Genomic DNA, 55,239 nt, shown 5'->3' on the forward strand with positions numbered 1-55,239 from the left:
TGTTCATTTTCACGAATGACAATGATTGTTTCTTTGTTGACAAGCTCTTTCCCTGTCTGTAACAGCTCTAATATAAGCTGGTTATAGAAAGCATCATGCTGTTTCACTAGTTCATATGCCTTCTGCAGATGGTCCCAAGATTTATTAAAAGACTTGCTTAACCGGTACTCTTTTCCAAGTTGATAATGGAAATAAGCATCTTTTGGATGTTTCTCAAGTTCCTGAAGCAGGATAGGAATATTTCTTGCACTTTTATCCTTATCGAAATAACCGCTGTGAGAAACAGTCAGCTTCATATCCACTCTTGGGAGGGTTGAATCCAGCTGCTCGTGGATTGCTCCCTTATAGCGGACAGAATTCGGAAAAAATCTGGATATATAGGAGCTTGCTTCGAACTCCTCTCCATCTTTCTTGAACTTGCTGACAATTTTAATTTTGCCGATTTGATTTTGCTTCATGACTTTTTCCAGTTCATTTCTTTTGCCGAATGTTATATACTCGTCTGCGTCCAATACTAGTATATAATCGCCTGTACATTGGTCGATCGCATAATTACGGGCTTTTGAGAAATCATTTTCCCACTCAAATTGAGTAAGCTTCACACGAGACTGCTTTTTTAGAATCTCTAGCGTGCTGTCTGTTGAGCCAGTATCAACAACTACTATTTCGTCAATAATCTTTTGAGCATTTGCTATACATTTTTTTATTGTTTCTTCTTCGTTTTTTACAATTATCGCTAAAGAAATTTTCATTATAATTCCATTCTTTGTGCTAGTACATTTTCTCCACTGCTAATCTTCTGAATAAACTCCCATACTCTTTTAGATGAATCATTCGTTGTATATTGATGCACTAAATCACGTATTTCTTCTCTATTGGATTTGTATAGTTCTGGATTCGAAAGATTTTGCAGCATATTCACTTGTAAATCCTGCTGATTATAAATTTTGGGACCAGGAGTCCAGCGTTCATAATCAGATAAAATGAACCCTCTATTATCACTATATTCTTCCTTATCTACAGGTAAAAACATTAAAGGTTTATTTAACAATAAGTAATCAAAAAATACGGAAGAATAATCTGTCAATAATATATCAGTAGCTCCTAATAGCTCATATAGGTCCAGATTATTTTCAAAAAGGATAGAATCTGTAATAATATGAAGATGTTCAAAATTGCCAATCAGTTGATCCTGATACATTCTCTCTTCTATCGGATGTAACTTAATAAAGAGTTCAATATTATTTTGTTTTAAAAAAATGTTAAGCTCTTCATAACTAAAATTCTTCAGTCCAAATAAATTCTCTCTAACTAGACTAGTTTCCTGTCTGTCATTAAACATAACTTTTCTGTAAGTAGGCATAAAAAATGCAATACTTTTTCCTGAGGTATCTAATGAAAATATCCTTTCTAAGATATCCTTGTTGTTACTAACTGAATTAAGCAACAAGTCATTTCTAGGCATTCCTGTAATTTGTACAATATCAGGATCCATGTGTAGGCACTCATACATTAATTGGTTATATAAAGTTGAGTAGGAAACCATATAATCTATTTGCTTCCACCTGTCTGAGACAAAATTAAGATTACTTTCATTTTTATCAGCATATCCCATGACTTTAAATGGAAATCCATGCCAAAGCTCCACGATAATTTGGTTAGTGCTTGTATAATTTTTATCTACTGTAACATTTGCCTCCGTGAGCACTAATACATCAGCATTTTTAACTTTATTTATATAATCTTCACTCGTACTTTGATTTATCAGTTCTATATCATAGTCTTCCTTAAATTTCGCTGGAACGTTCTTATACAATGCCAGTGTATTCGAGCCAAAATTGTTAGTTTTTACTAATAATATTTTTTTCTTAGTATTTTCAATAGTATTTTTAACCACTGATGTTGACTGCTCTAACAGCTCAAGTCCGTCAATTTTCCAAACACCCTCATCGTTTACTAACTTAGCATGGTATTTTAATTTTTCATGTACTGGCTCATTTTGGCTTATTCCTTTATTAATTAGCAGGAACTTAACCCTTGCTTTAGAAAAATGATAATTTATATATTCCACTTTTGGATAACATACAAATGCCTTAATGTTTTCATCTTCAACATTTAATTCATTTTTGTCTATATTTAATACATTTAGAAAACTCGAGGTGAAGAGTTTTTCTAATAAAGTATGATCTACACAGTTACGTGTTGTACCTAGATATTCTATCCCCTGTATAGTTTTTGTTAATATGTTCTTAATACTTGTAGAAAATTGATAATAATTGTCCTTGGCTAAATAATTATTATTAACATTGTTACTAACTTCATTATTTTTATAGATGTCCACAACAATCTGAATATTATTTATAACCTCTTCAGTATCAAATCTCTTTACAGAATTAACGCATGTTTCTGGAGTAGGCAAAATCTTTTTCCCACTTATAATATCATTTAGAATACTTCCTAATGCCTTATAATCACCAATTGGGTATAACCAACCGTTTTTTCCATCTTCTACAATATCTAAAGGACCACTACAGCTGGTTGAAACTACCGGAATTCCTCTAGATAGCGCCTCAACAAGAACTAAACCAAATCCTTCGTAATCCGAAGACAGTACCAACAAAGATGCTTCATCAATTGTCTCCCATGGATTTTCTTGCCAACCTAGCCATTCAATATTAGAATTAATACCCAACTCAGTTGATAGCTCTTTAATTTGGGCTTCATCAGGACCTTCACCTATTAGCCTTAAGCGCCAATCGCCATCAAGAAACTGTAACCCACGTAATAAAATATCCAATCTTTTATCATGTTGATGTATTCTACCTATGAAAATCAGTTCTAATTTATCTTTACTTCTATATATTAGATTATTATTTATTTTTACAGGATTACCTATATAGAATAATGGGTGCCCAGGAAAAACATTTTTTTCAATACTTTTTTCAATTTGAGATGATATTGCAAAATGCGCATCACTATATTTAAGCAAGTCAGCATTTCCAAAGTATTCTGGAGGGGCGTGCAACCAAGATATTACTGGGCAAGTTTTCCCCGGTACATCAGCAAGAGCACTTCTACAAATATAACTTAAGCTTGGTGCATGTGTTGCCAATACAAGGTCAGGCTTTCCTATATCCATCAGTAAGTTCTCATACCCAAATGCTAGAGATTGTATTGTTTCACTATTTAAATTGTTTTTCATACCATAATAGTGAAATTCTGGAAGCGATTCTTCCCATTGTAAATTTTGAGATGGGTAAGATTGTATCACTCTTACCCTATGTCCACGTTTTGCCAAACCTTGGCTAACCGAAGTAATTACATCTTCTAAACCACCCCGACCAGCAGCATACACTAGCACAATATCAATAATCATTTTTTCACCCCTTTTGAATAAGCCTTTTTATAACAAATACTTTTCCATATAAATGCTTCCTTTAAAAGTCTTTAAAGCATTTTTTATCGTTATATTAAACAGTTGGTCTTCAATTGGGTTTTCAAGCAGTATTTTATAGAATCTAAAATCATTCTCAAACAGCAGATTAGCATATTTAGTAAATTCTATTGCATTTTGATTATTTCCAGTCTCAAATAAGCCAATTATAATATTCAAGAAATCTTGTTCAGTATAAACATCCCAGTCACATTCATTATAAAGCTGAAGGGCTTCCCCTTTGAAATCATTTTCATAAAGAATAGCTGCTGCCTTAGCTAGTGCAGATTCTGTTAGTAAATGCTTATTTTTTAATAAATCGGATACCATATCATATTTTTTATAGTCCATAAGAATCTGAAGGGCACCTAGAAATAATTCTGTTTCATCTAATGTATCACCTGTTAAGTTATTCAATAATTTAACCAACATATTTATATGCTCGTCTTTCTCAAAGGCGGCAACAAGCAAAGGTGAATGATTTCCCTCTAAAAGCCTATTTCTTAATAAGAATAAATCAATAATGTTTAGCATTTGTTTCTTATTTAAACTCTCAACTACTTTTAGATTTAACATGTCATTAAACTCTTCTAGATTTCCGGTTCCAGTTAAACAGTAATTTTTAAGTTTGAATATTTTCTCTAACAGTTTATCCTCATTATTATATTTTAAAAACGGCTGAATTATATTTGGTTTCCCAATATTAAAACACCCAGACATATAATAACTTAAATTTTTTTTATTAATTAGATTATTTCTTTCAATGAATTGTATAATTTCATCTTCAGTATGGAATTTATTTAAAATAAAGATAATCTTTTTAATACTGTCACTATCTAACTTATTTATATTCAGTACACTCATATAATGATAAATTGCTTTATCATATATTTTTTCATAATTGTATATATCCCCAAGCCTTCTATGCGGCATTTGGTCTTTTAAATCAGGTCTCAATATTGTATGACCATACTTTTCACTGTTATTGACAATTTCTTCAAAGTAAAATTTGGCATCGTCATTTTGGCCCCTGAGATAACTTATTTCACCTTTTAAGTATACTAATTCAAATGAACCAGGATATAACTGTAGGGAATCATCGATAACATTAATTGCGTCATTGTATCTCTTTAACTGAATTAAGGCACTTATTATTTGAGTAACAGTGGAAGCAACCCATGATAATTCATAGCTTCTTTTTAAATTATAAGCATTCGTATATGCTTTTAATGCCTTTTCATATTTTCCTAACGAATAATACTCATTTCCTAGGTTGAAATAGTCAAATGCATTATTGCTTTCCTGCATTTCTTTATCAATAAGCTCTTTATTACGCTCATTTTTCCCTTTTTCCGCCACAGTCTGATTCAAGTAACCAGAATGGAATACCAAAAGCTTTGCGATACTTCCATTTAAAGATTTTCCATCAATGCTCTTTAATTGCTCATGGATAGCCCGATAGTAAGCTATTTGTCCATTGTTCTTATACAGACGGTCATGATAATTTTGTATTAGTTTCTCCCCGTATAGACCAGTGAAATTTAATATCTTCACGCCATAAGTGTCATATTTGTCGTTATCTTCTTTTATTCCATTTATAAATTCCTGATAATTTTCCTCATCAATATATTCATCTGCATCAAGTACTAAAATCCAATCACCTGTAGCCTGTTCAGCTGCATAATTTCTGGCAGCGGAGAAGTCGTTAACCCAATCAAAATCAAATACTTTAGATGTATACTCGCTTGCTATTTCCTTCGTCCGATCTGTTGAGCCTGTATCAACAATTATCACTTCATCTACAAGATGAGCGACAGAAGATAGGCAACGGTCCAACACACTTTCTTCATTTTTAACAATCATACATAATGATACTTTTGTATCCATAGTTATTCCTCCTAAAGATTAGTACTGCTAATAAAAATATCGTGCTTTAGTAATACGAAGCACGATATTTCGATAGAACTACTAAAAATATTTTATTATTGAAGTAATTGAAGTACGCCTTGTGGCTGTTGGTTTGCTTGAGCAAGCATTGATTGAGCTGCTTGAGCAAGGATAGAGTTCTTTGTTTGGTTCATCATTTCTTTTGCCATGTCTACGTCACGAACACGAGATTCAGCAGCAGACAAGTTCTCAGAAGATGTATCCAAGTTAGTGATTGTATGCTCTAGACGGTTTTGCAATGCACCTAAGTTTGAACGTTGTGTTGAAACAGAAGTAATAGCAGCATCGAGTAGCGAGATGGAACCACTTGCTTCTGCGTTCGTCCCTACGCTGATTGAACCAGAAACACCCAAGCTAGAAGCGCCCATTCCGCTAATAGAGAAGTTGATTACTTGCCCATCATTTGCCCCTACTTGAAGTGTAGCAGAGAAAGATCCTTTTAATAGGTTTTGCGTATTAAATTCAGTTGTATCAGCAATACGATCGATTTCTTTTGTTAATTGATCAATCTCTGTTTGGATTTGATCACGATCATCAGTAGTGTTCGTGTCGTTACCACCTTGTACAGCTAGTTCACGCATACGTTGAAGGATTGCATGTGTTTCGTTCAATGCACCTTCAGCTGTTTGGATTAAAGAGATACCATCTTGTGAGTTACGAGATGCTTGATCCAAACCGCGGATTTGCCCACGCATTTTTTCAGAGATTGCTAGACCAGCAGCGTCATCACCAGCACGATTGATACGTTGACCTGAAGATAATTTCTCCATTGATTTAGATTGAGCGTTTGTTGCAGAGCTCAATTGACGGTATGTGTTTAATGCAGCGATATTATGATTGATTCTCATTGTAAATTTCTCCTCCTTGAATTATATGTCCACATCCTTATGGACTTCTTTTTTAGGATTAGGGAAGGTCGGCCGCCCTTCCCCTCTCTAATTTATATATCGGACAGACAGTTTTTTGTTTAACTTGTTTTTTACATTATTTAATAATTAAATTTTAAACGGATTTATTAACTTGAGGGAGAACATAAAAACTGCATATTTAATAGCTTTTTTACGCTATTCCTTATATTTTTCACTATAAAAACAAAAAACGCCTTCGGACAAGGAGAAAAATACAATGAGATTTTACAGATCAAATTTACGATATCTTCAATTGTATTATTTACATGTGTACTATTTTTCATACAACAATAAGATGAAATATTCCTTTTTAATAGCCTTATAATGCTTATTTATTCGGATTAGTAATCCAACAAGGAAATGATAGATAAAAAGAGGACTGCCCAATATTGGCAATCCTCTTTTTCAAAAATGATCAAACAAATTATTGAAGCAATTGCAGTACGCCTTGCGGTTGTTGGTTTGCTTGAGCAAGCATTGATTGAGCTGCTTGAGCAAGGATAGAGTTCTTTGTTTGGTTCATCATTTCTTTCGCCATGTCTACGTCACGAACACGAGATTCAGCAGCAGTCAAGTTCTCAGAAGATGTATCCAAGTTAGTGATTGTATGCTCTAGGCGGTTTTGTAATGCACCAAGGTTTGAACGTTGTGTTGAAACGGTTTTAATTGCTTCATCTAATTTAGAGATAGAAGAACTTGCTTGTGCATTTGTACCAACACTGATTGTACCTGAGATACCTAGACCAGAAGCACCCATTGCACTGATAGAGAAGTTGATAGTTTGTCCATCGTTAGCTCCTACTTGAAGCGTTGCAGAGAAAGAACCTTTTAACAGGTTTTGCGTATTGAATTCAGTTGTATCAGCAATACGGTCGATTTCCTTTGTTAATTGGTCGATTTCTGTTTTAATTTGCGCTCTGTCATCAGAAGTATTCGTATCGTTACCACCTTGAACAGCCAGCTCACGCATACGTTGAAGGATTGCATGCGTCTCGTTCAATGCACCTTCAGCTGTTTGGATTAGAGAGATACCATCTTGTGAGTTACGAGATGCTTGATCTAAACCGCGGATTTGTCCACGCATTTTTTCAGAGATTGCTAGACCAGCAGCATCGTCACCAGCACGGTTGATACGTTGACCTGAAGACAATTTCTCCATTGATTTAGATTGAGCTGTACTTGCAGAACTCAATTGACGATATGTGTTTAATGCAGCGATATTGTGGTTAATTCTCATTGTAATTCTTCCTCCTTGAAATTTGTCTCCACATCCCTGTGGACGTATTGTTTTTTGAGAGTAGAGAAGACCAATGCTCCTCCCCTCTCTACTATATATATCGGAAGTGCCATTTTTTATTCAACTTGTAGATTCTACCAAAAACAAGAATTGTAAAAACTACTATATAAACTTTAAACTCTCGACTAAACCCTTCAAATATAAATGTGAATTTGTTAGAAATTGTTCTTGGCTAAATCAGGTTAACAAAGCTTTAGGGCACACAATATGTAAAAAGAGGACTGCCTAAAATAGGCTTCCTCTTTTTACATATTTAAATAAAATTACTGAAGCAATTGTAGTACACCTTGTGGCTGTTGATTAGCTTGAGCAAGCATTGATTGAGCTGCTTGAGCAAGAATTGAGTTCTTTGTTTGGTTCATCATTTCTTTCGCCATGTCTACGTCACGTACGCGAGATTCAGCAGCAGTCAAGTTCTCAGATGAAGTATCCAAGTTATTGATTGTGTGCTCTAGGCGGTTTTGTAGTGCACCAAGGTTTGAACGTTGAGTTGATACTGTTTTGATTGCTTCATCTAATTTTGAGATAGATGAGCTTGCAGCTGAGTTTGAAGTCACGCTAAGTGATCCAACAGATAATCCAGCACTAGTCATTTCAGAGATTGAGAAGCTGATAGTTTGTCCATCATTAGCTCCAACTTGTAGTGTTGCAGAGAATGAGCCTTTTAATAGATTCTGTGTGTTGAACTCAGTCGTATCAGCGATACGATCGATTTCTTTTGTCAATTGATCTAATTCTGTTTGGATTTGTGTTCTGTCATCAGAAGTGTTAGTATCGTTACCACCTTGTACAGCCAACTCACGCATACGTTGCAGGATTGCATGTGTTTCGTTCAATGCGCCTTCAGCCGTTTGGATTAAAGAGATACCATCTTGTGAGTTACGAGATGCTTGATCCAAACCGCGAATTTGACCACGCATTTTTTCAGAGATTGCAAGACCAGCAGCGTCATCACCAGCACGGTTGATACGTTGACCTGAAGACAATTTCTCCATTGATTTAGATTGAGCAGTTGTTGCAGAGCTCAATTGACGGTATGTGTTTAATGCAGCGATATTATGATTGATTCTCATTGTTAAATTTCCTCCTTGAAATTGGTGTCCACATCCTTGTGGACGAAATTATTGTATAGATTAAGGAAGTTCTGCAGCCCTTCCCCGCTCTACTTTATATATCGGCAGGAGATTTTATTATTTAGCAGTATGTCACCTGTAAATTTTCCCATCTGAAGAATCTATTTAAAATACAATTCCTATGTATAAAAAATTGATTCACCGCCACTCAACTGGAAAGTATTCATAAGACATAAAAAAGGACCGCCTAAAAACCAGGCAGTCCTTTCCCAAAAGTCCGCAACCAATTATTGAAGTAATTGAAGTACGCCTTGTGGTTGTTGGTTTGCTTGTGCAAGCATTGATTGAGCTGCTTGAGCAAGGATAGAGTTCTTTGTTTGGTTCATCATTTCTTTCGCCATGTCTACGTCACGAACACGAGATTCAGCAGCAGTCAAGTTCTCAGAAGATGTATCCAAGTTAGTGATTGTATGCTCTAGACGGTTTTGCAATGCACCTAAGTTCGAACGTTGTGTTGAAACAGAAGTAATAGCAGCATCGAGTAGCGAGATGGAACCACTTGCTTCTGCGTTCGTCCCTACGCTGATTGAACCAGAAACACCCAAGCTAGAAGCGCCCATTCCGCTAATAGAGAAGTTGATTACTTGCCCATCATTTGCCCCTACTTGAAGTGTAGCAGAGAAAGATCCTTTTAATAGGTTTTGCGTATTAAATTCAGTTGTATCAGCAATACGATCGATTTCTTTTGTTAATTGATCAATCTCTGTTTGGATTTGATCACGATCATCAGTAGTGTTTGTATCGTTACCACCTTGTACAGCTAGCTCACGCATACGTTGAAGGATTGCATGTGTTTCGTTCAATGCACCTTCAGCTGTTTGGATTAGAGAGATACCATCTTGTGAGTTACGAGATGCTTGATCCAAACCGCGGATTTGTCCACGCATTTTTTCAGAGATTGCTAGACCAGCAGCATCGTCACCAGCACGGTTGATACGTTGACCTGAAGATAATTTCTCCATTGATTTAGATTGAGCAGTTGTTGCAGAGCTCAATTGACGGTATGTGTTTAATGCAGCGATATTGTGATTGATTCTCATTGTAAATTTCTCCTCCTTGAATTGTCTGTCCACATCCTTGTGAACTTCTTTTAGGATTAGGGAAGGTCGGCCGCCCTTCCCCTCTCTACTTTATATATCGGCAGGAGAATTTTTTGTTTAATGTTTTTTATACTTTTTTATTTATTTTTTTTGAAGACATTTAACACACTGCTGATGTCAACAGATGCTGCTTTATTTTCATTATAAATTTGATCGAATACTTCTTTGCGATGTATTTCGACTTGTTTAGGTGCATTGATTCCTATCTTTACTTGATCTCCGCTGACTGACACGACTGTTAATTCGATGTCATTGCCTATTTTGATTACTTCGCCGACTTTTCTGGATAGTACGAGCATCTTCTCACCCCTTTACCGCTTCTGATTGTTGTTGTGAAAAAATGCTGTGCTTTGTTTTGTATTCAGGCAAATTTAGAATTACTTGCTGGGCTTGATTGTTTTTTATGTTAAGAATAATCGGCGCCTGCAAATTAGCGGTTGTTTTTGCAAAAGGATCCTGGACTGTCAAAATGGTAAAGATAAGAACATCCCTATCTGACTCTAGCTCTAAAAAGCTTGTCGTAGATTCTGCTAGTTCAAACTCATATTCCTTGAAAAAAACGAAAGGGTTTGCAACAACAAAACCAAGATTTTCGTTTGTGACAGACTGAAGGATGAATATATGCTCTTGGTCATCAATCGGCAGGATGACGAATTGTTGTTCTTCTTCAAATGCAGGAATTCCTTTTGGAAAATGAATGATTTCCTTGTCGGTTATTTCTTTTTCTCCATGAAACTTTGTATTAATTTTCAATTACATCAGTCCTTTTATTTTGATTGTTGATAGTTTACCCCATTGGACTTTAAATTTTCAAAATGAATCTCTAAACTTGGATATTGAACTAATTCTGTTATAACTTTTCCAGGTGTATAGTCGATTAGTGGCTTATTTTGGTTAACATCAATAATTGGTTCATATGTTTCAAAGGATGTTTTCACATAGCCTGGATCATATTGGATTTTGACACTGTTTGCTGGCGGTATCCAGCCTAGACCAAACTGCTTCGGCGGTCCTTCGCTGTTTCTTTTGGCAATTTGCGGAATAGGATTACCTTTATTTTCAATTGCTGCAAGCTGCTGTCCGTCTTTTATGCGTCTTGCAATTCCTTTAAGCCATTCTTGGCGGCCTTTTTGGACATAATCATCAATGAATCTTTCTCGTGTTTTCATACCTTCATAGGCTCTTGCCTCTGTTTGGTCGATTGTCAAAGTAGCAGCTTTTTTATCAATAATCAGCTCTGCCTTTGGCTGCTCAATATACAAATCAGCAGGCTTTTGCTCCATTTGAACTTGCGGCTGGACTGTTGTAAGTCCAAGCTTAGCAGGTGTTGAATCAATCCGCAGCTGTGGTATTTGCATGAATATTTCTCTCCTTTCTATAAAAAAAAGCTATTCATTACAGAATAGCTTCAAGTGTTTATACAATACTGAGGCGAAATGAGCCGTTTGCCTAGTGATTAGGAATGTCTTAAAACGAAGCTTCCAGCCAAGTCAGTTATATTATCTTAAAAAGTCAATTAATGATGTCTGAATAATTCTTGCTCCTACGCTCAATGAAGCGTTATGAACACTTTCCTGAACAGACAAGTTTGTGATTGCTACTTCCATATCAACATCTTCATTATCTGAAAGAACTTTGTTAGCAAGCACTTCTTGTGCGTCAATTCTTGACTCAACCATTTCTAAGCGGTTATATCTTGCACCAAGCTCAGACTTTTCGCTAGACAAGGAATTCATGACAGAATCAAGTCTTGTCAGCAATTCATCTAATCCTGTTGTATCATTGTTTTCCATTTTGTCTTGAATTTCCTGTACAACATCAAACATTTCTTGGTTGAAGGTTGCTGGATTCACGTTCGCTTTCATTGAAACGCCGCTTGAAACTTCCACTGTATAACTGTCAATTGATCCGTCGGCAATATTCGCTGCAACTTGCGGCGGATCTCCTGCAGTTACTGGTGGATTAGAAATATCAGTACCGTGGAAAAGATATTTTCCGTTTACTTTCGTGTTCGCTACATTTACCAAGTCTTCTTTAATCTGGTTAATTTCTTCAGCGATAGCGCCTCTTTCATCCACACCGTTCGTATCTGTTTTCCCTTGAACAAGCAATTCTCTTACCCGGTCTAGCCCTGAGCTTGCTTGGTCCATTGCTGCCTCTGAGTTATCCATCCACAGGTACAGCTCTGACAGGTTGCGTTTATACTGCTCTACCTCTGACAGGCTGGAGCGGTAGTACATACCCTTCATCGCTACAACTGGATCATCTGACGGTTTTGTGATTTTTTTCCCTGTTGCTACTTGGTTCGATAATTGGTTCAGCTTATTGTAGCTGTTGCTGATATTACGCAAACTGTTTGCTGAAAGCATTGATTGTGTTACGCGCATTGCTTAATCACCTATCTCCCTCCGACACCCATGCCGTTTATTATCGTATCTAAAAGTTCATCTGATAATGAAATCATTCTTGCTGCCGCATTGTAAGCCTGTTGGAATTGAATCATATTTGTCATTTCTTCATCCAGTGAAACAGCACTTGTACTCATCCGTTTGTTCTCAACAGTCTGCTGCAAAGTCGTTGCATTTGAAGTCATCTTCTCTGCTTCCTGTGCGCTAACTGCCATACTTCCGATAACCCCTTCATAGTAGTTGCGGAAGTTAGACATCTCTGAATTGTTGCCGTAATCATACTTCTGGTTAATGATGTCAGCCAATTTGCTCACATATGTTGCATCACCCAGTGTTGCTTGCGAAGGATCTGTTCCAGGTGAAGCATTCGCAATATTATCTAAGCTGCTTTCAATGCTCGAAGAAATCGAGATTCTGCTTGCAAATCCACTGCGATCTGTAATGGCTCCATCTGCACTTTCAGAATCAGCAAAGAAGGAGATCGACTGGTTTTCGCCTGCTTCAATTTCGTTCGGGCTCATCCCTTCTTGGTGAACCTCATTAAACTTCGTTGCAAATGTATAAGCAAGGTTATCTAACTCTGTCAACATATCATTATATATGCCCTTCAAATTGCCATCTGCATCTTCATAGCCATATGCTTCTACGATACTCTTTAATTTCCCAGTAGATTCAAAGTCATTAATATTAATCTCTGAATCTCCGATGGTTATGCTTGTTACAGCACTGTCATCAGCATTGCTGTTAACTTTGATTGTGTTATATCCATTTTTATCAACTAAAGTACCCAAGGCGTTGCCTTTATCATCAACTAATGTAACAACAGCTTTACCTTCAGCTTGTGCTAATGCATTGCCTCCAGAAGCTTCATACGATACTTTAATATTCGTATAAGAAGAAAGCTCGTCCAGCAAGCTGTCTCGCTGATCATATAAATCGTTTGGCAAGTATCCGTTTGGTTCTACACTGCCGATTTGTTTATTAACTTGGTCTAACTGAGTAAGAATAGTATTAATTGCTTTTTCTGCAACACCAAGCTCGTTTTTCGCATCGCTCTTTTCAGCTGATACTGTTTTATGCAAGTAATTGAATGTTTCTGATACGGCAATACCGCGTTGACGCACAACGGCACGTGCTCCAGAATTCTGTGGATCTGTTGCCAAATCCTGCAATGATTCCCAGAAAGAATCCATCGAAGAAGACAGCCCGGACTCAGAAGGTTCATTCATGATTGTCTCAAGATTGCTCATTGCTGTAGTACGGTTTTCCCAATATCCCAGCTTGCTTGACTCAGAGCGGTATTGTGTATCAAGGAAGCTGTCTCTGATTCTGCTGACAGATCCTGCTGTAACACCTGTACCTAATTGTCCTGCAATTCTCGGCGCATTCTGTCCGACTCCAGGAAAGCTTTGTGATTGCTCTAAGTCAACTCTTTGACGAGTGTAGCCTAGAGTATTAGCATTTGAAATATTATTACCTGTTGTATATAGGGCACTTTGCTGCGCTACCAGCCCTCGTCTTGCTGTTTCAAGTCCCATAAAGGTTGATCCCATGACTTCTCCTCCATTATGCCTTCATATTTAAAAGACTGCTTGATGTTTTTCCGATGTTGCCTGTGTGAACAGAATTTCCATTTACCGGCTTACCGTAATTAAGGCTTTGTTTGGTTGGTTTTAACAAGCTTAATGATACATTCACAAATTGCATCGATTGTCTTAACAGCTGCTGATTTAACGTATTCGCATCTTTTAACTCTCCAATAATGCTTCGCAGTTTATCCGCTGCCTCGCCCGCCTGTTTCGCAGGTTCTGGCTCCATCAGTTCTAAACAATCAGAAATAGTAGGATTATGAACGGTCTTAACAATTTTTCGGCAAACTTCTACTCGTGCCGCTTCCAGCTTTTGAATGCTCATGATATGCGCTTGCTCATCTTTCATTACTTGCTGAAGGGACTCTATATCCCCCTTCTTTATGATCTCTGTTTTGTTCTTCGCCACTTCATACAGGCTTGCATGAGAGTTAACGAGCTTTTCCAGCACTTCAATCAATAAGGACGCAGACATTAGAGACCCTCCTTTTAGTATTAGTTAGCTTGATTATTCTTCGTATAGAAATTGACAATGCTGTTTGCAATATCCTCTGAACGAACTTCATATGTGCCATTTTGAATTTGTTTTTTTAATGCTTCAATTTTTTCAGTTCTTGCTTGTGACACTTGAGTCACTTGCTGAAGTTCTTTAGCAGCAGAGGAGATTTCAATTTTGTCTGTCCCCTTAACTGCTTCTGTTTTTACTTGATCTATTTTACTTACTTGTTTTTTATATGGATTAATTCCTTGTGTTCCGTAATTATTAATTTTCATGTTTATTCCTCGCTTTCTTTTTTTCCGTACAGAAAAGCTCTACCTCTAGTATCGGATGATTAGCGTTTTATTTAAACATTTCCTTCGCTTTTTCTTAAAATGCGCCAAAAAGACTAATTTAAAACAGGAACACCAAGAGTATTTTCCTATATTGATGAATAAGTCGTGAGGATTGGTCTAGGAGATTCTACAGAGAAGGTAACGAAGTATGCATCTGGGCTGTCACGTACAGCCCAAGAGCTAAGGTTTATCTACTATTTACCAATAAAGTAAGTGGCTGATTTTGCCTGTTTTTTTCGTTCCTCTTCTGCTTCCATGCTTTTAATATCTCCTTGCAAGTTCGACAGACAGCTCGTGCAAAGCTTTCCTTCTCTGATTTGTGTGCCGCATTTTGCACATGGATAACCTAAGTTAGGAAATTGGGACAGCTTAATGCGTCCTTTTTTAATCCATTTATATATTAACGATTTTTCGACTCCTGTATTTGCCACAACTTGTTCCATCGGTGCTGTTCTGTTTTGCTTTTTGCGAATGAATTGATACACTTTTTCATAATCCGCTTCTTCTTGCTTATAGCACTTAGGGCAAATATCCCTAAGATTATTTACTACATAAATGTCCCCACATTTAGGGCAGTTCGCTAATTCAGCCATTTTCTCTTTTCCTCCCATAGTAATTGTCATCTCGCAACAGTGAACGAAATGACAGTATTGGCTCCTGCATTTTTCAACACTTTAGCCGCCTGCCTTACCGTTGCACCTGTAGTATATATATCGTCAACGAGCAGCACATGTTGAGCATGGCAGCCCTCAATATTTGCCGCAGAAAACACAGCAGTATTTTCCAATCTTTCCTGTCTGCTGATTTTCGACTGTTTATCACCATGAACGCGAGATAACAGCTGCTTGTAGCCTAAATGAGTATATGCAAGAATTGCCTCTGATTGATTAAAGCCTCGCTCATACAGTCTTTCCTCACTTAACGGTATAGGTGATACCACTCTTCCTCTTGCAGTTTTTTTGGGAAAGTATGCAGCGAACGCTCCTGCTACTTTATGATCTCCTCTGTATTTAAAAAGGGCAATGATTTCTTTTAAAAAGTCATTATACACAAAAATAGAGGTATTGCCATCCAGCACTCCTTTCCATTGAGGATCTTGTTCCCACTTATAGCAATCAAGACACAAGCTGCCCCTTATATATTCTGAATCAATGCGAGAGAAAGGCCGACTGCAAATAGAACACCGACTTCCTGTAATGAACTCTAATTTACTTTTGCATTCTTCACAAAGCAATTCGCTTTTTTGCTCAGCAAATAAACTAGTCCAGTTTAAGACAGGTCTTAGGGAAGTTAAACAAAATGTACAATGCACTTTATTCCTCCTTACCTAAGCAGAAGCATGCCTGTTTGGGCAGCTTCCTTATTACTGTTTTCGATTTGATTCTTTGCCTCGACCATACTCCATGTTTTCCCATGATGAAAAAACACCACATCTCCGTCTGGATGCTCGCTGCTTCTTCCAGCTCTCCCGGCAATTTGAATAAGAGCACTATCGGTGAACACATCATTTTCTGCACCTAATACAGCAACATCTATATTTGGAAAAGTAACACCTCTTTCCAATATAGTCGTAGTAATCAGCAGATTTATTTCCTTGTTTCGCATTTTTTTCACCTTGTCTATTCTGTGCGGATCGGCAGCAAAAACTGATTCCACCTTGCTGTCCAACTGTCCCAAAATAGTCTTTGCTTTTTCTAATTGCGCTATCTTCGGCAAAAATAAGAGAATTTGTTTGCCCTTGCTTAGCCGCTCCTTTAACCATACAAGCAGCCTTTGGGGCAGCTTGCCTTGATTTAGGAGCTTTTCCCAATTGCCGCACCATATAAAGCGAGGAACAGGCAATGGGTGCCTGTGATAACGTGCCGGGATTTTTACATACGCTATCTTTTTATGTTTGCATTTACGCTGCCAGCTTTTATTAGGAGTTGCTGTTAAATACACCAATGTTGATTTACTTTTTCTCGCTTTATTTATGGCATGCTGCAATGTTTCATCAGCAGAGTATGGAAATGCGTCCATTTCATCAAGAATAATGAGGTCAAAAGCTTGCTCAAAGCGATATAACTGATGCGTTGTGCTGATAAACAGTGAGCTGTGCTTCAGCTTGTTGCCGCTGTCACCATACAAAGGGATTACGTTGATTGTTGGAAAGGCTCGCTGCAGCCTCGGTGTCAGTTCAAGGACGACATCTGTTCTTGGAGTGGCAATACACACTCTTTTTTGTGTGCTGAGGGCTTTTTCTATTCCTTTAAATAAAACTTCCGTTTTCCCTGCACCACAAACTGCCGTTAATGAAAACATAAATTTTTTTTATAATTCCATAAATGTTTTAACTTGAAATCTAAACCCCTTTCCTTTGCACCAAGTCTCCAACTTTCTTTTTCTATCCTCGGTCGTTGTAAAAAACAATAGCACTGGAACTACATCTTTTATCATTGGCATTAATTCTTCATATCGATTTATTTTCTTTTTGTTGTCTGCCATGTCCCTTGTATTATCCACTTCAATTAAATGGATGTATCCATTCCTTATAAATGCTGCATCACTTACAATTCTTCTTTTGGTTGCAGGCTTTAAACCGTTAATTTTCATTTCTAGTGTAGGAACTACCTCCATTTCAATTTCAGTAATAAACTCCGATTGCCAGTCTATCGGGCAATCAAAATGTAAATAAACTTCATTTCTTAACAAGTCATGATCTATCTGAGAAGTTTTTTTCACTTCCTTGGTGGCACCTATTAGTTCCCTTCCTGCTTTATTTAAATAGATAATCTTTTCTCGATTGTGGAAGGCCTCATGAATATATGGCCTTAACTGCTGAACAACTCTACATGCGTTCCTATAGCTTTTTAAGTCATGAATCTTTTGTAGATGTTTTATTTTCACTACGCCCAATGTGTCTATCGTCATCAATAATTTTTCTATTCGGCTTTGTGTTGAAATCATTGTTATCCTCCATCATTTTAAGAATCATACCATCGTCAATATAAGGCACCTGAACAGTCCTTTTCTTTTCCACAAGGTAAATGGCCCTTCCTGGTATTGAAGGTAAATCTTCAGCCCCCACATCATCTAAGAGCACCATACTTCCAGTCCTTGCAGCACAGATAAATGAAATTCGAGCCACTATGTTCATCTTTACCTGCATAGGCACTGCTTCTTTTGTAGGGTACTGAGTAGCATAGATAAGTCTATATCCTATACCGCCACCAATTCGAGCAATCTCAGATAATGCTGCCTGGCAAAACTCAGCATACTTCTTTGAAGCTCTGTCTTTGACAATGTTTGGTGATAGTTCCGCACCTTCATCCACAAAGATAAAAGTACGCTTCTTTATTGGTGTATCAATAATATTTGTATATCCTTTCTCCCTGAACATTGTTTCCTTTTCTTTTAACTCCTCAGTTAGTTTCATTAGTACCTCAGCTGACTCAAAAACATCACAGGCTACTTCTTTAACTTGATTAGGGAAAAGCTTTTTATATTTGTAGAACTCCAAACCTGCTTTAAGATCTAGAATGTAAATTTCAATATCATCCGGGTTGTTCATTATTAAAGTATTGAGTATACCTTTCATAAACACTGTTTTGCCGAAACGGGTTACTCCACCATTTAATAAGTGGCAGTACTTTTCAAAATCGTGATAAAGGATTCCAGTATGGTTTTTCCCAATTGGAACTTCCCATGTTCCTTTTCGTACAAGAGATTCATTATAGTTCCATCTTTCTGGCAGTTCTTCATGATAAACACGTAGCTTTAATAGACCGTCAAATTCATAATCAACCTCTTTATTAAGACCGTCTTTTAATACTGGTAATAAGCCTTCAAATGCTTCTGATGGGATACCTAAAGGTAAGGAGTATAAGTAGGTGGAATAAGATTTAGAGTCGGTATGTTTGCGGATTAGTTTGGGGTATTTGATTGTTTCTCCTGATTTGATTCCTACTCGTCTGTTGATAAATATTTGTTTTATTTTATCCTCATCTTTCATTTGTCTTTTAGGCAACAGTGCAGCACCAGCTATAGCTAATGGAATTGCGAAAAGTTCAATCATGTTCTTCCTCCCTTTCTGATTTCGGAAACTATAGATTTTATTAAATCCGCCAATTCTTCCGCTTTATCCAATTCAAGGTTTACAAAATAACCTGTTTCTTCCTCACAAACCTTACAGCCAATATAAATGCTATCGTCTCCCGAATCAGATTTATCAACTTCTAAAAAGTCCTCTGGAAACATCGAACAATAATATTTCATTATCCTCAACTCCTTAAACCCAATTCAACCAATCATCATTTTTATCTTTTTTCTTTTTCAACTTCTCATAATCATCCTTAGTGTGGATGTACAATTGGTCGCAAAATTTATATCCATTTCCATATAGGTCAAAACGGTCCATATAATTAATCAGCCTTTCATAATCTTCTGGAGCTTCCATTTCGAGGTATAACTCCTTTAAGTATTTATCACTAAACAAAAACGGTGTATAACCTAATTCATTGAACTTGCGCTCATGCTGCTTATCAATAAATGTTTTACTTTCTGTGTATCCTTGAAATATGGACTCAATAATTCGATTAAAACCACTCATTTTAAAAAAACTCCTTTCAATCTTTGTTGAGCTAAGAAACAGCGAAGAAAAGAGATATGTTGATAAACATATCAGTCGCTCTCAAAAAGAAGTACAATGTACAAATCTTAAATACCAATCTATCAATCTTTGCATACTACATTGTCAAATTCACATGGTGACAGATACATAGAACACTGCATAGTAGACTGCAATGTATTCTACTTAGAAGAAAATCTTACTAATATGGTTAATAAACCACAGGATACCGCCGAATTTAACTGTCTCTAAAACAAACTTAACCATACCTTCGTTAATTGTGATATTCATTTTTTCTAGTGCAGTTACCACTAAAAGAGATCCACCAGCTGAGCCAATAAGTATCGTACCAAAAGTAAAAGGATCCATTAATTTCCCTCCTAAAGTTACTTAGTAGACTACATTGTAGTGTCTAGTTGATATACTATATGGGCTTTTTCTCTATTAATGCCTGTCTATCACAAGTTTCTTGTGCAAAAAATACATTTACTTTGTGAAAGGTAAAATAGCAGCATTGTCGAATGGTTATTAGTGGTGATGTAAATTGGAAAACAATAACTCAATAAAAATTAATTTAGGGGAAATTATAAAAGAGTCTCCATACAAACGTGAATATATACAAAAACACATGGAAATATCAAGAAACACCTTATCTAATTGGTGTACAGGAAGAACATACCCTTCAATACCCCAAGCGTTTAAATTATCTAGAATACTCGGTGTAACTGTGGAAGACCTTTATAAGTGGAAGGATGACAAATAACCCTTGTCTACTTTTGTCGAAACTATAGTAAAAAAATAACATACACAGTAGAATTAATTCGCAAATAGAAAATACATAAATTAGGGGGAACTATTTTGACAAAGAAAGAAAAGGTAAAAAAACCATTTTATAAAAAATGGTGGGTATGGTTACTTGCAGTTATAATTGTAGGTTCGATTGCAACGGGTGGTGAAGACGACACAAATCAAGACGCTTCACCAGAAAAGGAAAAAACAAGTGAAGCTGTAGCTTCAACCAACGATAATAGTGAAAAAGAAGCTGCTGAAAAAGAAGAAGCTGAGAAGAAAGCAGCTGAAGAAAAGGCTGCTGCTGAGGAAGCCGAAAAAGAAAAAGCTGCTGAAGAGAAAGCAGCAAAAGAAGCTGAAGAGAAGGCTAAAAAAGAAGCCGAAGAAAAAGCTGCTGAAGAAGCGAAAGAAAATAGCGTGCCGAGAGAATATAAATCAGCTTTAAACAAAGCTGAAGACTATGTTACTACTATGAATTTGTCAAAGGCAGGAGTATATGATCAATTAACATCAGAGTATGGAGAAGGTTTTCCAGCAGAAGCTGCTCAATACGCGATTGATAATCTTGATAATATTGATTGGAATGCAATTGCATTAAAAAAAGCTAAATCATATGCAGAATCAATGGATATGTCTGATTCAGCTATTTATGACCAATTAGTTTCTGACTATGGTGAAAAATTCACTGCAGAAGAAGCGCAATATGCCATAGACAATCTTCAATAAATAATAATAGCCCTTCTCAAACGAGTTGGGCTATTTCTTTGCATATTGGTTATAAAGCTTCAAAGATTTATCTGGTAGCCATTCTCTTTTTCTTGGATCTGCGTAGTATTCCAGGAATGCTTCTTTCTCCTTTTCATCATAGGACTTAGCCTGCTTATAATGGTGTTCGCAATACCAATGTATTTCTTCAGGCTTATCCCATGGCTTAAACGGTAGCAACTTATGAGCCCCTCTGACTTTACAAGCTATCCCTTCACAACCTTCTTCAAATTCCATAATTACTCGTCCTCGCTTTGAATAATAATTGGATTATAACATAAAAAAAGGCCCTACTCCGAAGAGTAAGGCAGTTAGAGAGAAGGAGCATGACCTTCATAATCATTTTGCTTCAAAAAATATATTTTATTCAAAAAACTTAACAAAGGTTGCAGGACCAACAATTCCATCGGCAACAAGACCATTTGCTTTCTGGAAAGCCTTCACTGCAGCTAAAGTGTCATTGCCGAATACTCCATCAATCCCTTGAGGATTAAAGCCATTATAGTAAAGCATTCCTTGAATAAGCCTTGTCCACTTGCTCCATGTAGTTCCCTTTTTAAGTGTTGGAGCAGCTGCTTTCGATTTCTTACCGAATACCCCATCAATAGTTACATCAGAAAAGTACTGGAACACTCGAATAGCAGCTGTCTTTGTTTTAGGACCCTTATATCCATCCACAACAAGCTTAGTGAAGTTCGCTTTCTTTGTGTACCCATTTAGGAAGGTTTGTAGCTTCTTGATATTCGTATCTCCATCTGTGTCCGGCTTATTTGGCGTAGTTACAATGACAGACTCAACCTTCGTTTCTTCTGGCTCCACAGTAATCTTGCCTGTGTATTCAAGGTGTGGATTATCCACAAATCCTTTCCAGTCTCCACCCCATTCAAAACCTTTTGATTTCGCAATGGCAGCCACACGTCTCCAATTGCTATTAACAGTATAATTAGCAATTGTCCCTTTTTCATTCGTCAAGCAGAAATCAACAGCAATACCGAAGTTGTGATTAGATTGACCACCTTTAGCATTGGTTACAATCTTTCCTGGCTTCGTTCTACCTTGTGCATATAAAGCATCCTGTTCAGCTTTAGAACGGTACCCATCGGTAATTAAAACATAGATACCCTCTTTATAAGCCTGTTCGATAATTTCTAATACTTTAGTTAGGACAAGAGCTTTCATGCCTGCGCCCATTCGTTTAATTGCTTTCTCTTTTAAGATTTCAACACTCATTATTAATTCCTCCTTAGTATTTTTCGTTTAATAAAATGTCTTGCTCTTTTGGATCAACCTTGCTGAAGAACCATTTGATTTTCTTTAACACTGCTGTCACCTCCAAATAAAAAAGGCACCTTGTGGAAGGCACCTCATTTTGCGTTTGTTAAATTGTTTACTTTGAGCACTTCTTTTTGTTGTTTACCTTTAGCTGTCACATAGTTGTTTTTAAACCATGCAATAGCAGCAGTGGCAACAGTGAATCCATTTGTCAGGAAAATTGTCCAGTCTTCACTCGTTCCAGGTATTTCGTAAAGACCAAAACTCACTAAGAATTGGTTTACCAAAGCTATAAATAAAACGATAGTTCTAATTAACGTACCTTTATCCAACATAACCACTCCTATTTAAAAATGTTTTCAAATAATAAATAAAGAACCCCACCACTACCGGCTAGGATTCCGAGGAACTTCCATATTTGTTGTTGAGTGTATCGTTTTCTACTGTCAGCTGATTTACGTGAGAAAGTATCATTCTTTAAAACATGGTCTAAAAGCTTTTGGGTCATTTCTTGTTGCTTTCCAGACTCTTTTAATACTGTGTTTTCCGTCTCAGTTAGTTTATTTCTGATGTCTTGGTTCAATTTCTCCTGTTCTTTTTGGCGTTCCTCGAGAACCTTTATCCTTTCCTCATGATTTTCAACTTGTTTTTCCAATGGTGTTACCTCCTGTGTTGGCATTTTCCCATCCCCCTTTTATCTCTATATACAAACGGATTCACCTCCTTAAAGGTAATAAAAAAGAGCCCTAAAAAAGGACTGAATAACGCTATATCGCCAGTTGAATAATTAACTCGATATTCATTTTCAGCTAGCTTAGTTAGATCAGTAATATCCACTTCTTTTAAAACTTGACCGTCCTTACTTTCTATAGATACTTTCGTACCATAATCAGGTATTTCAAGTAATTTCACTTTGTTGTATTTGACTGTTAGTTCCTGTGTAATTGGGATAAACGGGTCCTCTGGTGTATTAGCCCGCCTAAATAAATGTATTTCATCTACACCTGAGTAAAAATCATATAATTCAGCCATATTCCCCTCACCTTTCTTATGAAATCAGAACATTTTGGAAGGAAACTGTTCCCCATTTTCTGCCGAAATGTAAAAAACCATTACGGAATTGTGAATCATTAACCGTAATGGTTGCATCATTAGTTTTAAATGTAATTGATGTAGCATTTACAATAACGGTGAAATATTTAGTAGCTCCATCAGTCATATTGTCAATATTTGATGAACTTGCCAATTTAGTACTTGCTCCACCCACAATCTTATAAATGTATATACCTGCAGGACTGAACAAAAGATGATAACCGTTTGATAAGTTTGATTTGTTGTCATCGAAGTAATCAATAGGTGTACAGATTGCAAGACTACCCCATCCGTTATTACGTTCAATAAAGCTTGCATTGAATGTTAATGTGAAGGAATCTGGCAATTCACCTGTCCACCCCTGTAAAACAAAGTCTCTATCTTCACTTTGTTCTAGGAATCCCCATTTATGATCGCCTGTAAATCCTCCCCTATAAGAATTATAGTGAGGAATAAAACCACTGCTGAATACTATTTCCGAAAAGGGAGCATCCTCCCTTGTTGGATAGTTATTCGAAATGTAAAAAGGATCATCACTAAAGATACCGAATACCCCTAAATCTAAATATTTCTTAACTAAGTACTGATGATTTACTGTGTAAACAAATACCTTAATACCTGCATTTTTCAATAAGTTAATATACAAATCTGAAACGTTTGTACTGCAGCCAACATATTCAATGTTATTTGCCAATAAAGTTGCTGGGTCAGATACGTTATCGCTTAGTAACAATAATTCAAATCCCCTATCCTTTATTGCAATAAGTTCTGCCTGATTAAAGGACTGTATAAGCACATGGTCCTGCAGTTTATATGCTTCAGCTAAATCTGCAATGGCAGCTGCACTTCTTCTGTCTTTCGATTCGATCGCATAATTTATTTTATTTCCGAATGTCTGAAAAACTTCTTCCAAATAAGGGATAGGTTGTGCTGGGTAATTAGGAAGCAATCCTTCCACTTTCATTGACCGTACATACGGAGTGTTTAGATACTTAATCTTGTCTGAACCCTTATGATTAATGCCGGTAACTCGTATTACATCTTCATCATGAAGTACACACAAAGCTCCAGATCTGTCTTGCCTAATATCTAATTCAATAAACAAAGAACCATTCATTTTGCTCATTTTGAAAGCTTCTAATGTATTCTCTGGATATAAAAAAGAACTCCCCTTGTGCGCTAAATATTGTGGGGAAGTTAGTTCATTTATTTTGGCAGTTCCATCTAATTGTTCCATTATACCTACCACCTTTAATTGTTCTGCTATTAATAATTTTCTCAGAGTATCGAATGGTACTCCTTTATAATTTATACGTGCATCCACAATTTCTGAGGGTTGAGGATTCTTTGTTATCAATTCATTGATTACAGTTATAGCTTCTTCGGAAATTTTCCCGCTTAATTCTAACGATTTTGCAATGGCTTCTCTGACTTCGCTTCCGTATTGTGCATATTTTACTAAAGTTGCATATTTTATAATTTCATCATAAATAGTATCGGCCATTAAACAGTTTCTCCTTCCGTTGGTGGGCTTTCTAAGTTAGTTACTCGTTGATTTAATTCTTCAAGAGCTTGATTAATGATAACCAATTGCTCATTTATAGTTGTTATACCGTTAGCATTATTGCTAATACCTTGCTGCATTAATTGGATTTGTTCCACAGAAACAACACTTTCGATAGCTGTTATCGCTTGTTGTAAGTCCTCCACAACACCAAGCAAGGATGATACTTGATTACTTACCTCAGATAAATTAGTTCCTGTTGTACTCTGGTAACTTTCTAATGTTTGCTTAGTTGTGGATAATTCCTGTTTTGTTGTGGACAAATCATTTGATATTGTACTTATTTGCGTGCTCTGCTGGCTAATAGTATTGGTTAACTGCTGTATGGTTTTTTGCGACTTTTTGGCATCACTTAAATATTTAGATGCCGTCTTAAAGGTATCCCCAATTGTTAAACTGTTTTGATTTGGATTAATGATGTTGATGTTCTTTTCTATAACTCTTAAAGACTCATTAATCCCCATTACAGGGTTTATTACTGGATAGTAATTCCCTACTTCAAAACTATCTGCATCTAAATTTATTAAAGCTAGATCTAATGCTGTTATTGAATACTTCGTTTGTACCCGGTTGTTTTTATTTAGAAAACTCTTTCCCCTTGCCATCAGTACCTCTGGAACTTCAACATCGTCCCATACTTGAGTTTTAACAATAATGCTAAAAGCTTCCTTTGCTTTTGAGTCCTCGATGTATTCTAATCCATCATTAACTTCTGCAATTGTTACTCGAGGCTGGCTGTCCTCTGAATCAGCGTCAGTAGATTCTCTCGCCTTACCAAGTGGGACTAATCTTGTTATGACAGTTGAAGGGTCAACTTCCTTTTGAATACTTTTCAAATTCTTTGCTAACCTTATTTCTGTTGGTTTTGTTTCGCCAATTCTATCTACGTAATCTAAGTAACGAACACCGTTTTCCTTTCTTATCTGTAATTCTCCACCCAATAAATCCAATAATTTTGTTTTTATCGTTTCTAAAGTACCGTCGTATTCAATAAAAGAATTTAAAGCTACAGTTGAATCTTCTACAGTTACGTTCCCTAATTGGAAGGTCTTATCATATGCGTCACTTGCTACATAGCGATTATGGTTCATAAGTATCCTCGCAAGTATAGTTCGTGCAGTTGGATTTGTGGACAACCTAGTAAAACGTTGCACAGAATCATTAAAATAACTTAGTTCTCCCTCGCAAATAAAACTCTTTGCAAATACACCAGCATCACTCATGGTCTCTGTAGGCATAACAATACGCCCCTCAAACTCCATATTTCCAGTTTTCACATTCTGGACATTAATCAAAGTTTTGAGTGGGCGTATAAGGTTGTATCCTGGATTATTTGGTAGAATGCTAAATGTAAAACCAGAAGCAGCGTTTATTCCAATTCTCACATCACCCGTTACAGCTTTGATTCCATTAAAGTCTGGATGATGTATAACCGTCTCTTCTCCATCATTAATGATTGTAACTTTGTACATTAAATCAACTCCTTATAAAACTCAAAGGAAATTGAGCCTGTACCAAGAATTTTGATTTTATTTTCTCCCGGTATTAAGGAAAAATCATATGACTCAGTTGTTCCAGATGGAATTGTGTATGTCCTGTTACCTAATACAATCTGCATTTCAGAAGATGCGATTATTTTAGGATAAACCTTCTTGACTCCCGCATTATAAAGGTTCGTTTCCAATACCCCTACAACATTGAAGTTTGTATCTTGTGCATAATCTAATAAGAAATTGAAGGTATCCCATATATCGTTTCCTTCTCTCATCTCAGCAATTTTAAATGGGTATGCAGTAAAATTGACTGTTAATGAACCACCAACAAACTTGAACTCATTATCTGGACCTGTCACCACTTCAGCCAAAAAATAATATCCAGGAATTCGATCATCCTTTAATACTGTTTTTCTATTTGGTGTCATAAGCCATCTTAGTACTTCCGTTTGATATATATAAAAGTCTGGAGCCTTATCTCGGTAGGCAACGTTAAATGTATAAGACAAAGTACGCTCATCATATCCTTGCTCACCATAGATTTCGCTAAAATCATACTTAACATTTGAGAAAGGTATGCTTTCCTGAATCTTTACTTTTGATGGGTTTCCGATGTTTTGATTAGAAATAGTTAAACCAAAATCTTTATAGCTGTGTTTACCATCAAATTCAATCCCATAAAACATCAGTAAAGCACCCCCCTTTCTTCCATCAGTGTTCGTAATGCTTGCTCTTGGTCCATTTCTGAACCAACCTTTTGTCTTCCTAAGAAGATATTTGTGTTTTTCTGCAATAAAGCCATTAACAGTTCATTTGCTTTTTGCAGATATTCATTTTGTTGTACCATAGCATTTAGTAATTGTTTCATTTCGGAATCTCCGCTGTTGCTGCCACCTACATTCGGCAATTGACTAGGACGTTTATTCCCTTGAATTTCTTTTCCAGCTAACGCTAAAAGCTTCATAGCATCTGTTCTTCTTCGTGGATCAGTAGGAATAACGAATTCTGGCCAGCCTTCCTCTGCTAATCGATAAAGTCCAGATGATTTGATTAATCCACCTGTGGCATAACCTTTATAGGCTCCACCACTTGCCATTGATTTAATACCTGGCACATTCATTACATCGCCATATCGAGCCTTAATGTAGCCGATAGCAGCTAAAATATTATCTACAGGGTTTAGGATATTACCGTGCCCACTTTTCTTGTATGCGTTGAATGTTGGTTCAATGGTCTGCATTAGTCCTTTTGATGGAATGCCAGCTTTGGCGTTACTATCCCATAAGTTTATCGCGTTAGGATTACCACCCGATTCTTTCATCGCAATTGTTGCAAGTGGTCCTGACCAACTAGAAGGTACGCCAGCAATACCGATTGCTTCGCTGACCCACTTCTTAACATCTGCACTTGTCCCTTTTCCAAAACTAAAAGCATTCTTTAGTTTGTCTTTAAGGTAATCAACGGCACCACTTTTTACTTTGTTGAATCCGCCTTTAGCCAAACTAGCTGTTAAACTGGTTCCGTTTGGAGCATTGACCCCTAAATTTTCAAGTGCTTTAGACAATAGCTTGCTAGGATTTGTAGCATAATCCCAAATGTTTAAAGCTGTATCTTTAACTTTTTTATAAGCTTTTCCAATAGTTCCCCAAGCATAATGCGGGATCAATTGCTTAGTTATGCTCGCTGGAATAACTTCAGTTCCTTTTGGCAAATTCACCAATGATGGACTAGAAGGAGATAGAAATTGTTTTCCATCAGGTGTTTTAATAAGTTCGCTTCCAGCATTTGAACCCTTACCATCACCTACAACAGCTAGCCCTCCAGGATGCCCACTTGTGCCATTGGCATACTGAGGAACTTCCCATTCCTTAAGCTTCTTACTTACACCTAATTTATCTAGAACCCAGTTAACGCCGGTGATGATTCCATTAACACCTTTTCCGAGTGTGGAAGCCATTTTATTAGCCAATTCTTTAACACCATCTGCAGCTTTACCTGCCATGCTTTTTATTCCAGCACCCATCTTTCCTGGTAAAGCTTTAGCACCAGCAACCAATTCATCAAATCTTGCTAATGCATCATCTTTCAATCCTCTTATCCAGGATTTCGCATTTCCTGCAAAAGTTTTTATTCCACCAATGGCATTGTCCCAGCCGCCTTTTAAACTAGAACCAAATGATTTTACAAAGCCACCTACCCCTTTTAACAACTTTCCAAAGAAGGTAAGCTGCACAAAATTCCACACAAATTCAACGGCACCTTTAAAAACTTGCTTGATACCTTCCCACATTTTCGAGAAATCTCCAGTAAAAAGACCTGCGAAAACCTTAATTGCTCCCATGATGATATTTAGTGCTCCAGATATTACCCCTTTAATATTGTTCCAGATTGTTTTTATAATCGAAAAAATTAACGGCATTACAAATTGGATTACAGGGAGAATGACGTTATTAAAAGTATTTTTAATAAAATTACCTATATTAGTTAGTGCTGCCATAATAACAGTACCGTTTTCTTGCCAAAATTGTTGGATAAGTGCTAATTGTTCTTTAAAGAAACCGACAACTGCTTGAATAGCTGGTTGTAAAGCTGTCAATGCACTCTGTGCTAGTTCCTTAAGCTTTAATAGTAAATTCTGTACTCCGTTCCTAAAAGTTTCCGAGTTTTTATATAACAATACAAACCCTGTACCTAATAAGGTTAGTACTCCTATTGCTATACCTATAGGACCCATCAAAGCAGAGAACCCTAATTTCAACCACTTCAACAAGCCTCCTGCTTGAGCAATCTTAGGAAATAGTGTAGCAAGTCCAGTGGCTGCATTGCCTAAGAAACCAATTAACCCTCCACCTATTAGCAGTAATGGACCAATTGCAGCTGCAAATGCAGCAATACCTACAGTCATTTTTTGAACAGCTGGTGATGCATCAAGGAAGCGTTGAACTAATCCTTGAATTATTCCTGCTAAACTCTTTATATAAGGAGTTAGTATACTACCAATAGTAATTCCAGCAGTTTCGAAAGCTCCACCTAGTTCGTCTAATGCTCCTTTTAAGTTATCCTTCATTTGAGCAGCTGCTTTTGCAGATGCTCCTTCACTATTTTCTAAAGACTTGGTCATTTTATCGATTTCCTTTGGTCCTGCTTTCATTAACGAAAGCATTCCAGAAACAGCTTCAGTTCCAACTAAACTTGCTAGTGTAGCAGCCTTTTGCGTGTCTGTTTGACCTTCCATGGACTCAGATAAGTTTTTTACAAGGTTAGATAAGCCGACAAAATCGTTATTAGCATCTGTAACAGCAATCCCCATCTTGTCCATCATTTTGCTGTTTTCTTCTGATGGACTCAATAGCGAAAGGAGTGCAGCTCGTAAAGTTGTACCAGCCTGTTCACCTTCCATTCCTGCGTCAGTCATAATACCTACTGATGCAGAAAGTTCCTCTAGACTAACACCTAAAGCTTCTGCAGGTGGTCCTGCATACTTTAAGGCATATTGCATGTCTGTTATATCCGCAGCCGATTGATTTGCTGTTTGAGCTAAGATATCAGCAACTCTTGTTGCTTCAGAAGCCTCTAATCCGAATATATTTAATGCAGCTGCCATAACATCTGATGTTTGAGCCATATCTGAACCGGATGCCTCAGCTGCAGATATAACACCAGGCATCGCTCCTAGGATTTCATTCACAGTGAAACCCATTGCAGCTAAATTTTCTTGTCCTACAGCAATTTCACTAGCTGATTTGCTTGTGGAGGCACCTAAGTCTAAAGCTGATTGTTTTAATTGTTCCATCTGTTCTGAGGTTGCGCCTGATATTGCTCCAACTCGTGACATTTGCGCTTCGAACTCAATGGATGTTTTTGCAGCTACTACACCTATTCCTGCAAGTGGTGCAGTAATATGCATAGTAAGGGATTGGCCAATTGACTTCATCTTATCCCCGACTTTTGTTAAGCGTGTTCCAGTTTCACCAATAGCCTCACCCATTATAGTCCAATTGGAAGTAGCTATCCTTTGTTCTTCTCTAAGATTCACTAGCTCTTCCCGTGTATTAATTAGTTGTCTACTTAGGTTATTTAAGTTGGCCACTTCATTGTTGTAAGACCTTGCTGCTCTTTCGGCTTGCCTTGAGCCTTCTCCATGCTCCTGAACCATTCTTTCGTATTCTTGTCGAGCAGATCTTGTAACTTCTCTCTGCACTTCTAATCTTCGATTTAAACCATTAATTCGAGTTTCATAAGATGCAATAGAACGATCTCCTCGGTCGAAGGCTGAAAGGTTTGCTCTCATTTCACTAGCTACTGTCCTTAATCTATCCCTTAAACCTGTTAATCCCCTATTTAGGGCAGTGGTTTCAAGGTCAAGACCAATCGTTAAACCTTCAATACGTTCCATATTTTACCTCCCTTCTTAAAAATACGAAAAATCCTTAACCTCCAAATGCGGCAATTAAGGATTTTGTTTGTTTTGGTTTATTCTTCTCAGCTAATAACTCCAACATAAAATGAAATGGCATATTCAAAACTTCGTTGATATCTTTTCCATCCTTTATCAAATCAAGGACGAGTGTGTCCATATATTCTTTTTGCTTGGCTGGTGAAAAGTCCTCATCCGTTAACGTTTCTTCGCCAAGAACTTTTTTGTTTCATCTGTCTGCCTTCCTTCTGCTACAAACATAATTTGTTCTTGTAGTGTTTGGATAGCGTCTGGCGCATGAAGACCATTAAACAGCTGCTCTTTGGTAAATTGATTGTTATAAATTCTTGTAGCAACAAAGTTTAATAACTTATCAAATAATTCTTTCTCTGAAGTTGCCGTTTTTTCTTTTTCACTCTTATCAATTTCCTCTGTCATATCAATAGCTTCATATACAACAGAGAAAGGGATAAATACAGGAGTAAGGAACTTTTCTGTTACTAATTCCCCTTCTTTAACTTCTTTGACTAGCTCAATCATATTTCGCTTTAAATTTGCCATTTAGTATCCCTCCAAAATAAAAAGAACAGGAATTAATCCTGCTCTTTAATAAGTACTTTCCTAATATTATTTTTAGTTGATGCTAATTCATTGATTCTGTCTTCTTCCACAACAGCATCAGCTCGTCTTGGATAAATATCACCTTTTATATAAATCGTGTTATTGTCCTTTAAATCTCTAAAGTCATGGACAACTACATATCCCTTTTTAGGTTTTTCCTCCTCTTTGATTTCTTCAACTAACTCATTGTTTGTAGTTTCCTTTGGTTCTTCTGCCTGCTGTATTTCCAAGTAATCTTTTACTTCTTCTTTTTTAGATCTAGCCATTTACATTACGCTCCTTCCGGTACTGTTGTTTCAGTTGGATATGCTTTGCCAAAAATTTTCATAAACAAAGCATCACGATTTGTTGTAGAACCTTTTTTATCTGTTGCAAAAATAACAGATTTCTCTTTTGTGAAACCAGTAACTTCACGATCCATAAATTGAGCTTCGATTTCTTCGGAAGTAAATTCTGCACTATCTTCTTTTGTTTGCCCTTCAATGTTAGGGCGTGTAAATATCCCTTTTGGTAAACCAACATACTCACGAGATCCATCTTCAAATGTCTTGGCGAATACAACAGCCACATATGGTGAATAATCTTCACTTCCCATAGATGTCAGTCCATCAACTACCTCCAAGCCCAAAATTCGTTGCTTATCCTCAGTTGGAATTCTATGGAAGGCTGCTGTAACAGTGATATCACCACTTGAAACTGCCATTTCGGCTGTTTTATTATCTCCATATGCTTTTTGTATTTCCTGTGGCATTTCAACACTGATATTTTGTAAGAATTTTACTCTTTCGATATATGACGCTACAATACCATCGCCTACTTCTCCATAATAAAATTCGTCAACACCGGTAGATGAACGATAGCTTTTTTCTTCTGCCAAATTAATCACTCCTCTTTATTTAGTGAAACTGACACTGCAATTGTGTCAAAATCTTCTCTGTATAACTTTCCACGGAAACGTCTGGCTTCACGGAAAATTCCTGAATCATATTCAGATAGTCCACCATTCTGTCTAAAACCAAGCTTCCACAGAACTTGATGAACTCGTTCTCCTATTTGTCTAGTGGTTGTCCTGTTTTTTGTCCAAACCTCAATTTGATAAAGACAATCATATGTTAGCCATGTGTCATCAGCGAAATCAGATGGCTCAGGAACGTCTAGTGGATCAATAATAATATAGGGTTCTTCTACATTCCCGCTCTCTGGATACTCGTAATACTTAATCCTTCTAGATGCTTGTTCAGCAATGAATGCATCTGCAATAAGAGCGTTATAAATTTTAGCTAGGACATCCATTAGAGACCTCGCCTCAATTCTCGTTTTACTGTTTCTCGGTATGCATTCTCTGCATTCCTCATCGCTCTTGCAATGGCACCTTTTCCTCGCGTATTTGGATTTTTTACTGTTCCCCATTCATTCAAATGGATTATCCTATATCTCCCCTTCGGTCCCTTCCAATGGATTTTAACTGTCCTTGCTCCACCAACTGTCATAGGCTGAGATATCGTTATTTCCTCAATGGATTCACCAGTATCTTTAAAAGTCTCGAATTGTTGTTTTAGTTCCCTAACAAATACATTTGCGCCAGCCAATAAGGCTCTATCCACAATTTGTTGTGTCCTTTGTGAACCAAGTCGTCTCATCAATTCCCTTTCAAGTTGGCTATTCCCTGTAACACTAACTCCCATTAAGTTCACCTACAATCGTTATGAACCCAGTGTTCTGCAAGTCAGGCTGTACTTGTTTAACGTTGTATCGTTTCCCTACATATTCAGGGGCATCAATATCCATATAATGCTTATTGGTAGGGATGTAACCAGCCTGTGGATTACGGATAGTAATGGTTAGATCAGATAAAGTACCATTCGACTTAGCAAGCTCTAAATCTTTCATCCACACATTATCCACTTTTGCCCAAGCTGTATATAAAAGTTTGTCTTCTCCCTCTCCTGGCTCTGGGCCATTATTGGGAGCATATTGATAAAACCTTATTGGTGTACGTAAATCACCGGTATTAGCACGAGGTGGTGTGTATTTAAACGGCTGCATCTGGATCACTCTCCTCCGGTATAAGAGAAAGTGCAAGACCGGTTATTTGACTTAGAAAGTTGTTCTCGAAATACTCCAAAGCATCGTTATAGACATATCTGGTTCGTTCAAAAACTAACTCCTTTGCTCTATTGTCCGTCTCCTCATTTCCGTAAATATCAAATTCACCACAGCTATTTTTAATGGCTGAAACAGAAAAGGACAACAATCTTTTTAGGTTGCTGTCCTCCATGCTATTTGTAATATGCATTCTGTCTTTAAATTCTTGGAGTAGTTCTTCCTTGACTTCCAGCCCCAATCAAATCAACCCCTTATGCTCCTGCAGGTTCTGTTGTAGCTACATTCAATGTATAAATAGCTGCTGCTTTATTGTCATCAGCTTTTCCAAATGCAAATTGCTTTGCTGTGAAAAGGTTGCAATCTTCTATAGCTAATGTTTGGTCGAATTTTTTAATTTCAACTCCGCCGCCTGTATATGCATCATAACGGCTGTTTACAAAAGCCAGTAATTCACCTTGAGTTTGGAAGACAGATTCCACAATACGCAAGTTAAATGGCAGCACTGTTACGTATACTCCATTTGCATTTAAGAATGTGTATAGTGCTTTTACATCCCAAGCGTCAACAGGGTTTACAACCAACACCACTTTTCCAGTAACATTAACTGCTTTACCATTTGATTTTGTTGATAGGTTTTTCATAAGTGCTGATAATTCTTTTACCGTTACCTCTGGAGTAGCAAAAGTTAAAGTGTCTTTAATGGATTTTTTAGCATGTCCTTCTGTTGGACTAACTGAAGCTTCTAAATCCCTAATTAAACCAATTGGTTCATCTTTAGCCGGACCTGCACCATTAATAAAGGCTTTTTCCAAAGCAACTGCAAATGTTTCTTTAATTTGAGCGCGAACATAAGCTTCAACCCACGCTGGGCCAAACTTCTCCAGGTCTTTTGGAAGTACAACAAACGCAGTTAGTTTGGATTGTGAAATATTTTCTTCAGTAAATGTTGCATCTAGCTGGCCTTTGATTTCTCCAAAGACTTTACCCCAAACAGCAGCACCTTCTGTTTCTGATTTAATAATACGAGTAAGAAGACCAGCGTTTTGCAGGTTAATTTCTGCCAATAATGGATGATCTGTAGTTAAATCCTCAAAAATTCGGTCTACCGTTGTTTCTGGCAAAATAACATCAGAAGTGAATCCATCTGACTGAACAACTTCATTAAAGAACTTGATTTCTGTGGATGTTAAAACATTTGCTCCACGAGCTGCCAATACACTACGATCCGCATTTTCAATAGAGATTTGAGCAGTAATTTGGTTTTTCAGGGAATTTACTAGCTCCGCCTGCATTTCATTCCATGCTGTTTCAATTTGCTCTGGTGTAGAAGCTTCATTCTTCACAACCTCTGCATATTTCTGTTTTGCATTTTCATAACCCTCAGTATGATTGTTTAATTTAATTGGCATTCTTTTATTCCTCCCAGTTTCAATTAATTAAAAAATGAACCCTTTACGTTTCTGCGCAACTGCAGGAATCGGGGGTTCATTTGATGGTGGTTCAATATTCGCTTTTAAATTATTTGTTACTGAATCAATAATTTTTTGCATTTGTTCATCAGTTAATGCTGATGTTGATTGTGGGTTTTGATTCCCTTGTAAAACCACAATCTTATTATTGAATTCCTTGGCTTTATTCTCGAAGATGGTTGATTCTACCTCTTCGGGAACAGAGTCCACAATTTCATCAATTAAGCCACTTTCTAGAGCTTTTGTTGCTGACAGGTATGTTTCATTATCCAATAACTTTTTCGCTGTGCTGGCGTCAATTCTGTGGGTATAAGAAGCTAATACAGACTCATTTATACTTTCTAAATCGTCAGCTACTTTTCTTAGCTTCTTTGCATTACCCATAGCATAAGTCCAAGCGTTATGCAGCATTAATTGAGTGTTGCTGTAAGCGCGAATAACATCGGCACCCATTACAATTACGGATGCAGCACTAGCAGCAATTCCAGTAATTGTTACAGTAACGTTGCCTTTATGTCCCCGAAGAGTGTTCATAATATCAATGCCCATAAAGACATCTCCACCATAACTGTTAATTTCAAGCTCGATATCCTCGTCTTCTTTAATGGATCTCATTTTATAATTGAAATCATAAATACTGGAATTCCAACTGATAATGTCTCCCTTTATTTTATGTTTCATTCTTTCTCACCTCCTTCAACTGCACCTATGCCTTGGTAATTTTTCGTAATAACAAACTCGTCTAGTTCAGGATTATCTGAACGTTCCATACCAAACAACTCCCTCACCTCATTTCTATTGAATGCGCCAGAAGCAACAAGCTTATCAACTGCTTCCGCTTGCTCAATTACGTCTCTTTCTGTAAGTCCAAATACTTCAACTCTGTCTCCCTTGAGATAGTCGTCTTTTTCTAATAACTTCGCATTAAGTTCGTTTTTAATTTTCTTTAGAAAAGGGCCAATGCAAAATCTTACATATGCTTTTATACTTGTTTCATATTCAGCTAGGTCTCCATGAATTAAAGCATTGGGTATACCTAAAATATTTGAAACATCGTCAATTAAAGATCTCTTTAACTTTGTTAGTTCCTCCACAGATTGACCGTTATTCTCTCCGCTATAGACTTCGTTATAATCAAAACCCTTCAACTTTGGAACCAAGGCAACTGAGTTATTTTTAAAAGAACTAAAAAGTTTATCGATAAAATTCTGTAGTTTAGTTTGTTTGTCCTCATCCAGTGCCTGTGTTGCATCAACCCCCACAGTTCCACGGATTTGGTTTTTCCGAAGGCTGACTTCTAACATTCTGCTAAACAAATTAGCATAATCATCAAACATTGCATCCATATATTTAGTTAATTTTTCATTATTGTAAGTAATGTAAATAACCTCATCCATGTTAAATGACCGTTGAAATGTATAATCTTTGACTGTTACATCACTAAACTTGTCTGGAAAAACAGCATATTCTTCACGATAAAAACTATCCGCAATCAAAAAATCATCCGTATCAGTCTTTATTACTAATACTTCATTTTCATAAATCAATGTATGGATAAATTTCTGCCAGAAGTCTGCAGCACTTTGATCAGTATTAGGTCTAACATTTAATAGATAATCCCAATTATTAAACTCGCGCTTTTTATTTTTCATGAACCTAAACTCAGATTGACTAATGGTTCTGCCAATAAAATTTATACATGTTTCTAACGCCATCTTTTTTAAATAGGCGCGGTGAGTGGTTTCATTTGCAAAGTCCAAATCATATAGCCATTCCAATTCGCTATTACGCTTTAATACATTACTTATCCAACCCATTTACATAATCACCCCCTCCCTAAAAGTTCAATGCACTTAAAACGTCTAATGCATCTGAAACATCGTAATCCTCTAAATCTCTTGAAGCCCACACTGCATATAGAAACATCATAAAACCATCCGTTTTCCGTTTAACTTCTTCTTTTTTACGATATACTTTGTTACCGTTAGGAAGCCGCTTAACAAGTACATTGTTTATATACCAACGCATTAATGGATTATCCCCGAAAACAACTTGCTCATTTTCAAAAGCAATTTCTATCCGTGGAGCTAATAACCCACTAGCAGCATCTGGATTTCGTATAACTTCAACCTCAAAACCACATTCCTCAAAGATTGGTTTAAGAACATCCATCTTGAAGTTATCTCCGATAATTTTTTTAATGTTCCAACCCTCTTCTCGTTTTGTTACAAACCACCTAACTACTAAATGCGGATCCATAGTCTCAATGTCTAAGACAGTCAAAAGACCATCATTTTCCCACTCACGAATTGGAGCGAATTTCCGATGGTCTTTCTTATTATTATTCTCAGACTTATTCTTGCTATAGGCATAATGTTTATCAGCAAATGGCTTGCATACATATGAGTGAGTTAATTCCTTAGGTATAAAGAGAATGTCATTCTTTTTAAAAAACAATCCCGCTGATACAAAGTCTCGAACTGAAGCATAGTCTAATGACCCAATACATTCACGTTTTTTTAACTCATCTAAATTATATGATTGATTAGTTGCTTTGATTTTCGACCAAGACGTTACACTCTTTTCCAAATCCACTTTTGGCAAATTCATCCGTTTTGTAACAAACTCTTCATAACCATCAGGATTATGTTCCAATTTGTTATACTGTTTCACTACCGTTCTTAACAGTGTTTTTGCATAACTCGTTAATGGTGGATGAAATTGCGAATTTGCCTTTTGCCACATTTCTTTATTATGCATTTCTTCCTCTTCATCCAAACAACACATGAAAGGAAATAATCCATCGTCACGAATACTTACTGATCCATTTAACAGATTATCCGCTCTTTCTAATAACTTATCCAAGAATCCTTCGCGGACATATCCATCCGAACCGACATAAAATATTCTTGGATTCCGCACCTTACCTAGACCCGATGTAAAGACATCAACTGTGGACGAGTTTTCATACTGGTGAATTTCTTCAAAAATTACACAACCATCACGCAATCCATCTTTGGTATTTGCATTAGAAGTATGATATTGAAACTCAGATTTCGTGATTCTAGATTCAATTAAAGCCTTCTTATGGCGAAAGTGAGATTTCAATCTGTCATCTTTATCAATCGTGTTAAACACTTCTGTAAATGACATCTTCGCTTGCTTTTCACTGTTTGCAACAACAGATACATTGTAATTATTTATACCATGTAGCTCACTAATGAAATAATTCGCTAGTGTAGAAATACGACCTGTTTTCCCACCGCCGCGACCTTCGTAATCTAAATGTTCATCAAATACTAAAGAACCATCATTGTAATACAAAAAGATAAAACAGGTTTTAAATTTCTGTGTCAATGTAAGTGGGAAATAATACTTTTCTGTGAACTGAATATAGCTTTCGATTTGTTCCTCATCAAAATACATATCCTCAGAAGTAAGTATGTCACGTTCAATCAACTCAATTAACTTAATACGTCTTTTGTTTAAAGTGATATCGCCATTTCTCCACTGGCGAATATACTCTTCAACGTAGCTATAAGTAATCAAATTAAACTACCACGCTTTTGTTGGCCATCCACAGTTGGTGCAGGAGGAGGAGCAGGCGGTGTTTTCAGTTTAAATTTAATGGATTTCTCAAGAGCAATCTTCTGAGCATTTATTTTCATTTTCTCATTCATACTGGGATGGCTCTTTATGAATTTTTGCTTCCCATTTTCAATAGTTATACTTACTCCATCGCGATCAATCACTGTATCACATTCTGCATCTAATTCATGTAGCCGAATTAAATCATTTATTTTTTTTACTTCCAGCAAATCATCATTATCAATTCGTAATAATAATTGCTTTCTTAATTCATCTAGGTTTATTTTATCCATACTACCCCCTCCCCCCTACACCCCTAATGTGAAGGACTTGTTTTTTAAATATTTTTAGACGGTTAGGGCCTCCTACCGGTCCCCGCCAACAAAATAAACCCTCCATCCTGAGATGGGGGGCTATATCTTTTTCACGATTCAATGACTTTATCTTGTTTAATGGAATTACATTGCCTATGCGCTAACTTCACGTTGTCCCATTGATGTAATCCTCCGTTAGCAATTGGAATCACATGGTCAATAGATGGGTAGCGATTTCCGGCAATGAAGTAATCTTCATTAGTAACAATAAAGTCATTGTAATCAACATATTCATTACAGAGATGACAAACACCTTTGTCTCTTTCGTATAACTTATCCAATGTAATTGAATAATTTATTTTCCCATTCTTATTCAGACGTTTATCTTTATTGATTCTTCGTTTTCTATTGTTAATTCTTCTGTTCTTTTTATAACCCTCACACTTGCACTCTTCGCTACAATATTTAAAACCAGTTTCATTCTTTTTGAGTATGTATTGATTACCACAATAGGAACAAAACCTAATCCTGCTACTTATAAGATTAAGAGTGTTTACTAATCTAACAATCTCTTTATCTTTTCGATTCATATCGCTCAAAAGATTTCGTTCTTTTCGTTGCTCTAATTCATGTTTCGTTCTGCATTCAATAGAACAATGGCTGCGTTTTATATACTCTTTAAATACTTTTCCACATTGCTTACATGTTTGGTCATGCCCTCGATGTTTCCCGTTGTATTTTCTCCTACAACTGTCACTGCAAAACTTGGCTTTAGTACTATTCATCCTTTTTGTGTTTCCGCAATTGTTACAGGTAATTAAAAAAATCTTTTCCTTTGTATTTCTTTTTCCTCTTTCTCCATCTAAATTATTTAATCTACAAAAGCTCCTTACTTGATCTCTTTTTACTTTCAACTCATTAGCTATAGCAACATAGCCATTACCACTTAATCGTAATTTTTTAATTTGTTCCTTTTGTTCTAATGTTAATGGCATTTACCTCATCTCCAATGCAATACTTAACCATATATATATTGTACAATAAAAGTATTGCACTTACAATATAAGTATGTTATTATCTTATTATTGCTAGGAGGAAACCTAATGAAAAAAAGAATTACGTTTACTCTCGATGAAGAGCTAATTGAACAACTAAAAAAGATTTCAGAAGAAACAATGATACCTCAAGCGAGATTAGTCGAACAAGCTATCAAAGAAGTAATTGAGAAGTATAATAAATAATGCCCTTTGAGTACAACTCAACTGCGGTCCTAAAAAATTTCAAAGCCTTAACGGCAAAGGAAAAGTCACCATTTATTATGGTGACTTTTTACGTTCACTACCACCGTTCATCCTTTGCCCATTTATTAGGCATCTTATTAAAACCAAATCGATTATGCCGTAAATTATGGTGATGTTTACATAAAGTACGCAAGTTATTTAGTTCCTCTGCTAACTCCGGATTGGTTTCTATTTCTGCAATATGGTCGACCTCCAACGTAACATGCTCTTTAGTTGTGACCTTTCCTTCATCTCGACACCATACACATTCATAGTTATCACGTTCTAAAGCTTTTAACCTCAGAGACTCCCAACTTCTCGACTTATAGAACTTACTCTTTTGTTCCTTGGTTTTATATTCAGTCACACGCGTGACCTTTCACTCTACGCTCTATTCTGTTAACGATGCAACCAGGTTCAACATGTTCAATCAAATATGTTAGTCCACCAACATTATAGTCAGTAGTTGATTCCCAATGAAATGATATCTCTCGTTTGAGTTTAATCTCTTCACCTTTGTAGAATACTTTTGGTACTCCATTCTCTTCATCCAGTTCAATACTTAGAAGAGGTACTTTCTTCACTCCATCAACAGTTAAATGTTTACTTATAATTTCAGAAACATTACGAGTAAATTCTTTGATTGCTGCTTCAGAATCAAGTCCTAGATTAACTTTCATTTTCTTCACCCTTCTTTCTCCAATTGAAATCATTAAACCAATTCAGTTATAGATTCGGCTTCTCCATACGTGAGACCAAACACTTTTACTTTGCTATTCATAACATGGACAAGTTCATCACTGTATGCATTGTTATAGAACTTTTCTTTAGCATCAAAAGATACTTTCGGAACTGCAATTACTTCTTGGATTCCTTCTGCTTCTATTCCTACAAAAACAAAAGAAGCACCATTTTCACGTGCTCCCTTAAAAGTATTAGTTAAATGTTGTTTAGTTAATTTCATTTTGATACACTCCTTCTTTCTCAAAAATAAAAAGACACCTAAAATAGGTGCCTAACTGTTAGTTGCTAAAAAGTATATTGTTTTTGCGAATCCTAATAGAGTTTGTATGGTTTCTACATCTTCAACTGTTGATGTTATTTTATTCATAACACTTCTATATTTACTTTCAACAACTTCCTCTGTATCACCTGTACTAATAGCAAGTATCTCGGTGATCAATCCTAATACTTCTTCCTGTTGTTTATTATTTGTTTTGAGTAATTCAACAACAACATCTAAACCTTTTGTATTTTCATTAATGCTTCTCAACAATTCCAAAGACTCATTCTGATAATCTATCACTCTTTGTTTTTCCAACTCCTTTTCTTCCCACTGCTCTTCCAATGCTGCTTCTAGTTCTGGACTAATAGTTGGTGGTTCAAAGGTTGGTGGTACAATAGGTTTAACATTTAATTTTATTCCTTTGAAAATATTATCGCTCATTTAATCTCCCCTTTCCTCCTAATTATCAGAGAAAGGAAATAAGTGGACAATCTTTATATTTCGTCAAATAGCGACATTACTTTCTTCTAATAGCTCCACCACGGCCACGACTATATCTACCCCTGTCCATGCCCATAATGTTAATCCAATCAACCTTTTCTTCCTTAGGCTGCTGTTTCTTTCTTTTCTTTTTCTTCCCCATCTTTCCAAGCTGCTTTAATTGTTCTGTTTTAAGATGATCTTTAAGTTTCATATCATCACCTTCTTATTAGTCTGTCAGACTGCCAGAATTGGCGTATTTCGCGTTTTATTTAATCTTTCGACTAAATAGTCACAAACATAGAAAAACGCTCCTATAAAGCTAGGAACGTTTCCTTTTTAATAATCAATATGTGAGTAAGGATTTGCACCTTACATAGTTAACATCTCATTCGGTTGCGCCTCTAAGTAACAGATATTTGAGTGGGCAAAAGCAAAGTTAACCTTACCGAATTGTCGAATGTGTTTAAAACATTCTAAGCGTCTACCTATTCCGCCATCACATATTGTTCTTTTAAATATTTTCTTGATGATATAAATATAACATGTGTAAAACCTAATATCTTAAAGCTTTGTTAAATAATTTTTCTATAATTTTTAAAATAAATTGAAAGCTACTCGTCTTTTGTTACAGCGATATTTAAGTTAAGTGCTAACCGATAAAAAGCTTTCCAACGTATTTTGTTATACGTTACATGGCTAATTGGTGGTTGGAACTTAAAGCAATATACATTGTGGTCTGTTAAATACTCCGATTCATTCGTCATATAACGTTCCTCAATTAGAAATCGTTCCATCTTAGGCAACCTTGCTACAGCTCTTTCTACTCGATTACAAAAGTTTTTTCTATATGCTTGTTGATCTGCGTTGTATGTAGCAATGTTAGAAGTCTGGTCACTCGTTTCATTAGTTGGACCATGGTATCTTGGTTCTGAACTAGCTGTAATGCTCGCTTCTCTTTCCTCAAACTCCAAGTACTTAAATAGTCGATATTTCTCTAATTCGCCTTCCACAGCTAATTGTGTGGCTTTTCTATCTATTTCAGGAAGCACAAAGGACAATTGATTCAACATGACTCCCCCCATTTAGTGGTATAATTAATTTGCTGATTAATTAAGAGATGGGAGAAATCCTGTCTTTTTTTATTCATCATCTTTAACTAAAACTTTTGCATCTGCCCATTCTGCCCCACAAGATATACATACTCTATCTCCAGCAAGTTGATTAATTCAGCTAATTCTTGATTAGATTTACCCCAAGTATTATCCCTAAGGAATTTTTCTTGTTCTCCAGTAAATAATCTAACCATTGGTTATCCCTCCAGCATTCTTGTTTTAGGGATATCCTTTGACTGATATTCTGTATGAAACTTTTGAGCTTGAAGCACTAAAGTACCGTTAGAAATGATTTGGTTTGCTACGGTAGTAACAGCTTTAGCACGTTCAATCTCTTCGGATAACTTTTCACCTTCTAGATCCTCATCGCTTAAACGTTCTAACTGTGCAAATAAATGGTTGTTTAAATCACCTAGTGTATTTTTCATATAATCAACTTTCCTTTCCACATATTAGTTTCGTTTGGCGCAGTATATCAATCACACGTTTCGCTATAAGCAATTTCGCATAATATCCCACATTCGCCCATAATTTCATCTTCTATTCGTCCTCGTTCTGGATCTAGTTCATCTAAAAAACAACCCTTAATACACGATGCGCCAATTTCACGTTCTAAATCTGCCATTTCTTTAAATCGTTCTGGGAAATGTTTGCGTATCTTGTTCCAGTAGCCCATTCCACCTTTAACACATCCAACACAATTATTATTTCTGAAACCCAATTCGTACATAATAGGACGTTTAATGCCTAGACGCTCTAGTAAGCCATGTACTTCATCTTTTGTCAGCATGGCATTAATTAACGGGAATACATGCTCATGCTCTGGTGTTGTTTTTAATAGCCGTTCAGCACGATGTTTTTCTTCGCTGTCATAACCCCATACATAACGTAATATATCTTCTTGCGTTTGTTCCCACCGTTGACGTACTTTTCGTTTCAACTCACTTGTACAAGGTGCTCCAGATGGGCCATTTATATAACGACGTTGTTTCATAATATCCATCGCACTATTGGTCTTTTCATTTTTAAGAATTATAATTTCGCGACCTAGCACTTTTTCACAATCTGTTAAAAATCGATAAGTATCTGGATGTTGTTCTTGTACATCTAGGTAATAAATTTCGTCAATTTCATCTTTAAATAGATAAATTGAAATGAAACTACTTACACCACCGCTAAACCATGCCACAGTTTTCATTTCTCCACTCCTTACCGTACAATTGTTATCTACTCTGCTTCTTCTCTTGATGTCTGAATCCTAAATAAATAACCACAAACAGAAATGCCTGACCGGACCAAAAACCTAGAAGAAAGTATTGCATATTAAACCTTTTGCAAATTAGTATCTTCAGCATTTTTTAACCTTCTATATTCTTTATAGACACGAGTAAGATTCGCATCTTCCCCATACACCCAGTTACGGTTATATTCATTATTTGAATTTAGGCTTTCGTACGAAACTTCTACTCCTGATGATCGATGAGCAAATATGCGAATTGCGGTCATATCTTGTACAGGTTCGCCATCCACAATCAAAGAAGTATGATTGATGTCACTATCTGTATGGAATAAGACTCCTTGGTTTAATTTATCTAGTTTGCTTTGTGCTGCTAACAACATGGAAGCTAATTCTTCTTTTTTATGTTTTTTCATTAACGTTTGTATTTTCATAATGAGCAGCTCCTTAATATCCAGAATTTTGACGTTCGTGATTCACTTTGTTCTTTTCAAAGTAAGCCTGTTCTATTTGCTCCCATGTGAAGCCAAGCATATCACCTAAACCAATATACAATTCAAGTCCTTCGTGATAATATCCACCATGCCCTTCTTCGTATATATCCCAATCAGTGCTCATTAACAATGAAAATTGTTGAGTAATAGTGGAGCAATTTATAATTTCCAGCGCTAACCCATTAATCAATTCATCAATTCCATGTTCCAATCCTAATTCCAATACAAAATGTAATCCGTCTACATATTCTTCAAGGAGTAAGTTTTTATATAATTTCCCATAACATCCAATGCAACTTTCCTTACCTAGGCGGTTACAATGTCCACAAGTGTTTATGTTAGTTCTCGGCTCCTGGTCTTTACTCCAAAACTTAAAACCGCGCCATTCATTCGCACATTCGCCAATTTCAACTTGAAGCGCTAGAACTAACTTTTCAAGACGATCTTCACCTTCATAACCGATTCTATCCCTGAGCACCTTTTGTGTTTCAAATAACTTAGCTAAGTTCATCTTGTTTTTCCCCCTTAGATTCCAATTCAATTAATTTATCAATATAAAACCTATCTTTCTTTAAATCTTCTACGCCATTCTTATTTTTATATCTGCTTGTATACTTAAGAACATTTGCGATATAAAACCCTTCTGCAACTGTGTAAGAACCTTCTTTAGGAAAATGTTTCTCCAGATACCCATTTACATCAATTTCATTTTTATGATAATGGGATGGTTTATTAATAATATCTTCGCTCACGTATAATCCTCCATCCATTCCTCATTCGACTCTGCAGTTCATACTTTTGCAACGGTTCGTATAAATAAACTGGTCTCCCCTCCTCCAATCGGAAAAGGAGAGTCCATTTTGGCTTTCGTTTAGCCATTGTTTGCTTCATCTGCGACGGAAACATTACCTTGGCCATCCACAGAATAAGGAATGCCTTCATGGTCATCTATGCTCATTTGCCCTTCTGGAGCATCATCCTTTTGTGGTTTGCTCTCCATGACTTCTTTAGGAGTTTGAAAAGCGTATGTTAAATCGATTAGGAAGTACTGTCCGAACTTGTTGTACTTCTCTGAGATTTTATGCATTTGAAGATTATTGTTTTCTTTGGCTGTTGTAACAATTTCTTCTGCTTCTTCACGAGTATCTGCATAATGTTGTTCCTTTTGATTAAGTTGTACTTTTGCCATTTTATTAGCTCCCTTATTTTAAGATTTTTGATTATAATGCTTTTGTTAAACCCTCATAGGCTTGTTTAATTGTTTTATTTTCTTCCTCGAGCTTCCGTACTTTATCATGGAGCTCTAAGTTTTCTAATCCTACTTCTATATATCTTTTGAAACGACTGTTTCTCTTTGTCTCTCTAAGTGTTTTATCCTGCTGCACAATAAAATCATGTAATTTTCTTAGAAACATTTCTGATTCATCAGTTGGCCCATTGTCTATAAGATCACGCAGTTGCTTCTTAATTTCATAAAACTCCTTCATGCTTTTTCACTTCCTTCAATATGGTTTCAAGCTCCTCAACGGACAGTTCATACAACTGTTTTCCATCTGGAGTTTTAAAATAGTTCAACTGGATTAACTCGCTTTTAAGTTCATCCTTTTTTTGTTCATTAGTCATGTTTGTCCACCTTTAGGCATAAGAATTAAAATATACCTGTCTTAAGATAATGTTTGGCTTGATAATAAAAATGATGATATATCCAATTCCCACTGAATCTCTGGTCCAGATAAACAATTTCGAAATTGTATTTTGCTTTGAATGTGTTCAGCCTGCCGAGTAAAGCCAATGGATTATATTTTGAACGATAATCACCTTTAAGCATTTTTTCATAGCCGCGTAGGTCCTCCACAATTAAAGTAAAGGGAATGTCCTTTGACCGAATTAATTCATTTTCAAATGCTGTTTGCGTATCCTTTTGCAAATTCCCTGTAATTTCATCAATATGTGCTTTTCTTTCTACAGCACTATCCAGATAAATATCACGCTTAATCCCTAATTCATCGTTTTTAGGGATTAAAGCGGAATAATCACCAACATTTAATTTTTGAATTTTAATTGGCACGTCTTTCTGCCGTAAATACGCTAATATGTGACCATTTACGTTTTCCCTTGTATCGCATATTATCGTTAAGGTTTTCAGAATTTTATTTATCTCTGCATCCGTATAATGATAATGAATCATTTATCTCTCTCCCTAGATAACTAAGAATCTTTATTTCTCTTTCGAGAGAATAATATTTTTGTTGTTTAAACCATTCAAAAAAATCTCTATCATTTTTACTTGAATTACATGAACTGCAAGCAGGAACAATATTAGTTTTTGTATACTCTCCATTTTTCGCTACTTGAATAAAGTGATCTTGTTGTAATTCCTGACTCTTACCCCCACAATAACAACACTCATTATCGAAAAAGGTTTTACATTTTTCCCATTCAATTAGAGTAAAGTTTGAAACCGCACTTCTTTTTCTGTGATGTCTTATTTTGCGTAATTCCGATTTATATTTTCTGTACTTTTCGCTTTTCAAATAGAGCTTTCTTTCGTTTGCTCTTTTGCGTTTCTTATTTTTTTGATACCACTCTTTATGATATTGGCTTCTTTTTTCTTTGTTTTTTTCTTCCCACTCTTTTTTGCATTCGTCTGTTTGATTCAACATTATTTTCTCTGGATTTCTTTGCGTATTCCTTAACCTTTTCTGTATTTCTTTTATAGTATTCTCTTCCGTATTCTCTAATTTTTTCTTTGTTTGCTTCACGATATTTTTTCGATCTTTGCTTAGAACACTCTTTACATTCAGGTCTGAATCCGTCTTTACTACCTTTTGACAAGCGAAAATAATCTCTGTTTAAAGGTTTTTCCGAACCGCATTTACTACAAATTTTAGTTTCACCCACAATAATCACCCCGTTTATCTGTTACTATAATTATACCAAAAACTACATGTAGTTACCACCAACTAACAGTAATTGATAGTAATTAATTGTTGTAGTAAACTTGACTTAAGAGGTGATTAAATCCATGACTGAAAAAAGAGGGTTAAAAAACAGAAAACCATTATCTAATGCTGTAAAGATTGAACTTTATGATGCGTTGAAAAATTTATCAGACGAAACAAAGATCCCGATGAGTAAACTTCTCGATGAAGCACTAGAAGATTTATTAAAGAAATACTCGAACTCTGCTGAATAGTAGAGTTCTTTTATTTTGACTTCGTATACTTGATGGCTCGTTCATAAAATTCTCTCGCCATACGGTTTGATTCTGTATTTTCGTAATTTCTAAAGTCATCATAAATATTGATCCAATTATTTTTTGCTAAAACAACAGTCCAATCGTGAAGTAAAAAAAGAGAATCTGTATCATCACATAGCCATTTATTAAGCTTTTCATTTTGTTCCCATCCGCAAAATACGTGTAAAGCTTTACGAATCGTAATTTTATCTGCGCTTTCACCCTTCCAAGACTTAAACCAATCATCAATTTGCTGAAAGTTCTGTTCAGCTGCTTGCATCACTTCCTTAGGAATTAATTCCTGCTGTTTTATCGCAATACGGTTATCCGTATTATCTAAATAAATGTTTGCTCCCGATTTCCAAATCAGACTTAGAATTCTTAAAACTTGCAATCTACTCACCTCGTTACTAAGCAGTTATTAAAAATCCTCATTTTATGCCTTTATTAACTAAAAGTTATTAAAGAAAATCTCTTCAAACCTTACAGCCCCAAGGGTTTCAAGCTAAAAGTTATTTTTGTTATTAGTGATTGGGTATTACTGCTCCTAATATATATATTTATTTTTTTATTTTTTAAATTAATTGAAAACCCAATAACTAAAATAACTAAATAACAATAAAAGTTAACTTAAACCCTTGATACAACTGACTTTCTAGAAAGTTATTAAAAGTTATTAAACTAACAAAATAGTTATTGAGTGACCTTAAAAAAGCTATTTTGTTGGTTTTCGATAACACCTTTAGTAACTGGCATCCGTTCTTTTAAGGTAATTCCTGTCAAAAACGTTTTATTTCCGGCTCCCTTCATCTTTCCAAAGCCTTTCGTTTCTAACATTCGATAAAACGATCTATTCCCTAATGTTCTTTCTCCTGATTTAAAGCACCAATTGTCATAAACTGAATACAATTCTTTTGCTTCAATTTTTAATGCTTCATTTTTAGGTTCATCAATGTAGCAAACTTCACCTAAGAAAGGAGCTAATATATCCATTTCTTCTTTATAGTTTCCTGTAGCATCCACCACAATTTGAGGTTCAATCAATCCTTCACGCTGCCACTTTAAGCAGCCTTCAATCGCCCAGTTTAAAATACCTGGCATTTCAAAGGACAACTTTTCCTCAAGCTTCTTATCACGCTCATGCGGTTTTAAATTCAAAGTGAAAGGAATAATCTTTACACGTCTCCATATCCCTTCATCAACACCACCGATTATTGGTTTATGGTTTGTTGTAAAAAACACTTTAAATTCTGGGATAAACTCGAAGTACTCTTGTCTTAAAAACCGTGCTAATATTGGTTCTCCACCTGTAATTGTTTTTACAAGTGATTCCTGTAACTTTTCACCTTCTTCTGACTCTACGGCTGAAACGAAACGAGCATTTACCAATCTGGCAATATCGTTATTTGCTCCAGTATCTTTTTTCTTGATGAAAGTATCTGATTTCGTTTGCGAACCATAATCGCCCATCAACTTTTTTACTGTATTTACAAAGGTGGATTTTCCGTTAGATCCACCACCAACTAAGAAATACATTGATTGCTCTGATATATCTCCAGTTAATGAGTAACCTACAAGTCGTTGCATATAGTCGACTAACCCTTTATCACCCATAAAGATTTGTTCTAAGAATGTAATCCAAGTCGGACAGTTTGCCGTTTCATCAAACTCTACATTTGTGATTTTGGTTAACCCTAGTTCACGATCATGTTGCTGCAACTTACCTGTTTTCAAATCAATAATTCCATTCTCAACATTGAATAAGAATTTATGTCGGTCGAAATCTTCCCGTTCAGCTGGAACAAGTGGCATCAAGTCTTTTATACTGTTCATTCTTATGTTTCTTCGTTCGCACATTCTAGCCCATTTTGTTTCAGATTCATCTTCTGATTTATAGAGACCGCGAAGTACTTTTGCTGTTATTCTTTCAATCTCTTTTTTGTTATCAATTTTCCACCGTTTACCGTCCCATATAAGCCAGCCCATATCTGAAACGTATTTGATTACGTGGCCATATTCATAAGCAATCCGTTCTGCATTTCCTAATTCAGTTAATCTGAATTTCTTTTTCGGCTTCACTTCCTCAACTTCTTCTGTTTCCCCGGTACTGAATTCAAAGGAAAATTCTTCGAATTGCTCCCTGTTGTCTAGAATCGTTGTAGAAGTGGAAGAAATAGCAGTACCGATTGTTCTTTCACCGTATGTTTCATTTGTTTCTCTAAAGTGGATAACATCCCACTTATCACGCATAAGACCAGTTTCTCTGAACATAGCATCCATACGTGTTGCTGATTTTCCAGTCCAGAATGCTAGGTGATTACATAGTGCTAAATCACTTGCGGAATGGTCATCATTTATTAGGTTTCCGTTGTATAGGCTACGTATTTCATCACCATTTTTCGAACGGAATATCCTTTCCCAAAGTGTTTCATTGGATATCTTAATTTCGTCTTTCTCAAACTCTGCAAGGTTCACTCTTCCTTGAATATCCGAATCATCAAAGTACTGTTCAAATACTTCTGCAAGTTCATCTGTACGATCATATATCTCGTTTGAATTTTCTCTGTTACCTGTAAAGGTAAAATACCGACCGTATGAATAAATTTCTAATCCATGCTTTGTATTCTTCCTCCCAGTACCTAAAACAGATTGTGGAAGGTTACCTTTGATAATGATGTGAATACCTTTTTCCGATGGTGAAAATTCTGTATAACTATCTAAAGTGTCGATAATCTCTGTTGCAAAAGCATTAGGCCTGCCTTCCACAACACACTTATCAATATCAATTCCGATATAGTTATCCTGACGGCTAAAAACAAATCCAATCCCGTCATAATCTCCTTCAAGATAAAACTTTACTGCTGTTGCAAAAGTACTCCAGGTACTCCGGTTATTGGCTTGTGCCATTTCTCCATTTACTTGACAAGGAACTTTTGTGTATCTTCCGTTTTTCTTTTCCGACTTCCATAAAATCCATTGAGGCAGGGCTTTTAGTTCGGCAGGGATTTCGTTAAAATTGTATGGATTTTCTTTCATCGCGCCCTCCGATTAACGTTTTTTCTCTGTTTTTGGGTATAAAAAAGAGAAGCTAGTACAATACCAACTTCTCTATTCAGTTTCTTAGAATGGTAGATCTTCATCTCCGATTTGAATTGCTGGACCTACTTGTGCTGGCGGATTTGCTGTTGATGGATTGTAATAGCTTGCTTTTGCATAGTTGTTTCCATCATTGCCTTTTTCGTGTTTTACTCCAATTTCTAAATTCTTACCAATCAGTTGTTTTGCCATATCTTCACAAGAAGTGAATACATGGTTATTTGCAAATCCAGCAGCTTTGCATAAAGATTTCACGATACCTTGAGCTGTTGGGTGTTCAAAGGTGAAATTGTTGTACAGAATCTTTGCACCTTGTGATTCTTGCGGAACATCTGAACGGATTTCAAAATCGACAACTAACATATCTTTTTTAGCTTGTGTTAGCTTAGAAACTGCGTTGATAATTACTGCTTCATATTTACCTGGCTTTGGTAATTGGAACCCTTTTACTTCTTCTACTTCTTCCATTTTGAAAAATGACATTATTTATTTCCCCCTGTGTTTTCATTTGTGGATTGCATAAGTAATTCGTTTTGAAGACAACCTTTACGATCATCTAAATGGTTCTTAGCAAATACGCTTTGATTACCTTCCAGCATAAATCCTCGTGTACCGTCTGCTTTTTTTACTAATTGGGCCACTACATGAGAAATGCCCATTATATGATTTACAATTTTGTCTCGGATATCAGGAATAAACTGATTGTATTTAGTACCATTTTCCTCAGTAATTTCTCGGGTTGTTTCCCAAGCTGTGAAAATGATATTTGCATCTAAAGTGTTAAATGTCTCAACCAACTTCAACAAATGGTTATCCAGCAATGCATAGTCCTTTAATTCAGGCATACCACTTTTAGTGTTTTCGCCTTTTTTAAGCAACCATAATTTTTGATAGTGTGTTAGATTATCAATAAAAATGTTGTCGTAATTATTGATGTTTGCCTTGGCATGTCCAAAGAATTCCAGAATGCTGTCATGCGGCTTTGTACCGTCAATAACTGCAACATCTACATTTGAATAACCAGATAGAACTTGACTAGTCCCGTCAATATCAAGCACTAGTGTTTTACCTTTTAATAAACCTGCAACTGTTGTTTTTCCATTGCCTGGCTTTGAATAAATAATGATTTTTGCTTTTTTACTTTTACTTATTTGGGCACCGTTTGTTGTTTGCATTAACTTACTCCCTTCTTTTCATCTAACAGACCAATTCGGTATGCTTCTTTTGCTTCTTTATGGTCTACAAGATGACCGGCAACTGTATTTGCATAAGGAGATATTTTTCCTTGGTAATAGCCTGTTTTCAGTTCTGTTTCAGTGAATGGATGACCTGGTTTTAAAACTGGACCTCCAATAAATTTCATTTTCTTTTTCGCCCATTCGTAATATTTTGTTTTTGCTGTAAGGTATATTGTTTCTCCTTCTCTGTCCTTGTAATACCAATCGTGCAATTCGGGACCTATCTCACTAGCGTTGCAATTATTACAATGATATGGACCACACTGCACCATTCCTACACCAACATCTACAAAATCGGCATACATATCGTTTTTGCAATATGGACATTCTTTTGTAGGTTCATCATAAGCACCCATACTTAAACCTCCACACTATAACTAACGGATGCCGGCTTTACTGAAACGCCAGGAACAATCTGCCCATTGTCATCCACAACTACCTTTTCACCACTGATATCCACAATCTTGAATGTCTTTTTAACATCTGCCCATTTCACAGACTGTTTTACGAATTCATCAAGACCATTTTCTAGAACATAATCGAGCAATTTTTCTTCATCAGCTTTCTCAGCTGCTTCTTTACTTGCTCTTGTTTTGGACTTCCCATAAGGAGTACTGATTGTTTTAGCTTTAGGATCTTCTGCAAGTTTCCCAGAATGATATTTTTGTATTAATGCTTCAAAGAAGCTTGTGCTATTTGTGATAGAAGACAATTCGCCTTGCTCCCACTGGGAAATGCGGTCCCGTTCAACATTGGCCAGCTGCTTAATTTCTTTTTCTTTAGTTTTCAATGCAGCCAATTTGCGGAATACCCAGTTAAGGCTATCCAAATCAGTGATTTCAAATTTACTTTCTGTTGACTCCAAAGACTCAATATCCTCAACTTCCATCAATTCGAACTTTTGCAATGCATTCATTATTTTTCCTCCTGTTTATAAATTGTTTGATTGTTTCTTATAACTTCGCTTATAAACCATTTGCCTACATACTGTTTCCATCCATCACCATGGACTTCTATACCGTCTTTATAAATATTGTCACTTTTGACTATCCCTTCATCGATGAGGAATTTTCCATTGTCAAAGTTATAATAGCGAACAATATCATTCTCCTTTAAAGTGGAAACATCCAATATTTTCGGCTCCTTTAGGACTTGGTCCAGATATTCATATAATTCAACAAGATCATCATAAAAGTTACTGCCACTTAAGGATTTTTGGTGTTGCTCTAGAAACTTAAAAAGTGGCTCAAGCTTATCATTCACAGGGCTAAAAACTGTTCTATCTTTGGCATCAAAATAAGGCATTTGTCCTCCCCCTGTTGATTTTTATTAATTTTTACAATATGATTGTTTTGACTATAACTTTTCATTTGTTCTGTGACTCACGTTGGCGCGTGGGTCTTTTTTTATACCGCCTCATAACACTGCACTTGCTGTTTTTCGATTAAGTATTGTTTTACATTGGATTGAAGTACAGTATCCTTACCGAATACAAAGTAAGTATCCCCTTCGCAAATTTCATCTCCAAAAACATCTTCAATTGGATAATCTTCAACTTTTCGCATATGTATCACCTCCTTCAATTAGAACTAAAACCTTTCAACAATTTCTGCATTGTGGATAAAAGGAAAGGCTATTTAGGCTTAGACAATCTCTCTTTTACTTCACCTGCATGTTCTGGACATACATCGCATTCTGCCCAGATGTTAACTGCGCACTCACGACAAAGTTTTTTATCACAAGTATTTGTTAAAACATCAAAATTGCTTGTTATCACTGAATCTACTGCGTAATCACAAAGCTGAGTGTGTTCCCTTTTCTTACATACTTCACATAGATAACTAGTTTCTATTTCACTGGCCATTATTTTTTAGCTCCCTTCAATAAGCTTTGCTTTTCATTCGTGCTTAGTTGAAGCCATTCAGCTGGTTTGATTTTCATTTAGATCACTCTCCTAATAAAAGGTATTTTGTCCACTGCTGTCGAATTTAGGCATTTGGAAGGAGGTGGAATTGATGGATTACGCTCTAGTTAAAGAACAAGGTGTTACGTTTGCAGTTGTTATCGTTAAACCATATGTCCTTACTAGCCCCGATAAAGAAAGTGTTAGAAGTAGCTACGCTCAGCACTTCCCTCTGGGTATTCCTATAATTTTGATGGCGCAAAACTCTAGGGGTATTCCGACATATAGCGGCAGAAAAGATATTGTCAATTTCTTATCGAGGATTGACTTTCGTCGTCTACCTTGGAAAAGGAAGAATGTTTAATCGATTCTGGTTTGCCGATTTCTTCAACTACAGGTGCGTTATTTAGTATTTGTTGGAATTCTCTAGGTTCAACCTGAATACCACTTACATCAGCAATGCTAAAATCATCATCCTCATTCACTGTTACAGCAGTGTTTGAGGGTTTTTCTATCATTTCAATCGCAGCTTCAATTTCGTTCAAAGAAATGTCCATTAAAGATTCTAATCTTTCCTCACGATTAATGAATTCCTGACGTTCTCCATCTTCATCTTTGACAGTTACTTTGTACCATTTGTTATTGTCAGTAACACCACTTTCAAGCATTGTTACTACTTCTTTTAGTGCGGCAATTACTTTTTCTAGATTTTTCAATTACTTCTCTCCTTTCAGATTAATGGTCTCCATGTACTAACCCATGACACTGCTTCTTCATAATCTAACTTCCGTAAATCACGATAGGTCGGTACTCCAAAAGCATCTCTAAAGTTTCTGTGGATGCATGGAAACAATTTCTTTAGGTCTAAGCCATTCGGATTGGCTGTTTCAAATACTTTGTACACACGCTTCTTAATCTGCTTCTGCAAGGCATCCTGTTCGAATGAATCGATTCTTACGTTGTCTTCTAGCTTAGATAATCTGCCGTCATATTCTACAAACTTTTCTTCATGTTCTAATGACAGTTTCAACAACTCAATTCTTTGCTGATGATCTGTAAGTACTTTTGGTTTTTGTAGTTCTTCTCTCATCGCTTTAAATTCTTGAATGAATTTTATTTTGAACTTCATTGCTTCAGGAGTTACATACGACATGGCGATTAAGGTAAAAGCATCTTCAGTTAATAATATTTTTTCTTGTTTTCTTCCCTTTCCATCTACATAATCAATGCGCTCAAAGTTGAGCCCAATAAAATCAACCTCATCTGTCAAAGCTATTTTTTCCACTTGATTAAGTATGTCTCGCTTAACGTTTTTATGTTCTTTTCCAAATACTTCAGCGACTGTAAGACTGTCTGTGACTACTCTTTTTCTATCTATAAAAACTAATTGGCTCATTTTGTTTCTCC

General features: G+C 36.2%; 79 protein-coding genes (2 of these 79 running past the window's edge). 4 read left to right on the plus strand and 75 right to left on the minus strand.

What is annotated here, in order from left to right:
* The 22 genes from MKX82_RS17125 to MKX82_RS17230 all read right to left on the minus strand — a co-directional run.
* Positions 1-752, minus strand: the 5' portion of a protein-coding gene (locus tag MKX82_RS17125) for a glycosyltransferase family 2 protein (RefSeq protein ID WP_341078705.1). 304 nt of this gene lie to the left of the window's left edge; the window shows 752 of its 1,056 coding nt (coding positions 1-752); it begins with the start codon at positions 750-752; its stop codon lies beyond the left edge, outside the window.
* Positions 752-3,376 carry a CDP-glycerol glycerophosphotransferase family protein gene (locus tag MKX82_RS17130; RefSeq protein WP_341078708.1) on the minus strand — a complete coding sequence of 875 codons (2,625 nt, stop codon included), beginning with the start codon at positions 3,374-3,376 and terminating at the stop codon, positions 752-754. The genes MKX82_RS17125 and MKX82_RS17130 overlap by 1 nt, the downstream gene beginning before the upstream one ends.
* 27 nt (positions 3,377-3,403) lie before the next feature.
* On the minus strand, positions 3,404-5,320 hold the full coding sequence (locus MKX82_RS17135; protein WP_341078711.1) for a glycosyltransferase: 1,917 nt from the start codon (positions 5,318-5,320) through the stop codon (positions 3,404-3,406).
* A 95-nt stretch (positions 5,321-5,415) separates the two neighbouring features.
* Positions 5,416-6,228 (minus strand): flagellin N-terminal helical domain-containing protein, encoded by an 813-nt coding sequence (locus MKX82_RS17140; RefSeq protein ID WP_341078714.1) that lies wholly within the window; start codon positions 6,226-6,228, stop codon positions 5,416-5,418.
* 484 nt (positions 6,229-6,712) lie between these two features.
* Entirely contained in the window at positions 6,713-7,525 is an 813-nt protein-coding gene (locus tag MKX82_RS17145) for a flagellin N-terminal helical domain-containing protein (protein WP_341078716.1), read from the minus strand.
* A gap of 323 nt (positions 7,526-7,848) precedes the next feature.
* Positions 7,849-8,658 (minus strand): flagellin Hag, encoded by an 810-nt coding sequence (gene hag, locus MKX82_RS17150; RefSeq protein ID WP_341078717.1) that lies wholly within the window; start codon positions 8,656-8,658, stop codon positions 7,849-7,851.
* A gap of 287 nt (positions 8,659-8,945) precedes the next feature.
* The gene (locus tag MKX82_RS17155; protein ID WP_341078719.1) at positions 8,946-9,758 is read right to left on the minus strand and encodes a flagellin N-terminal helical domain-containing protein; all 813 of its coding nucleotides are present in this window, start codon (positions 9,756-9,758) and stop codon (positions 8,946-8,948) included.
* A 137-nt stretch (positions 9,759-9,895) separates the two neighbouring features.
* Positions 9,896-10,117, minus strand: coding sequence for a carbon storage regulator CsrA (gene csrA / locus MKX82_RS17160; protein ID WP_341078722.1), 222 nt, complete (start codon positions 10,115-10,117; stop codon positions 9,896-9,898).
* 4 nt (positions 10,118-10,121) lie between these two features.
* Positions 10,122-10,571, minus strand: coding sequence for a flagellar assembly protein FliW (gene fliW, locus MKX82_RS17165; RefSeq protein WP_233315667.1), 450 nt, complete (start codon positions 10,569-10,571; stop codon positions 10,122-10,124).
* 14 nt (positions 10,572-10,585) lie between these two features.
* Positions 10,586-11,176 carry a DUF6470 family protein gene (locus tag MKX82_RS17170; protein WP_341078733.1) on the minus strand — a complete coding sequence of 197 codons (591 nt, stop codon included), beginning with the start codon at positions 11,174-11,176 and terminating at the stop codon, positions 10,586-10,588.
* 141 nt (positions 11,177-11,317) lie between these two features.
* On the minus strand, positions 11,318-12,205 hold the full coding sequence (gene flgL, locus MKX82_RS17175; RefSeq protein ID WP_341078735.1) for a flagellar hook-associated protein FlgL: 888 nt from the start codon (positions 12,203-12,205) through the stop codon (positions 11,318-11,320).
* A gap of 11 nt (positions 12,206-12,216) precedes the next feature.
* Positions 12,217-13,779: a flagellar hook-associated protein FlgK gene (flgK, locus tag MKX82_RS17180; protein ID WP_341078736.1), complete on the minus strand. Its 1,563-nt coding sequence runs from the start codon at positions 13,777-13,779 to the stop codon at positions 12,217-12,219.
* A 13-nt stretch (positions 13,780-13,792) separates the two neighbouring features.
* Positions 13,793-14,290 (minus strand): flagellar protein FlgN, encoded by a 498-nt coding sequence (locus MKX82_RS17185; protein ID WP_233315671.1) that lies wholly within the window; start codon positions 14,288-14,290, stop codon positions 13,793-13,795.
* Positions 14,291-14,310: 20 nt separating this feature from the next.
* Positions 14,311-14,589 carry a flagellar biosynthesis anti-sigma factor FlgM gene (gene flgM / locus MKX82_RS17190; protein WP_233315672.1) on the minus strand — a complete coding sequence of 93 codons (279 nt, stop codon included), beginning with the start codon at positions 14,587-14,589 and terminating at the stop codon, positions 14,311-14,313.
* Positions 14,590-14,843: 254 nt separating this feature from the next.
* On the minus strand, positions 14,844-15,242 hold the full coding sequence (locus tag MKX82_RS17195; RefSeq protein ID WP_341078740.1) for a TIGR03826 family flagellar region protein: 399 nt from the start codon (positions 15,240-15,242) through the stop codon (positions 14,844-14,846).
* Between the two features lie 26 nt (positions 15,243-15,268).
* Entirely contained in the window at positions 15,269-15,961 is a 693-nt protein-coding gene (locus tag MKX82_RS17200) for a ComF family protein (protein WP_233315674.1), read from the minus strand.
* A gap of 11 nt (positions 15,962-15,972) precedes the next feature.
* The gene (locus tag MKX82_RS17205) at positions 15,973-16,950 is read right to left on the minus strand and encodes a DEAD/DEAH box helicase (protein WP_341078745.1); all 978 of its coding nucleotides are present in this window, start codon (positions 16,948-16,950) and stop codon (positions 15,973-15,975) included.
* Positions 16,951-16,959: 9 nt separating this feature from the next.
* Positions 16,960-17,535: a replication-relaxation family protein gene (locus MKX82_RS17210; protein WP_341079576.1), complete on the minus strand. Its 576-nt coding sequence runs from the start codon at positions 17,533-17,535 to the stop codon at positions 16,960-16,962.
* Positions 17,504-18,703, minus strand: a complete 1,200-nt coding sequence (locus MKX82_RS17215; protein WP_341078747.1) for an FtsK/SpoIIIE domain-containing protein — start codon at positions 18,701-18,703, stop codon at positions 17,504-17,506. The genes MKX82_RS17210 and MKX82_RS17215 overlap by 32 nt, the downstream gene beginning before the upstream one ends.
* Positions 18,700-18,903: a hypothetical protein gene (locus tag MKX82_RS17220; protein ID WP_341078749.1), complete on the minus strand. Its 204-nt coding sequence runs from the start codon at positions 18,901-18,903 to the stop codon at positions 18,700-18,702. The genes MKX82_RS17215 and MKX82_RS17220 overlap by 4 nt, the downstream gene beginning before the upstream one ends.
* A 13-nt stretch (positions 18,904-18,916) precedes the next feature.
* Entirely contained in the window at positions 18,917-19,237 is a 321-nt protein-coding gene (locus MKX82_RS17225) for a hypothetical protein (RefSeq protein WP_341078750.1), read from the minus strand.
* A gap of 204 nt (positions 19,238-19,441) precedes the next feature.
* On the minus strand, positions 19,442-19,624 hold the full coding sequence (locus tag MKX82_RS17230; protein ID WP_341078753.1) for a hypothetical protein: 183 nt from the start codon (positions 19,622-19,624) through the stop codon (positions 19,442-19,444).
* Positions 19,625-19,799: 175 nt separating this feature from the next.
* Here MKX82_RS17230 and MKX82_RS17235 point away from each other — a divergent pair, with 175 nt between their 5' ends.
* Both MKX82_RS17235 and MKX82_RS17240 read left to right on the plus strand, forming a co-directional pair.
* Positions 19,800-20,018 (plus strand): helix-turn-helix transcriptional regulator, encoded by a 219-nt coding sequence (locus MKX82_RS17235; RefSeq protein ID WP_341078756.1) that lies wholly within the window; start codon positions 19,800-19,802, stop codon positions 20,016-20,018.
* A gap of 95 nt (positions 20,019-20,113) precedes the next feature.
* On the plus strand, positions 20,114-20,770 hold the full coding sequence (locus MKX82_RS17240) for an Ltp family lipoprotein (RefSeq protein WP_341078758.1): 657 nt from the start codon (positions 20,114-20,116) through the stop codon (positions 20,768-20,770).
* A gap of 30 nt (positions 20,771-20,800) precedes the next feature.
* On the opposite strand, the gene MKX82_RS17245 is transcribed toward MKX82_RS17240, so the two are convergent.
* The 23 genes from MKX82_RS17245 to MKX82_RS17355 form a co-directional block, all read right to left on the minus strand.
* On the minus strand, positions 20,801-21,046 hold the full coding sequence (locus MKX82_RS17245; protein WP_341078760.1) for a hypothetical protein: 246 nt from the start codon (positions 21,044-21,046) through the stop codon (positions 20,801-20,803).
* A gap of 126 nt (positions 21,047-21,172) precedes the next feature.
* Positions 21,173-22,039: a peptidoglycan-binding protein gene (locus tag MKX82_RS17250; RefSeq protein ID WP_285854746.1), complete on the minus strand. Its 867-nt coding sequence runs from the start codon at positions 22,037-22,039 to the stop codon at positions 21,173-21,175.
* A 134-nt stretch (positions 22,040-22,173) separates the two neighbouring features.
* Positions 22,174-22,416, minus strand: a complete 243-nt coding sequence (locus MKX82_RS17255; RefSeq protein ID WP_285854745.1) for a phage holin — start codon at positions 22,414-22,416, stop codon at positions 22,174-22,176.
* A gap of 8 nt (positions 22,417-22,424) precedes the next feature.
* Complete coding sequence (locus MKX82_RS17260; RefSeq protein ID WP_251645249.1) at positions 22,425-22,736, minus strand: hypothetical protein; 312 nt, start codon at positions 22,734-22,736, stop codon at positions 22,425-22,427.
* Between the two features lie 5 nt (positions 22,737-22,741).
* Positions 22,742-23,113 carry a hypothetical protein gene (locus tag MKX82_RS17265; RefSeq protein WP_251645247.1) on the minus strand — a complete coding sequence of 124 codons (372 nt, stop codon included), beginning with the start codon at positions 23,111-23,113 and terminating at the stop codon, positions 22,742-22,744.
* Positions 23,114-23,129: 16 nt separating this feature from the next.
* Positions 23,130-24,677: a glycerophosphodiester phosphodiesterase gene (locus MKX82_RS17270; RefSeq protein WP_341078768.1), complete on the minus strand. Its 1,548-nt coding sequence runs from the start codon at positions 24,675-24,677 to the stop codon at positions 23,130-23,132.
* On the minus strand, positions 24,677-26,209 hold the full coding sequence (locus MKX82_RS17275; RefSeq protein ID WP_251645245.1) for a phage tail spike protein: 1,533 nt from the start codon (positions 26,207-26,209) through the stop codon (positions 24,677-24,679). Before MKX82_RS17275 ends, MKX82_RS17270 begins: the two co-directional genes overlap by 1 nt.
* A complete protein-coding gene (locus MKX82_RS17280) occupies positions 26,209-26,916 on the minus strand; it encodes a phage tail family protein (protein WP_251645243.1) in 708 nt (235 codons plus the stop codon). Before MKX82_RS17280 ends, MKX82_RS17275 begins: the two co-directional genes overlap by 1 nt.
* Positions 26,916-30,626: a phage tail tape measure protein gene (locus MKX82_RS17285; protein WP_341078771.1), complete on the minus strand. Its 3,711-nt coding sequence runs from the start codon at positions 30,624-30,626 to the stop codon at positions 26,916-26,918. The genes MKX82_RS17280 and MKX82_RS17285 overlap by 1 nt, the downstream gene beginning before the upstream one ends.
* Before the next feature lie 34 nt (positions 30,627-30,660).
* Positions 30,661-30,807 (minus strand): phage tail assembly chaperone GT, encoded by a 147-nt coding sequence (gene gpGT, locus MKX82_RS17290; RefSeq protein ID WP_275009152.1) that lies wholly within the window; start codon positions 30,805-30,807, stop codon positions 30,661-30,663.
* Positions 30,808-30,845: 38 nt separating this feature from the next.
* Positions 30,846-31,208, minus strand: a complete 363-nt coding sequence (gpG, locus tag MKX82_RS17295) for a phage tail assembly chaperone G (RefSeq protein ID WP_251645233.1) — start codon at positions 31,206-31,208, stop codon at positions 30,846-30,848.
* Between the two features lie 32 nt (positions 31,209-31,240).
* Positions 31,241-31,534, minus strand: coding sequence for a hypothetical protein (locus tag MKX82_RS17300; protein WP_251645231.1), 294 nt, complete (start codon positions 31,532-31,534; stop codon positions 31,241-31,243).
* A 5-nt stretch (positions 31,535-31,539) separates the two neighbouring features.
* Positions 31,540-32,145 (minus strand): major tail protein, encoded by a 606-nt coding sequence (locus MKX82_RS17305; protein WP_251645229.1) that lies wholly within the window; start codon positions 32,143-32,145, stop codon positions 31,540-31,542.
* Positions 32,146-32,150: 5 nt separating this feature from the next.
* Positions 32,151-32,561, minus strand: a complete 411-nt coding sequence (locus MKX82_RS17310) for a hypothetical protein (protein WP_251645226.1) — start codon at positions 32,559-32,561, stop codon at positions 32,151-32,153.
* Complete coding sequence (locus MKX82_RS17315; protein WP_251645224.1) at positions 32,561-32,953, minus strand: hypothetical protein; 393 nt, start codon at positions 32,951-32,953, stop codon at positions 32,561-32,563. The genes MKX82_RS17310 and MKX82_RS17315 overlap by 1 nt, the downstream gene beginning before the upstream one ends.
* Positions 32,943-33,314 carry a phage head-tail adapter protein gene (locus MKX82_RS17320; protein ID WP_251645222.1) on the minus strand — a complete coding sequence of 124 codons (372 nt, stop codon included), beginning with the start codon at positions 33,312-33,314 and terminating at the stop codon, positions 32,943-32,945. The genes MKX82_RS17315 and MKX82_RS17320 overlap by 11 nt, the downstream gene beginning before the upstream one ends.
* A complete protein-coding gene (locus MKX82_RS17325) occupies positions 33,301-33,606 on the minus strand; it encodes a phage gp6-like head-tail connector protein (protein ID WP_396953796.1) in 306 nt (101 codons plus the stop codon). The genes MKX82_RS17320 and MKX82_RS17325 overlap by 14 nt, the downstream gene beginning before the upstream one ends.
* Positions 33,607-33,625: 19 nt before the next feature.
* On the minus strand, positions 33,626-34,783 hold the full coding sequence (locus MKX82_RS17330; protein WP_251645220.1) for a phage major capsid protein: 1,158 nt from the start codon (positions 34,781-34,783) through the stop codon (positions 33,626-33,628).
* A 27-nt stretch (positions 34,784-34,810) separates the two neighbouring features.
* Positions 34,811-35,524, minus strand: a complete 714-nt coding sequence (locus MKX82_RS17335) for a head maturation protease, ClpP-related (RefSeq protein WP_251645218.1) — start codon at positions 35,522-35,524, stop codon at positions 34,811-34,813.
* Entirely contained in the window at positions 35,521-36,660 is a 1,140-nt protein-coding gene (locus tag MKX82_RS17340) for a phage portal protein (RefSeq protein ID WP_251645216.1), read from the minus strand. Before MKX82_RS17340 ends, MKX82_RS17335 begins: the two co-directional genes overlap by 4 nt.
* Positions 36,661-36,679: 19 nt before the next feature.
* Positions 36,680-38,392: a terminase TerL endonuclease subunit gene (locus MKX82_RS17345; protein WP_251645214.1), complete on the minus strand. Its 1,713-nt coding sequence runs from the start codon at positions 38,390-38,392 to the stop codon at positions 36,680-36,682.
* The gene (locus MKX82_RS17350; protein WP_251645212.1) at positions 38,389-38,724 is read right to left on the minus strand and encodes a terminase; all 336 of its coding nucleotides are present in this window, start codon (positions 38,722-38,724) and stop codon (positions 38,389-38,391) included. The genes MKX82_RS17345 and MKX82_RS17350 overlap by 4 nt, the downstream gene beginning before the upstream one ends.
* A 131-nt stretch (positions 38,725-38,855) precedes the next feature.
* Positions 38,856-39,740, minus strand: a complete 885-nt coding sequence (locus MKX82_RS17355; RefSeq protein ID WP_251645210.1) for an HNH endonuclease — start codon at positions 39,738-39,740, stop codon at positions 38,856-38,858.
* 108 nt (positions 39,741-39,848) lie between these two features.
* On the opposite strand from MKX82_RS17355, the gene MKX82_RS17360 reads away from it, so the two are divergent.
* Entirely contained in the window at positions 39,849-39,986 is a 138-nt protein-coding gene (locus tag MKX82_RS17360) for a ribbon-helix-helix domain-containing protein (RefSeq protein WP_251645208.1), read from the plus strand.
* A gap of 97 nt (positions 39,987-40,083) precedes the next feature.
* On the opposite strand, the gene MKX82_RS17365 is transcribed toward MKX82_RS17360, so the two are convergent.
* The 18 genes from MKX82_RS17365 to MKX82_RS17450 form a co-directional block, all read right to left on the minus strand.
* Positions 40,084-40,392 carry an HNH endonuclease gene (locus MKX82_RS17365; protein WP_251645206.1) on the minus strand — a complete coding sequence of 103 codons (309 nt, stop codon included), beginning with the start codon at positions 40,390-40,392 and terminating at the stop codon, positions 40,084-40,086.
* Positions 40,385-40,738, minus strand: coding sequence for a hypothetical protein (locus MKX82_RS17370; RefSeq protein WP_341078790.1), 354 nt, complete (start codon positions 40,736-40,738; stop codon positions 40,385-40,387). Before MKX82_RS17370 ends, MKX82_RS17365 begins: the two co-directional genes overlap by 8 nt.
* Entirely contained in the window at positions 40,738-40,989 is a 252-nt protein-coding gene (locus tag MKX82_RS17375) for a hypothetical protein (protein WP_251645190.1), read from the minus strand. The genes MKX82_RS17370 and MKX82_RS17375 overlap by 1 nt, the downstream gene beginning before the upstream one ends.
* A 51-nt stretch (positions 40,990-41,040) precedes the next feature.
* Entirely contained in the window at positions 41,041-41,472 is a 432-nt protein-coding gene (locus MKX82_RS17380; RefSeq protein ID WP_251645189.1) for a hypothetical protein, read from the minus strand.
* Between the two features lie 76 nt (positions 41,473-41,548).
* Entirely contained in the window at positions 41,549-41,725 is a 177-nt protein-coding gene (locus MKX82_RS17385; RefSeq protein ID WP_251645187.1) for a hypothetical protein, read from the minus strand.
* 400 nt (positions 41,726-42,125) lie between these two features.
* Positions 42,126-42,584 carry an ArpU family phage packaging/lysis transcriptional regulator gene (locus MKX82_RS17390; RefSeq protein ID WP_251645185.1) on the minus strand — a complete coding sequence of 153 codons (459 nt, stop codon included), beginning with the start codon at positions 42,582-42,584 and terminating at the stop codon, positions 42,126-42,128.
* A gap of 86 nt (positions 42,585-42,670) precedes the next feature.
* Positions 42,671-42,820 (minus strand): hypothetical protein, encoded by a 150-nt coding sequence (locus tag MKX82_RS17395; protein WP_251645183.1) that lies wholly within the window; start codon positions 42,818-42,820, stop codon positions 42,671-42,673.
* 3 nt (positions 42,821-42,823) lie between these two features.
* Positions 42,824-43,054 (minus strand): hypothetical protein, encoded by a 231-nt coding sequence (locus tag MKX82_RS17400; RefSeq protein ID WP_251645181.1) that lies wholly within the window; start codon positions 43,052-43,054, stop codon positions 42,824-42,826.
* A 47-nt stretch (positions 43,055-43,101) separates the two neighbouring features.
* Positions 43,102-43,824 carry a phosphoadenosine phosphosulfate reductase domain-containing protein gene (locus MKX82_RS17405; protein WP_251645179.1) on the minus strand — a complete coding sequence of 241 codons (723 nt, stop codon included), beginning with the start codon at positions 43,822-43,824 and terminating at the stop codon, positions 43,102-43,104.
* 125 nt (positions 43,825-43,949) lie between these two features.
* Positions 43,950-44,297: a hypothetical protein gene (locus MKX82_RS17410; protein ID WP_251645170.1), complete on the minus strand. Its 348-nt coding sequence runs from the start codon at positions 44,295-44,297 to the stop codon at positions 43,950-43,952.
* Between the two features lie 13 nt (positions 44,298-44,310).
* Positions 44,311-44,868 carry a dUTP diphosphatase gene (locus MKX82_RS17415; RefSeq protein ID WP_251645167.1) on the minus strand — a complete coding sequence of 186 codons (558 nt, stop codon included), beginning with the start codon at positions 44,866-44,868 and terminating at the stop codon, positions 44,311-44,313.
* Positions 44,855-45,109 (minus strand): DUF3310 domain-containing protein, encoded by a 255-nt coding sequence (locus tag MKX82_RS17420; protein WP_396953789.1) that lies wholly within the window; start codon positions 45,107-45,109, stop codon positions 44,855-44,857. Before MKX82_RS17420 ends, MKX82_RS17415 begins: the two co-directional genes overlap by 14 nt.
* Before the next feature lie 119 nt (positions 45,110-45,228).
* Positions 45,229-45,546 carry an organic solvent tolerance protein OstA gene (locus tag MKX82_RS17425; RefSeq protein ID WP_251645164.1) on the minus strand — a complete coding sequence of 106 codons (318 nt, stop codon included), beginning with the start codon at positions 45,544-45,546 and terminating at the stop codon, positions 45,229-45,231.
* Between the two features lie 31 nt (positions 45,547-45,577).
* The gene (locus MKX82_RS17430) at positions 45,578-45,844 is read right to left on the minus strand and encodes a hypothetical protein (protein WP_251645162.1); all 267 of its coding nucleotides are present in this window, start codon (positions 45,842-45,844) and stop codon (positions 45,578-45,580) included.
* Positions 45,828-45,980, minus strand: coding sequence for a Fur-regulated basic protein FbpA (gene fbpA / locus MKX82_RS17435; RefSeq protein ID WP_251645160.1), 153 nt, complete (start codon positions 45,978-45,980; stop codon positions 45,828-45,830). Before fbpA ends, MKX82_RS17430 begins: the two co-directional genes overlap by 17 nt.
* Before the next feature lie 25 nt (positions 45,981-46,005).
* Positions 46,006-46,545: an ERCC4 domain-containing protein gene (locus tag MKX82_RS17440; RefSeq protein ID WP_251645152.1), complete on the minus strand. Its 540-nt coding sequence runs from the start codon at positions 46,543-46,545 to the stop codon at positions 46,006-46,008.
* Positions 46,508-47,020 carry an HNH endonuclease gene (locus MKX82_RS17445; RefSeq protein WP_251645150.1) on the minus strand — a complete coding sequence of 171 codons (513 nt, stop codon included), beginning with the start codon at positions 47,018-47,020 and terminating at the stop codon, positions 46,508-46,510. The genes MKX82_RS17440 and MKX82_RS17445 overlap by 38 nt, the downstream gene beginning before the upstream one ends.
* Positions 46,947-47,258, minus strand: a complete 312-nt coding sequence (locus MKX82_RS17450; protein ID WP_251645149.1) for a hypothetical protein — start codon at positions 47,256-47,258, stop codon at positions 46,947-46,949. Before MKX82_RS17450 ends, MKX82_RS17445 begins: the two co-directional genes overlap by 74 nt.
* Positions 47,259-47,382: 124 nt before the next feature.
* Here MKX82_RS17450 and MKX82_RS17455 point away from each other — a divergent pair, with 124 nt between their 5' ends.
* On the plus strand, positions 47,383-47,553 hold the full coding sequence (locus tag MKX82_RS17455; protein WP_251645147.1) for a ribbon-helix-helix domain-containing protein: 171 nt from the start codon (positions 47,383-47,385) through the stop codon (positions 47,551-47,553).
* 10 nt (positions 47,554-47,563) lie between these two features.
* On the opposite strand, the gene MKX82_RS17460 is transcribed toward MKX82_RS17455, so the two are convergent.
* The 12 genes from MKX82_RS17460 to MKX82_RS17515 form a co-directional block, all read right to left on the minus strand.
* Positions 47,564-47,989 carry a hypothetical protein gene (locus MKX82_RS17460; protein WP_341078808.1) on the minus strand — a complete coding sequence of 142 codons (426 nt, stop codon included), beginning with the start codon at positions 47,987-47,989 and terminating at the stop codon, positions 47,564-47,566.
* Between the two features lie 299 nt (positions 47,990-48,288).
* A complete protein-coding gene (locus MKX82_RS17465; RefSeq protein ID WP_341078809.1) occupies positions 48,289-50,631 on the minus strand; it encodes a phage/plasmid primase, P4 family in 2,343 nt (780 codons plus the stop codon).
* Positions 50,632-50,715: 84 nt separating this feature from the next.
* Complete coding sequence (locus tag MKX82_RS17470) at positions 50,716-51,174, minus strand: DUF669 domain-containing protein (protein WP_341078811.1); 459 nt, start codon at positions 51,172-51,174, stop codon at positions 50,716-50,718.
* Positions 51,174-51,866 (minus strand): AAA family ATPase, encoded by a 693-nt coding sequence (locus tag MKX82_RS17475; RefSeq protein ID WP_341078813.1) that lies wholly within the window; start codon positions 51,864-51,866, stop codon positions 51,174-51,176. Before MKX82_RS17475 ends, MKX82_RS17470 begins: the two co-directional genes overlap by 1 nt.
* Complete coding sequence (locus tag MKX82_RS17480) at positions 51,866-52,285, minus strand: hypothetical protein (protein ID WP_251645132.1); 420 nt, start codon at positions 52,283-52,285, stop codon at positions 51,866-51,868. Before MKX82_RS17480 ends, MKX82_RS17475 begins: the two co-directional genes overlap by 1 nt.
* Before the next feature lie 2 nt (positions 52,286-52,287).
* The gene (locus tag MKX82_RS17485; protein WP_251645130.1) at positions 52,288-52,845 is read right to left on the minus strand and encodes a host-nuclease inhibitor Gam family protein; all 558 of its coding nucleotides are present in this window, start codon (positions 52,843-52,845) and stop codon (positions 52,288-52,290) included.
* A complete protein-coding gene (locus tag MKX82_RS17490) occupies positions 52,845-53,234 on the minus strand; it encodes a hypothetical protein (protein WP_341078816.1) in 390 nt (129 codons plus the stop codon). The genes MKX82_RS17485 and MKX82_RS17490 overlap by 1 nt, the downstream gene beginning before the upstream one ends.
* 101 nt (positions 53,235-53,335) lie before the next feature.
* On the minus strand, positions 53,336-53,494 hold the full coding sequence (locus MKX82_RS17495) for a YqaI family protein (RefSeq protein ID WP_341078818.1): 159 nt from the start codon (positions 53,492-53,494) through the stop codon (positions 53,336-53,338).
* A 68-nt stretch (positions 53,495-53,562) separates the two neighbouring features.
* Complete coding sequence (locus tag MKX82_RS17500) at positions 53,563-53,793, minus strand: hypothetical protein (protein WP_341078819.1); 231 nt, start codon at positions 53,791-53,793, stop codon at positions 53,563-53,565.
* 344 nt (positions 53,794-54,137) lie between these two features.
* The gene (locus tag MKX82_RS17505) at positions 54,138-54,548 is read right to left on the minus strand and encodes a hypothetical protein (protein WP_341078820.1); all 411 of its coding nucleotides are present in this window, start codon (positions 54,546-54,548) and stop codon (positions 54,138-54,140) included.
* Between the two features lie 14 nt (positions 54,549-54,562).
* Positions 54,563-55,228, minus strand: a complete 666-nt coding sequence (locus MKX82_RS17510) for a Rha family transcriptional regulator (protein WP_341078822.1) — start codon at positions 55,226-55,228, stop codon at positions 54,563-54,565.
* Positions 55,225-55,239, minus strand: partial view of a hypothetical protein gene (locus MKX82_RS17515; protein WP_341078824.1) — the final stretch only. 126 nt of this gene lie beyond the right edge of the window; only the last 15 of its 141 coding nucleotides appear in the window; its start codon lies off the right edge, out of view — the gene reads right to left on this strand; its stop codon occupies positions 55,225-55,227. Before MKX82_RS17515 ends, MKX82_RS17510 begins: the two co-directional genes overlap by 4 nt.

It is taken from the genome of Niallia sp. FSL R7-0271 (assembly GCF_038005785.1).
Lineage (GTDB): Bacteria > Bacillota > Bacilli > Bacillales > Cytobacillaceae > Niallia.

Coding starts and splice junctions, on each gene's coding strand:
- MKX82_RS17465 (WP_341078809.1), bottom strand. CDS start 50,631: ATGAAAGAAAATCCATACAATTTTAACGAAATCCCTGCCGAACTAAAA.
- MKX82_RS17255 (WP_285854745.1), bottom strand. CDS start 22,416: ATGTTGGATAAAGGTACGTTAATTAGAACTATCGTTTTATTTATAGCT.
- MKX82_RS17390 (WP_251645185.1), bottom strand. CDS start 42,584: ATGTTGAATCAATTGTCCTTTGTGCTTCCTGAAATAGATAGAAAAGCC.
- MKX82_RS17350 (WP_251645212.1), bottom strand. CDS start 38,724: ATGGATAAAATAAACCTAGATGAATTAAGAAAGCAATTATTATTACGA.
- MKX82_RS17480 (WP_251645132.1), bottom strand. CDS start 52,285: ATGGGTGCTTATGATGAACCTACAAAAGAATGTCCATATTGCAAAAAC.
- MKX82_RS17135 (WP_341078711.1), bottom strand. CDS start 5,320: ATGGATACAAAAGTATCATTATGTATGATTGTTAAAAATGAAGAAAGT.
- MKX82_RS17495 (WP_341078818.1), bottom strand. CDS start 53,494: ATGCGAAAAGTTGAAGATTATCCAATTGAAGATGTTTTTGGAGATGAA.
- MKX82_RS17410 (WP_251645170.1), bottom strand. CDS start 44,297: ATGAAAATACAAACGTTAATGAAAAAACATAAAAAAGAAGAATTAGCT.
- MKX82_RS17355 (WP_251645210.1), bottom strand. CDS start 39,740: ATGCCATTAACATTAGAACAAAAGGAACAAATTAAAAAATTACGATTA.
- csrA (WP_341078722.1), bottom strand. CDS start 10,117: ATGCTCGTACTATCCAGAAAAGTCGGCGAAGTAATCAAAATAGGCAAT.
- flgL (WP_341078735.1), bottom strand. CDS start 12,205: ATGCGCGTAACACAATCAATGCTTTCAGCAAACAGTTTGCGTAATATC.
- MKX82_RS17140 (WP_341078714.1), bottom strand. CDS start 6,228: ATGAGAATCAATCATAATATCGCTGCATTAAACACATACCGTCAATTG.
- MKX82_RS17270 (WP_341078768.1), bottom strand. CDS start 24,677: ATGGCCGATACTATTTATGATGAAATTATAAAATATGCAACTTTAGTA.
- MKX82_RS17400 (WP_251645181.1), bottom strand. CDS start 43,054: ATGAAAAATACACTAGGTGATTTAAACAACCATTTATTTGCACAGTTA.
- MKX82_RS17230 (WP_341078753.1), bottom strand. CDS start 19,624: ATGGATCCTTTTACTTTTGGTACGATACTTATTGGCTCAGCTGGTGGA.
- MKX82_RS17170 (WP_341078733.1), bottom strand. CDS start 11,176: ATGCAAATACCACAGCTGCGGATTGATTCAACACCTGCTAAGCTTGGA.
- MKX82_RS17130 (WP_341078708.1), bottom strand. CDS start 3,376: ATGATTATTGATATTGTGCTAGTGTATGCTGCTGGTCGGGGTGGTTTA.
- MKX82_RS17280 (WP_251645243.1), bottom strand. CDS start 26,916: ATGTTTTATGGGATTGAATTTGATGGTAAACACAGCTATAAAGATTTT.
- MKX82_RS17285 (WP_341078771.1), bottom strand. CDS start 30,626: ATGGAACGTATTGAAGGTTTAACGATTGGTCTTGACCTTGAAACCACT.
- MKX82_RS17375 (WP_251645190.1), bottom strand. CDS start 40,989: ATGAAATTAACTAAACAACATTTAACTAATACTTTTAAGGGAGCACGT.
- flgK (WP_341078736.1), bottom strand. CDS start 13,779: ATGGGATCAACCTTTATGGGACTTGAAACAGCAAGACGAGGGCTGGTA.
- MKX82_RS17315 (WP_251645224.1), bottom strand. CDS start 32,953: ATGGGAGTTAGTGTTACAGGGAATAGCCAACTTGAAAGGGAATTGATG.
- MKX82_RS17360 (WP_251645208.1), top strand. CDS start 39,849: ATGAAAAAAAGAATTACGTTTACTCTCGATGAAGAGCTAATTGAACAA.
- MKX82_RS17245 (WP_341078760.1), bottom strand. CDS start 21,046: ATGGAATTTGAAGAAGGTTGTGAAGGGATAGCTTGTAAAGTCAGAGGG.
- MKX82_RS17320 (WP_251645222.1), bottom strand. CDS start 33,314: ATGCAGCCGTTTAAATACACACCACCTCGTGCTAATACCGGTGATTTA.
- hag (WP_341078717.1), bottom strand. CDS start 8,658: ATGAGAATCAATCATAATATCGCTGCATTAAACACATACCGTCAATTG.
- MKX82_RS17470 (WP_341078811.1), bottom strand. CDS start 51,174: ATGTCATTTTTCAAAATGGAAGAAGTAGAAGAAGTAAAAGGGTTCCAA.
- MKX82_RS17455 (WP_251645147.1), top strand. CDS start 47,383: ATGACTGAAAAAAGAGGGTTAAAAAACAGAAAACCATTATCTAATGCT.
- MKX82_RS17300 (WP_251645231.1), bottom strand. CDS start 31,534: ATGGCTAGATCTAAAAAAGAAGAAGTAAAAGATTACTTGGAAATACAG.
- gpG (WP_251645233.1), bottom strand. CDS start 31,208: ATGGCAAATTTAAAGCGAAATATGATTGAGCTAGTCAAAGAAGTTAAA.
- MKX82_RS17340 (WP_251645216.1), bottom strand. CDS start 36,660: ATGGGTTGGATAAGTAATGTATTAAAGCGTAATAGCGAATTGGAATGG.
- MKX82_RS17225 (WP_341078750.1), bottom strand. CDS start 19,237: ATGAGTGGTTTTAATCGAATTATTGAGTCCATATTTCAAGGATACACA.
- MKX82_RS17250 (WP_285854746.1), bottom strand. CDS start 22,039: ATGAGTGTTGAAATCTTAAAAGAGAAAGCAATTAAACGAATGGGCGCA.
- MKX82_RS17205 (WP_341078745.1), bottom strand. CDS start 16,950: ATGTTTTCATTAACGGCAGTTTGTGGTGCAGGGAAAACGGAAGTTTTA.
- MKX82_RS17335 (WP_251645218.1), bottom strand. CDS start 35,524: ATGAAACATAAAATAAAGGGAGACATTATCAGTTGGAATTCCAGTATT.
- MKX82_RS17310 (WP_251645226.1), bottom strand. CDS start 32,561: ATGGATGTCCTAGCTAAAATTTATAACGCTCTTATTGCAGATGCATTC.
- MKX82_RS17330 (WP_251645220.1), bottom strand. CDS start 34,783: ATGCCAATTAAATTAAACAATCATACTGAGGGTTATGAAAATGCAAAA.
- MKX82_RS17510 (WP_341078822.1), bottom strand. CDS start 55,228: ATGAGCCAATTAGTTTTTATAGATAGAAAAAGAGTAGTCACAGACAGT.
- MKX82_RS17430 (WP_251645162.1), bottom strand. CDS start 45,844: ATGAAGGAGTTTTATGAAATTAAGAAGCAACTGCGTGATCTTATAGAC.
- MKX82_RS17265 (WP_251645247.1), bottom strand. CDS start 23,113: ATGGCTGAATTATATGATTTTTACTCAGGTGTAGATGAAATACATTTA.
- flgM (WP_233315672.1), bottom strand. CDS start 14,589: ATGAAAATTAATAATTACGGAACACAAGGAATTAATCCATATAAAAAA.
- MKX82_RS17500 (WP_341078819.1), bottom strand. CDS start 53,793: ATGGCCAGTGAAATAGAAACTAGTTATCTATGTGAAGTATGTAAGAAA.
- MKX82_RS17370 (WP_341078790.1), bottom strand. CDS start 40,738: ATGATTTCAATTGGAGAAAGAAGGGTGAAGAAAATGAAAGTTAATCTA.
- MKX82_RS17155 (WP_341078719.1), bottom strand. CDS start 9,758: ATGAGAATCAATCACAATATCGCTGCATTAAACACATACCGTCAATTG.
- MKX82_RS17445 (WP_251645150.1), bottom strand. CDS start 47,020: ATGTTGAATCAAACAGACGAATGCAAAAAAGAGTGGGAAGAAAAAAAC.
- MKX82_RS17185 (WP_233315671.1), bottom strand. CDS start 14,290: ATGTCTGCGTCCTTATTGATTGAAGTGCTGGAAAAGCTCGTTAACTCT.
- MKX82_RS17405 (WP_251645179.1), bottom strand. CDS start 43,824: ATGAAAACTGTGGCATGGTTTAGCGGTGGTGTAAGTAGTTTCATTTCA.
- MKX82_RS17195 (WP_341078740.1), bottom strand. CDS start 15,242: ATGGCTGAATTAGCGAACTGCCCTAAATGTGGGGACATTTATGTAGTA.
- MKX82_RS17145 (WP_341078716.1), bottom strand. CDS start 7,525: ATGAGAATTAACCACAATATCGCTGCATTAAACACATATCGTCAATTG.
- MKX82_RS17475 (WP_341078813.1), bottom strand. CDS start 51,866: ATGCAAACAACAAACGGTGCCCAAATAAGTAAAAGTAAAAAAGCAAAA.
- fbpA (WP_251645160.1), bottom strand. CDS start 45,980: ATGACTAATGAACAAAAAAAGGATGAACTTAAAAGCGAGTTAATCCAG.
- gpGT (WP_275009152.1), bottom strand. CDS start 30,807: ATGGACACACTCGTCCTTGATTTGATAAAGGATGGAAAAGATATCAAC.
- MKX82_RS17425 (WP_251645164.1), bottom strand. CDS start 45,546: ATGGCAAAAGTACAACTTAATCAAAAGGAACAACATTATGCAGATACT.
- MKX82_RS17415 (WP_251645167.1), bottom strand. CDS start 44,868: ATGAACTTAGCTAAGTTATTTGAAACACAAAAGGTGCTCAGGGATAGA.
- MKX82_RS17395 (WP_251645183.1), bottom strand. CDS start 42,820: ATGGTTAGATTATTTACTGGAGAACAAGAAAAATTCCTTAGGGATAAT.
- MKX82_RS17485 (WP_251645130.1), bottom strand. CDS start 52,845: ATGAATGCATTGCAAAAGTTCGAATTGATGGAAGTTGAGGATATTGAG.
- MKX82_RS17380 (WP_251645189.1), bottom strand. CDS start 41,472: ATGAGCGATAATATTTTCAAAGGAATAAAATTAAATGTTAAACCTATT.
- MKX82_RS17220 (WP_341078749.1), bottom strand. CDS start 18,903: ATGAAATATTATTGTTCGATGTTTCCAGAGGACTTTTTAGAAGTTGAT.
- MKX82_RS17215 (WP_341078747.1), bottom strand. CDS start 18,703: ATGATTGAACTTTTCGCAATTCCATTAGCTATAGCTGGTGCTGCACTG.
- MKX82_RS17440 (WP_251645152.1), bottom strand. CDS start 46,545: ATGATTCATTATCATTATACGGATGCAGAGATAAATAAAATTCTGAAA.
- MKX82_RS17490 (WP_341078816.1), bottom strand. CDS start 53,234: ATGCCTTATTTTGATGCCAAAGATAGAACAGTTTTTAGCCCTGTGAAT.
- MKX82_RS17275 (WP_251645245.1), bottom strand. CDS start 26,209: ATGTACAAAGTTACAATCATTAATGATGGAGAAGAGACGGTTATACAT.
- MKX82_RS17385 (WP_251645187.1), bottom strand. CDS start 41,725: ATGAAACTTAAAGATCATCTTAAAACAGAACAATTAAAGCAGCTTGGA.